54 protein-coding genes (2 of these 54 only partly in view) are annotated in these 57,671 nt (G+C 52.0%); 33 read left to right on the top strand and 21 right to left on the bottom strand.

Going from position 1 to position 57,671, the window contains the following annotated elements; genetic code table 11:
- Window positions 1-208, bottom strand: partial view of an alkene reductase gene (locus ACM615_RS07040; RefSeq protein WP_112288006.1) — the 5' end (the start) only. It extends 890 nt beyond the left edge of the window; the window shows 208 of its 1,098 coding nt (coding positions 1-208); the start codon lies at window positions 206-208; the stop codon falls past the left edge of the window.
- Window positions 209-401: 193 nt separating this feature from the next.
- On the opposite strand from ACM615_RS07040, the gene ACM615_RS07035 reads away from it, so the two are divergent.
- Together ACM615_RS07035 and ACM615_RS07030 are read left to right on the top strand one after the other, a co-directional pair.
- The gene (locus tag ACM615_RS07035) at window positions 402-641 is read left to right on the top strand and encodes a DUF1289 domain-containing protein (RefSeq protein ID WP_112287932.1); all 240 of its coding nucleotides are present in this window, start codon (window positions 402-404) and stop codon (window positions 639-641) included.
- Window positions 642-770: 129 nt separating this feature from the next.
- Complete coding sequence (locus tag ACM615_RS07030) at window positions 771-1,667, top strand: aldo/keto reductase (RefSeq protein WP_431011700.1); 897 nt, start codon at window positions 771-773, stop codon at window positions 1,665-1,667.
- Between the two features lie 54 nt (window positions 1,668-1,721).
- Here ACM615_RS07030 and ACM615_RS07025 read toward each other — a convergent pair whose 3' ends face one another.
- From ACM615_RS07025 to ACM615_RS07015, 3 genes are read right to left on the bottom strand one after another with little or no spacing between them, the layout of a single operon-like run.
- A complete protein-coding gene (locus ACM615_RS07025; RefSeq protein WP_431011699.1) occupies window positions 1,722-3,773 on the bottom strand; it encodes an FUSC family protein in 2,052 nt (683 codons plus the stop codon).
- Window positions 3,774-3,782: 9 nt separating this feature from the next.
- Entirely contained in the window at window positions 3,783-4,640 is an 858-nt protein-coding gene (locus ACM615_RS07020; RefSeq protein WP_129638566.1) for an efflux RND transporter periplasmic adaptor subunit, read from the bottom strand.
- Between the two features lies 1 nt (window position 4,641).
- Entirely contained in the window at window positions 4,642-4,866 is a 225-nt protein-coding gene (locus tag ACM615_RS07015) for a DUF1656 domain-containing protein (RefSeq protein ID WP_112288005.1), read from the bottom strand.
- Between the two features lie 194 nt (window positions 4,867-5,060).
- On the opposite strand from ACM615_RS07015, the gene slyA reads away from it, so the two are divergent.
- Window positions 5,061-5,495, top strand: coding sequence for a transcriptional regulator SlyA (slyA, locus tag ACM615_RS07010; protein WP_112287928.1), 435 nt, complete (start codon window positions 5,061-5,063; stop codon window positions 5,493-5,495).
- Between the two features lie 116 nt (window positions 5,496-5,611).
- Here the strand turns inward: slyA and ACM615_RS07005 are convergent, their stop codons facing one another.
- A complete protein-coding gene (locus ACM615_RS07005; RefSeq protein ID WP_112287927.1) occupies window positions 5,612-6,082 on the bottom strand; it encodes a glycine zipper 2TM domain-containing protein in 471 nt (156 codons plus the stop codon).
- A 396-nt stretch (window positions 6,083-6,478) separates the two neighbouring features.
- Between ACM615_RS07005 and anmK the strand changes: the two genes are divergently transcribed.
- From anmK to pdxY, 5 genes are all read left to right on the top strand, one after another.
- Entirely contained in the window at window positions 6,479-7,597 is a 1,119-nt protein-coding gene (gene anmK, locus ACM615_RS07000) for an anhydro-N-acetylmuramic acid kinase (RefSeq protein ID WP_132963832.1), read from the top strand.
- An 83-nt stretch (window positions 7,598-7,680) separates the two neighbouring features.
- Complete coding sequence (locus ACM615_RS06995; protein ID WP_112287925.1) at window positions 7,681-7,992, top strand: MliC family protein; 312 nt, start codon at window positions 7,681-7,683, stop codon at window positions 7,990-7,992.
- Between the two features lie 235 nt (window positions 7,993-8,227).
- On the top strand, window positions 8,228-8,893 hold the full coding sequence (pdxH, locus tag ACM615_RS06990; protein ID WP_112288004.1) for a pyridoxamine 5'-phosphate oxidase: 666 nt from the start codon (window positions 8,228-8,230) through the stop codon (window positions 8,891-8,893).
- A 161-nt stretch (window positions 8,894-9,054) separates the two neighbouring features.
- A complete protein-coding gene (tyrS, locus tag ACM615_RS06985; protein WP_129638569.1) occupies window positions 9,055-10,329 on the top strand; it encodes a tyrosine--tRNA ligase in 1,275 nt (424 codons plus the stop codon).
- 102 nt (window positions 10,330-10,431) lie between these two features.
- Window positions 10,432-11,292: a pyridoxal kinase PdxY gene (gene pdxY, locus ACM615_RS06980; protein ID WP_112287922.1), complete on the top strand. Its 861-nt coding sequence runs from the start codon at window positions 10,432-10,434 to the stop codon at window positions 11,290-11,292.
- Between the two features lie 89 nt (window positions 11,293-11,381).
- On the opposite strand, the gene gstA is transcribed toward pdxY, so the two are convergent.
- The 5 genes from gstA to ACM615_RS06955 form a co-directional block, all read right to left on the bottom strand.
- Entirely contained in the window at window positions 11,382-11,987 is a 606-nt protein-coding gene (gene gstA, locus ACM615_RS06975) for a glutathione transferase GstA (protein WP_112287921.1), read from the bottom strand.
- 172 nt (window positions 11,988-12,159) lie between these two features.
- Window positions 12,160-13,026: a 4-hydroxy-tetrahydrodipicolinate synthase gene (dapA, locus tag ACM615_RS06970; protein ID WP_431011698.1), complete on the bottom strand. Its 867-nt coding sequence runs from the start codon at window positions 13,024-13,026 to the stop codon at window positions 12,160-12,162.
- Between the two features lie 124 nt (window positions 13,027-13,150).
- Window positions 13,151-14,824 carry a putative bifunctional diguanylate cyclase/phosphodiesterase gene (locus ACM615_RS06965; protein WP_132963835.1) on the bottom strand — a complete coding sequence of 558 codons (1,674 nt, stop codon included), beginning with the start codon at window positions 14,822-14,824 and terminating at the stop codon, window positions 13,151-13,153.
- A gap of 189 nt (window positions 14,825-15,013) precedes the next feature.
- Window positions 15,014-16,081 carry a GGDEF domain-containing protein gene (locus ACM615_RS06960; RefSeq protein ID WP_431011697.1) on the bottom strand — a complete coding sequence of 356 codons (1,068 nt, stop codon included), beginning with the start codon at window positions 16,079-16,081 and terminating at the stop codon, window positions 15,014-15,016.
- A gap of 207 nt (window positions 16,082-16,288) precedes the next feature.
- The gene (locus ACM615_RS06955) at window positions 16,289-16,558 is read right to left on the bottom strand and encodes a hypothetical protein (RefSeq protein ID WP_112287915.1); all 270 of its coding nucleotides are present in this window, start codon (window positions 16,556-16,558) and stop codon (window positions 16,289-16,291) included.
- Window positions 16,559-16,861: 303 nt separating this feature from the next.
- On the opposite strand from ACM615_RS06955, the gene ACM615_RS06950 reads away from it, so the two are divergent.
- Together ACM615_RS06950 and ACM615_RS06945 are read left to right on the top strand one after the other, a co-directional pair.
- A complete protein-coding gene (locus ACM615_RS06950; RefSeq protein WP_431011696.1) occupies window positions 16,862-17,893 on the top strand; it encodes a helix-turn-helix domain-containing protein in 1,032 nt (343 codons plus the stop codon).
- 164 nt (window positions 17,894-18,057) lie between these two features.
- Window positions 18,058-19,953: a diguanylate cyclase domain-containing protein gene (locus ACM615_RS06945; protein ID WP_129638575.1), complete on the top strand. Its 1,896-nt coding sequence runs from the start codon at window positions 18,058-18,060 to the stop codon at window positions 19,951-19,953.
- A gap of 152 nt (window positions 19,954-20,105) precedes the next feature.
- Here the strand turns inward: ACM615_RS06945 and dtpA are convergent, their stop codons facing one another.
- From dtpA to sapA, 7 genes are all read right to left on the bottom strand, one after another.
- Window positions 20,106-21,620 (bottom strand): dipeptide/tripeptide permease DtpA, encoded by a 1,515-nt coding sequence (dtpA, locus tag ACM615_RS06940; RefSeq protein WP_129638576.1) that lies wholly within the window; start codon window positions 21,618-21,620, stop codon window positions 20,106-20,108.
- Window positions 21,621-22,203: 583 nt separating this feature from the next.
- Entirely contained in the window at window positions 22,204-23,406 is a 1,203-nt protein-coding gene (locus ACM615_RS06935) for a CMD domain-containing protein (RefSeq protein WP_112287908.1), read from the bottom strand.
- A 253-nt stretch (window positions 23,407-23,659) separates the two neighbouring features.
- Window positions 23,660-24,469, bottom strand: a complete 810-nt coding sequence (gene sapF, locus ACM615_RS06930) for a putrescine export ABC transporter ATP-binding protein SapF (RefSeq protein ID WP_112287907.1) — start codon at window positions 24,467-24,469, stop codon at window positions 23,660-23,662.
- Window positions 24,469-25,461 (bottom strand): putrescine export ABC transporter ATP-binding protein SapD, encoded by a 993-nt coding sequence (gene sapD / locus ACM615_RS06925; RefSeq protein WP_120161812.1) that lies wholly within the window; start codon window positions 25,459-25,461, stop codon window positions 24,469-24,471. Before sapD ends, sapF begins: the two co-directional genes overlap by 1 nt.
- Window positions 25,461-26,351 carry a putrescine export ABC transporter permease SapC gene (gene sapC / locus ACM615_RS06920; RefSeq protein ID WP_112287903.1) on the bottom strand — a complete coding sequence of 297 codons (891 nt, stop codon included), beginning with the start codon at window positions 26,349-26,351 and terminating at the stop codon, window positions 25,461-25,463. The genes sapD and sapC overlap by 1 nt, the downstream gene beginning before the upstream one ends.
- Complete coding sequence (sapB, locus tag ACM615_RS06915) at window positions 26,338-27,303, bottom strand: putrescine export ABC transporter permease SapB (RefSeq protein WP_129638577.1); 966 nt, start codon at window positions 27,301-27,303, stop codon at window positions 26,338-26,340. The genes sapC and sapB overlap by 14 nt, the downstream gene beginning before the upstream one ends.
- Window positions 27,300-28,982, bottom strand: coding sequence for an ABC transporter substrate-binding protein SapA (gene sapA, locus ACM615_RS06910; RefSeq protein WP_431011695.1), 1,683 nt, complete (start codon window positions 28,980-28,982; stop codon window positions 27,300-27,302). Before sapA ends, sapB begins: the two co-directional genes overlap by 4 nt.
- A 237-nt stretch (window positions 28,983-29,219) precedes the next feature.
- Between sapA and zigA the strand changes: the two genes are divergently transcribed.
- Window positions 29,220-30,407, top strand: coding sequence for a zinc metallochaperone GTPase ZigA (zigA, locus tag ACM615_RS06905; protein WP_431011694.1), 1,188 nt, complete (start codon window positions 29,220-29,222; stop codon window positions 30,405-30,407).
- 220 nt (window positions 30,408-30,627) lie between these two features.
- Here the strand turns inward: zigA and pspF are convergent, their stop codons facing one another.
- The gene (gene pspF / locus ACM615_RS06900) at window positions 30,628-31,635 is read right to left on the bottom strand and encodes a phage shock protein operon transcriptional activator (RefSeq protein ID WP_112287898.1); all 1,008 of its coding nucleotides are present in this window, start codon (window positions 31,633-31,635) and stop codon (window positions 30,628-30,630) included.
- Window positions 31,636-31,868: 233 nt separating this feature from the next.
- On the opposite strand from pspF, the gene pspA reads away from it, so the two are divergent.
- From pspA to ACM615_RS06870, 6 genes are all read left to right on the top strand, one after another.
- Entirely contained in the window at window positions 31,869-32,540 is a 672-nt protein-coding gene (gene pspA / locus ACM615_RS06895) for a phage shock protein PspA (RefSeq protein WP_112287897.1), read from the top strand.
- An 89-nt stretch (window positions 32,541-32,629) separates the two neighbouring features.
- Window positions 32,630-32,857 carry an envelope stress response membrane protein PspB gene (pspB, locus tag ACM615_RS06890; RefSeq protein ID WP_013576050.1) on the top strand — a complete coding sequence of 76 codons (228 nt, stop codon included), beginning with the start codon at window positions 32,630-32,632 and terminating at the stop codon, window positions 32,855-32,857.
- Window positions 32,857-33,216 (top strand): envelope stress response membrane protein PspC, encoded by a 360-nt coding sequence (gene pspC / locus ACM615_RS06885; protein WP_431011693.1) that lies wholly within the window; start codon window positions 32,857-32,859, stop codon window positions 33,214-33,216. Before pspB ends, pspC begins: the two co-directional genes overlap by 1 nt.
- Before the next feature lie 97 nt (window positions 33,217-33,313).
- Window positions 33,314-33,559, top strand: coding sequence for a phage shock protein PspD (locus ACM615_RS06880; protein ID WP_120161818.1), 246 nt, complete (start codon window positions 33,314-33,316; stop codon window positions 33,557-33,559).
- Entirely contained in the window at window positions 33,540-34,937 is a 1,398-nt protein-coding gene (locus tag ACM615_RS06875) for a YcjX family protein (RefSeq protein ID WP_132963842.1), read from the top strand. The genes ACM615_RS06880 and ACM615_RS06875 overlap by 20 nt, the downstream gene beginning before the upstream one ends.
- Complete coding sequence (locus ACM615_RS06870; protein ID WP_431011692.1) at window positions 34,934-36,001, top strand: TIGR01620 family protein; 1,068 nt, start codon at window positions 34,934-34,936, stop codon at window positions 35,999-36,001. Before ACM615_RS06875 ends, ACM615_RS06870 begins: the two co-directional genes overlap by 4 nt.
- A gap of 118 nt (window positions 36,002-36,119) precedes the next feature.
- On the opposite strand, the gene ACM615_RS06865 is transcribed toward ACM615_RS06870, so the two are convergent.
- Window positions 36,120-36,311 carry a hypothetical protein gene (locus ACM615_RS06865; protein WP_013576041.1) on the bottom strand — a complete coding sequence of 64 codons (192 nt, stop codon included), beginning with the start codon at window positions 36,309-36,311 and terminating at the stop codon, window positions 36,120-36,122.
- A gap of 436 nt (window positions 36,312-36,747) precedes the next feature.
- Here ACM615_RS06865 and ACM615_RS06860 point away from each other — a divergent pair, with 436 nt between their 5' ends.
- The 4 genes from ACM615_RS06860 (at window position 36,748) to ACM615_RS06845 (ending at window position 43,528) form a co-directional block, all read left to right on the top strand.
- A complete protein-coding gene (locus ACM615_RS06860) occupies window positions 36,748-38,034 on the top strand; it encodes an HlyD family secretion protein (protein WP_431011691.1) in 1,287 nt (428 codons plus the stop codon).
- Window positions 38,021-40,120, top strand: a complete 2,100-nt coding sequence (locus ACM615_RS06855; RefSeq protein ID WP_129638584.1) for a peptidase domain-containing ABC transporter — start codon at window positions 38,021-38,023, stop codon at window positions 40,118-40,120. Before ACM615_RS06860 ends, ACM615_RS06855 begins: the two co-directional genes overlap by 14 nt.
- A 215-nt stretch (window positions 40,121-40,335) precedes the next feature.
- Window positions 40,336-41,310: a porphobilinogen synthase gene (gene hemB, locus ACM615_RS06850; RefSeq protein ID WP_112290678.1), complete on the top strand. Its 975-nt coding sequence runs from the start codon at window positions 40,336-40,338 to the stop codon at window positions 41,308-41,310.
- 388 nt (window positions 41,311-41,698) lie between these two features.
- Window positions 41,699-43,528, top strand: coding sequence for a methyl-accepting chemotaxis protein (locus ACM615_RS06845; RefSeq protein WP_431011690.1), 1,830 nt, complete (start codon window positions 41,699-41,701; stop codon window positions 43,526-43,528).
- A gap of 126 nt (window positions 43,529-43,654) precedes the next feature.
- Here the strand turns inward: ACM615_RS06845 and ACM615_RS06840 are convergent, their stop codons facing one another.
- Entirely contained in the window at window positions 43,655-43,870 is a 216-nt protein-coding gene (locus tag ACM615_RS06840; RefSeq protein WP_129638586.1) for a YgdI/YgdR family lipoprotein, read from the bottom strand.
- Between the two features lie 455 nt (window positions 43,871-44,325).
- Between ACM615_RS06840 and ACM615_RS06835 the strand changes: the two genes are divergently transcribed.
- From ACM615_RS06835 to ACM615_RS06795, 9 genes are all read left to right on the top strand, one after another.
- Window positions 44,326-45,450 (top strand): branched-chain amino acid ABC transporter substrate-binding protein, encoded by a 1,125-nt coding sequence (locus tag ACM615_RS06835; RefSeq protein ID WP_120161825.1) that lies wholly within the window; start codon window positions 44,326-44,328, stop codon window positions 45,448-45,450.
- 80 nt (window positions 45,451-45,530) lie between these two features.
- Window positions 45,531-46,445: an ABC transporter permease subunit gene (locus ACM615_RS06830; RefSeq protein ID WP_120161826.1), complete on the top strand. Its 915-nt coding sequence runs from the start codon at window positions 45,531-45,533 to the stop codon at window positions 46,443-46,445.
- Window positions 46,446-46,455: 10 nt separating this feature from the next.
- Window positions 46,456-47,745 carry a high-affinity branched-chain amino acid ABC transporter permease LivM gene (gene livM / locus ACM615_RS06825; protein WP_132963846.1) on the top strand — a complete coding sequence of 430 codons (1,290 nt, stop codon included), beginning with the start codon at window positions 46,456-46,458 and terminating at the stop codon, window positions 47,743-47,745.
- Entirely contained in the window at window positions 47,742-48,635 is an 894-nt protein-coding gene (locus ACM615_RS06820; RefSeq protein ID WP_129638588.1) for an ABC transporter ATP-binding protein, read from the top strand. Before livM ends, ACM615_RS06820 begins: the two co-directional genes overlap by 4 nt.
- Window positions 48,632-49,348 (top strand): ABC transporter ATP-binding protein, encoded by a 717-nt coding sequence (locus ACM615_RS06815; RefSeq protein WP_431011689.1) that lies wholly within the window; start codon window positions 48,632-48,634, stop codon window positions 49,346-49,348. Before ACM615_RS06820 ends, ACM615_RS06815 begins: the two co-directional genes overlap by 4 nt.
- Window positions 49,349-49,764: 416 nt before the next feature.
- Window positions 49,765-52,077, top strand: coding sequence for a phosphatidylglycerol--membrane-oligosaccharide glycerophosphotransferase (opgB, locus tag ACM615_RS06810; RefSeq protein ID WP_129638590.1), 2,313 nt, complete (start codon window positions 49,765-49,767; stop codon window positions 52,075-52,077).
- Window positions 52,078-52,323: 246 nt separating this feature from the next.
- Window positions 52,324-53,166, top strand: coding sequence for a MetQ/NlpA family ABC transporter substrate-binding protein (locus tag ACM615_RS06805; RefSeq protein ID WP_431011688.1), 843 nt, complete (start codon window positions 52,324-52,326; stop codon window positions 53,164-53,166).
- An 11-nt stretch (window positions 53,167-53,177) separates the two neighbouring features.
- Complete coding sequence (locus ACM615_RS06800; RefSeq protein WP_431011687.1) at window positions 53,178-54,332, top strand: methionine ABC transporter ATP-binding protein; 1,155 nt, start codon at window positions 53,178-53,180, stop codon at window positions 54,330-54,332.
- A complete protein-coding gene (locus ACM615_RS06795; protein WP_120161833.1) occupies window positions 54,313-54,969 on the top strand; it encodes a methionine ABC transporter permease in 657 nt (218 codons plus the stop codon). The genes ACM615_RS06800 and ACM615_RS06795 overlap by 20 nt, the downstream gene beginning before the upstream one ends.
- A 42-nt stretch (window positions 54,970-55,011) precedes the next feature.
- On the opposite strand, the gene ACM615_RS06790 is transcribed toward ACM615_RS06795, so the two are convergent.
- Window positions 55,012-56,325, bottom strand: coding sequence for an NAD(P)/FAD-dependent oxidoreductase (locus ACM615_RS06790; RefSeq protein WP_159281536.1), 1,314 nt, complete (start codon window positions 56,323-56,325; stop codon window positions 55,012-55,014).
- Window positions 56,326-56,673: 348 nt separating this feature from the next.
- Here ACM615_RS06790 and ACM615_RS06785 point away from each other — a divergent pair, with 348 nt between their 5' ends.
- The 3 genes from ACM615_RS06785 to ACM615_RS06775 form a co-directional block, all read left to right on the top strand.
- Window positions 56,674-56,826 carry a Hok/Gef family protein gene (locus ACM615_RS06785; RefSeq protein ID WP_112290661.1) on the top strand — a complete coding sequence of 51 codons (153 nt, stop codon included), beginning with the start codon at window positions 56,674-56,676 and terminating at the stop codon, window positions 56,824-56,826.
- A gap of 230 nt (window positions 56,827-57,056) precedes the next feature.
- Window positions 57,057-57,416: a type II toxin-antitoxin system RelE/ParE family toxin gene (locus ACM615_RS06780; RefSeq protein WP_129638595.1), complete on the top strand. Its 360-nt coding sequence runs from the start codon at window positions 57,057-57,059 to the stop codon at window positions 57,414-57,416.
- Window positions 57,416-57,671: the 5' portion of a helix-turn-helix domain-containing protein gene (locus ACM615_RS06775; RefSeq protein WP_120161836.1), read on the top strand. It continues 47 nt past the right edge of the window; only the first 256 of its 303 coding nucleotides appear in the window; the start codon lies at window positions 57,416-57,418; its stop codon lies off the right edge, out of view. Before ACM615_RS06780 ends, ACM615_RS06775 begins: the two co-directional genes overlap by 1 nt.

The raw sequence follows: 57,671 nt of genomic DNA, 5'->3' as shown, positions 1-57,671 counted from the left end.
CATAGCCTTTCGCCTGGAAGGAAACCTGAGTAGCTTCGGTAATGATCAGGCCGGAACTGTGGCGCTGCGCGTAATATTCGCCCATCAGCGGGGTAGGGATATCACCCGGTTCGATGCTGCGAAGGCGGGTAAGGGGCGCCATAAAAACACGGTTAGGCAATGTATTTTTGCCGACAACAATGGGGGTGAAAAGCTTGGTCATTTCAATAACTCCGGATTTAATGGACTGATCGTTATGGCATTAAGGAACATAATTCCCGCTACACGATCGTTTCGCAATGCCTCTTTCTATCGTATCTGGCCTCTGCCTGACTACGCGCCCTGTGCCTTTTTGCAGATCCTCTTGCAGGATGTGCAGAAAACGTCTTGAATAAAAGTTCACCGTTATTTGCGGAGGGCGCGTGGCCCAGCAACTTGAATTTTTCGAAATCCCCAGTCCGTGCCGTGGCATATGTCAGGCCGATGAACGCGGTTATTGTCGCGGTTGCCTGCGCAGCCGTGAGGAACGTTTCGGCTGGATGAAAATGACGGATACGGAAAAACGTCATGTCCTGCGTTTATGTCAGCAGCGCCTTTTACGTCAGCAGCGGGCCGGAAAGCAACCCGATGAACCTTTGCCGGAACAACCGGAATTGTTCTGATTTTCCATCCCGGCCGCCAGCGTCGTGACGGCTGTCTGCTTCTTTGTAATTCTTACGCTCCGCATCAATACAGCGCCGCAGGCGTTGTGTATTCTGTCGGTCGAAAATCAAAAACTTAAGGGATTCAAAATGGAAGCGCGTACCCCGATTTCTCCTCAAGGTCCGGTATTCTCAAAACTGATTTGCGGTTACTGGCGTCTGATGGAATGGAACATGACGCCGCAACAGATTCTGGCCTTCATGGAACAGCATATTGAGCTGGGCATCACCACGGCCGATCATGCGGATATTTACGGCGATTATCAGTGCGAAGCCGCGTTCGGCGAGGCTTTGCGACTCAAGCCTTCCCTTCGCGAAAAAATGCAGCTGGTCAGTAAATGTGGCATAGCGACGCGAGCCAATCCTGATAACAAAATCGGTCACTACATTACAGATACAAAGTACATCGTGGAACGTGCCGAGAAATCGCTAAATAATCTGCATACCGATTATCTGGATTTGCTGCTGATCCATCGCCCTGATCCACTCATGGATGCCGATGAAGTGGCTGAGGCATTCACGCAACTGCATAAAAGCGGCAAAGTGAAACATTTCGGCGTGTCCAACTTTACTCCGGCTCAGTTCAGCCTGTTGCAGTCACGCCTGCCGTTCCAGCTGGCGACGAATCAGGTGGAAATTTCCCCGATCCATCAGCCGGCGATCCTCGATGGCACTTTAGATCTCTGCCAGCAATTGCGTATTAAACCGATGGCGTGGTCCTGTCTGGGTGGCGGTCGTTTGTTCAGCGACGCAGAGTTCCAGCCGCTGCGCGATGAGCTTCAGGCGGTGGCGAACGAAATCGGTGCCGATACGATCGAACAGGTGGTTTACGCCTGGGTGATGCGTCTGCCATCTCAGCCTCTGCCGATTATCGGTTCGGGTAAAATTGAACGTGTGAAATCAGCCTGTAAATCATTGTCACTGGACATGACCCGTCAGCAATGGTTCCGCATTCGTAAAGCCGCTCTGGGCTACGACGTTCCTTAATCGCTTCTGCTTCAGGCTGCATATCCGCAGCCTGAAGCATTAAGCACGGAAAGGTCAGGCAGGTTTGGTGGCAGTGACCACCGGCGCTGCAGGACCCTCATCCGAAGAAATGGCCTGCTGCAATTGAGAAAGCGAGCAGTACAGACGCCAGATTACCCCTGCAAGTTCCCGCGCCGCCGGTTCAGGGTGATGCGCCAGTGAATTGCTCATCCGCAGTAGCTCCGTCAGCGTAGCATCCAGATTTTCGTGGCTGACCCCGCGTTCTGTCATGACGCCTTTCAGGCAATGAATACACACGTCACGCACCGCGGAAAGCGGATCCGAACGGGTTTCCCATTCACGTAACTGCCAGACAATGTGGCTGCAATTGAGCAGCACTACGCCCCAGCGCAGCAGCCAGGTGCGGGAGAGCTGATCTTTACTTTGACTGAGCTGATTCATCCGGTGGTAAATCAGCGATTCAAACTGGAAATGGCTTAGCGAAGGTTTGCGGCTGAGCTGATCCATAAAATCGCGGCGCAGGGCGCGGATGATGCGGCGACTTTTACGCTTATCCGAACTTGGCCTCAGGACCTGAAACGCGATACCCGCCAGCATCACACCGGCAATCTTGCCTACGCCGTCGTTCATAAATGACTGATAGTCGAAATCCGGCGGGTTAGTGACCGCTAAAAACGATCCCATGAAGACAATCATTTGTCCCCACAAACCGGCATAACGTTTGTACTGTAATTTCATCATCTGCATCGTGACCAGCATCGGCAGGAAGAAAGCGCAGAATACCCAAAAGTTGTCGATCTGAACCATCAGCCCGAACTTGAGCAGAAAACAGCCGACAAACAGTAAGCCCAGCGATTTAATTAACAGAGTGACGCTGCTGATAGGGGAGGCCGTCGAAGAATAAAGCACGCAACTGACAGCGGTCAGCGCCACCGCACCCGCGCCTGAATCCCACTGCGTGCTCATCCAGAAGGCGCAGCCAATCACAATACACAAAAAGGTGCGCAGGCCGTTATATGCGGCTTCCAGCGTATCGGTGTGCTGTGCAAGATGGCTGATTTTGGGCGGCTGGAGTGTTTCAGCTTCCGCCACATTGGCATTTTCCACACGGCGCAGCCAGCGTTCACTGCGCAGATACAGCCAGCAAAAGTCACGTAACCGCTGCCAGAATGCCTGATGACGAAAATCCGAGGTGTCGTGAGGTTTAATGTGCTGGAGAATTTTCGACAGTTTGTATTTATCTGTATCGGGCTTGCGCAATTCATCGAGCAAAACGCTCAGCACTTCGGTCAGATTTTCCGGCGGAGTCGGCCAGTTAAGCAACATGCGACGCAGGCTGGAAATATAACTGGTCATGCGCAACTGCTGATGAAGCAGATAATTGAGCACATTGTTCTGACGACGCAGGCGGTAATGGCTCCAGACGGCCTGAATGCGTAACAGATTCATGGTGAGGATTTGCCCGATCAAACCTTCGTGCGAGGTGCGGATCTGGTCGGAGATTTCTGTGCGCCATAACAGCTGCGCATGTTCCAGTAACTGGGTATGCATTTTACGCAATGAGGTGAGCAGTGCGTCGCCGTCCGAGGTGCTGGGCAGCACCATCATCATAAAACCACCGCACAAAATACCGGTGACGACTTCTCCCACACGGGCCTGAGCGATATCAAAAATCTGCGTCGGATCTGTGACATCTACCGTTGAGAACGCAATGATGGCGGCTGTATATCCCGCCAGAGCAAACGCGTAAGAAACGTTGTTCTGATAATGATTGGAGACATAAGTACAAATCCCCAGCCAGGCCGCGATGGCGAAAGTGAACAGCCATGGCTCGTTCAGACAATGTCCGGCAATAAATACCGCGCCCATGGCACCCAGCAAACTGCCGATAATCCTGCCGATACTTTTACTGATGACGCCACCCACGGTCGGGAAACTGACCACGGCGGCGGACGTCAGCGCCCAGTAAGGTTCGTCCATCTGGAATTCAAACGCGATATACAGCGCGAGTATCATCGCAATGGAGTTGCGCAAGGCATACCGCCATTGGCCGCCGGTGGCTTTTCCCCACGGCGTGTTTTTCCATTCGAGCCAGGAAAGATTCACGACGCAACCTTAATTACGCACGGAAATCGTACAGGTCGTTCCGGCTACCAGAACAACATGCTCTGGTACATTTTCAAGCTTAATTCTCACCGGTATTCTCTGCGCAAGACGCACCCACGGTACATTCGGTTTTACGTTCATCAATAAATCTTCCTGAGTATCGAGGCTTTGGTCATAAATCGCACGGCCAATACTTTCGACGCGCCCCTGCAACGGAATATTGCCGTTAAAGAGGGTAATATCCGCCATATTTCCCTCACGAATATTTTTAAGTTTGGTTTCTTCGAAATAGCCGAGAACATAAAACGAATGGATATCCACCAGCCCGACCAGCGGCGTACCGGTGGTGGCATAGTTACCTCTGCGGGTTTGCAGATTGGTGATATAACCGTCAGTCGGCGCGACAATAGTCGTTTTGCTCAGATTCCACTTCGCCTGTTCTAGTGATGCCTGCGCAGCCTGATATTGTGCCTGCATCGCTTTGGCGCTGATATTTGATTCATCTAAGGATTCAGCGGAAATAACGTTGGTGCCGAGCCCGCGACGTCGCTGGGCTTCATGATTGGCTTTGGCTAAATCAGCTGCCGCTTTCGCCACTTCAGCTTCGGCATTATCGACGGCGATTTTAAACGGCACAGGATCGAGACTGAACAGCCGATCGCCACTTTTAACAAACTGATTGTCGTGGATATTTATTTCCGTGATCCGCCCGGAGACTTCCGGTGTGATATCCACAATTTCGGCGCGTACTTTGCCATCCCGCGTCCACGGCGACTGCATATAATAATTCCACATCCACCAACCGGCACAAATTGCGACGGCGAAAACCAGCACTGTCGAGAAATATTTGAGGGTCTTGAATTTCATTTCAGAGGTTCACCATAAGTATCAGTGCGGCACAAATAGAGATAACGAAAAGAGATAAATCCATCAGGGTGGGATGCCAGACTTCACCAGAATAAATCCAGTCGCGCAGCAGTCGGTGTATCAGAAGCCAGAATACCAGCCCCAGTAAAAGCGCTTTGAACATCGGGGGGAAATAAAGTGAGGCACCCAGGACCAGATCCGGTAGCGGGAAGCCTGAGTGAAACATTTGCGCATTCACAATATTAATCTCTGCCGGTGATTGTGTTATAAACAAGATTAAATCTGAAAGCGGGGATTCCGCTCCCGGATGCAATAGTACCTACCATTATATATAGAATTGTAATTTCTCGATTAAAGTTCCTAAAACTAAGCTAAACTCTGGGGAGTTATCTTAGCATGCTAATTATAAGGAGGGGATAATTGGAATCGAATCTGGGGTCAGATCTAGCACGATTAGTTCGTGCCTGGCGTGCGTTGATTGACGATCGGTTAAAGCCGTTGGAACTCACGCAAACACACTGGGTAACACTGCACAATATCAACATGTTGCCTCCGGAGCAGTCTCAAATTCAGCTGGCAAAAGCCATCGGAATTGAGCAGCCGTCTCTGGTGCGTACACTGGATCAACTGGAAGAAAAGAAACTGATTACCCGTCAGACTTGTGCGAGCGATCGCCGTGCTAAGCGCATCAAGCTGACTGAAGAAGCCGCGCCAATCATTAATGAAATGGAGTCGGTTATCGATTCCACGCGCAAAGAAATTTTGTCTGGCATGTCTTCTTCAGAAATCGAACAACTGGGCGGGATGTTATCCCGGCTGGAAAAAAATATTGCTGCATTGCAAAGCAAATCATAAGAACAGGTTTTTATCTATTTTTGTCACACAGCGTCATATTTGCTCTACACAAAAAAAACCGAAGCCAGTGGCTTCGGTTTTTTGTTTGCGCTTCAGTTATTTGCTAGCAGAACGCATCAGGCGCTTGGGGAAACGGTAATGGTGCTGCCGCTGCTCGCCATGCTGACACGCTGACCTACGCTGAATTTGGTCGCGCCAGCTTTCTGAACAACCTGAATGGTTGTGCCGTCATCACGACGGATTTGCAGTTCTACGCCGTTAGAACGGTTAAGAGAACTCTGCACGCCCTGACCTGCGACGCCACCGGCAACTGCGCCCGCAGCCGTTGCCAGACTACGACCCGTACCGCCGCCAACCGTGTTACCCAGGAAACCACCCAGTACTGCACCACCGAGTGCGCCGACGATGTTTGAATCATCGCCGCCCTGGATTTGTACCGCACGTGTAGAAACGATAGTCCCGTAAGTCACTTGTTGAATTTGTTTCGCCTGAGACGAGGAGTAAACGTCGCCAGACAGTGAGTTATCGCTGACGCAGCCAGTAAGAGAAATGCCAGCAAGTGCGACGACGAGTAAACGCTTAATCATAAATAGCTCCTTTTTTATGCTGCTGTACGGCTTTCAGACTAGCCACAACAACAGAGAAAAAACAGTACACAGTTCAACATCAGTGTCGAGGGTGGTCGTATACCATAGTTACTTCACTTTCTCCAAGTATACAGGAGGCGTGTTCAACTAATAATAAACGCAGGTTTAAGTTTTAGACAGCAGTGAGTGCGATCAAATATCTTCACCCTGAATGTTGTTATTGGCCGATTTATCGCCAGCCTGTTTTTAAAAATTAAAATTCGTAACAAGAAAAACACGAAGCCATCACAGGGTGTAATAAAAACTGAGTAACTCATGGCGCAATGCTTCCTATACCGATTACTCTGTCACTATTACTTTTTGTCGGATGTTTTCCGGGAGTTGAGGATGTTATCTATGAAGTCAGGTCGTTATATCGGCGTGATGTCCGGCACCAGTCTTGATGGCGTGGATGTTGTGCTGGCTGCCATCGACGAGCGTCTGGTCGCGCAACAGGCCAGTTACTCGCATCCCATTCCCATTGCATTGAAAAACGCCATTCTTGGCATGTGCCAGGGACAGCAGGTGACGCTGGAAGAGGTCGGCAAGCTCGATACTCAGCTGGGAATATTATTTGGTGAGGCTATTTTAGGGCTGCTGAAAAGCGCCGATATTTCACCGGAAGAAGTCACCGCGATTGGCTGCCACGGGCAAACGGTCTGGCATCAGCCTAAAGGCGATACTACGTTTTCGATGCAACTGGGCGATAACAACCGCATTGCCGCCATGACCGGCATTACTACTGTCGGAGATTTCCGCCGTCGCGATATGGCGTGGGGCGGGCAGGGGGCACCGCTGGTTCCGGCCTTCCATCAGGCCCTGCTGTCTGATCCGGCTGAGCGCAGAATGATCCTTAATATCGGCGGCATTGCGAACTTGTCCATGTTACTGCCGGGACAGCCGGTGCGCGGCTACGACACCGGGCCGGGCAATATGCTGATGGATGCGTGGATCTGGCGTCATAAAGCGCAGCCTTATGATAAAGGCGCGGAGTGGGCGAATGAGGGGCGGGTGAATTTACGGCTGTTGCAGCAAATGTTGTCCGACCCGTACTTTGCGGAACCGGCACCAAAAAGCACCGGTCGTGAATACTTCAATATGGCGTGGCTGGAAAAGCAGCTGGCGCGTTCAGCGGAAATTTCTCCTGCCGATGTGCAGGCCACGCTGGCTGAACTCACGGCAGTCAGTATCGCCGAGCAGGTTCAATTAGCTGGCGGATGCGACCGTCTGATGGTCTGTGGCGGTGGTGCGCGTAATCCTCTGCTGATGACGCGCATGTCAGCCATGCTTCCCGGCACGGAAGTGTGTACTACGGACTCCTGCGGGATCAGCGGTGATGATATGGAAGCGCTGGCGTTTGCCTGGCTGGCTTTCAGAACCTTATCGGGTCAGTCAGGTAATCTGCCTTCCGTCACAGGTGCCAGCCGCGAAACTTTGCTCGGGGCGATTTATCCGGTGGTTTCAACCCGCGCCTGACGCGTTCTCGGTTTTATCTCAATGTGTTGTGCAACCTGTCATGGTACATAACAGATAAACCGAGAACACTCAGGGAGTTCAGAATGAAAAAGGCGATCATCGCTTCTCTTGCAGGATTAACGCTGGCCGGATGTAGCCAGTTCAGTCACCAGACCGAAAGCCCGACGCAGGAACTGCACTACCAGTGCGGGACATTGCCGCTGACCGTCACGCTGGATAAACCGGCACAGCAGGTCAATATGGTGATGGACGGCGAGCAGCTGAAACTGAAACAAGTTGAGGCAGCTTCCGGCACGAAATACAGCGATGGCCGTTACACGTTCTGGTCGAAAGGTAATCAGGCTTTCGTCCAGCGTGGTGAAAACGTCATCATCGACGATTGCATTCAAAAATAAACCTACCCGTCATACTTCGAACTGCAAATGTGTTGGCTGCGTTTGCTCACCCCGGTCACATAGTTATCTATGCTCCCGGGGATCCCCTCACTTGCCGCCCTTTTGCATCTCAAATTACTTTGGGTAGCTTCATTTTTCATAATTTCTCTTTCCAAACCCCGCGTCAGGAACGTTGAGATCCTGACGCGGGGGGTGCACAATGCGTCTACCTTCCTTTGATACGCAATTGATCCATATGGCTGATAATAAAGAATTTGATATTGCGGACTCGCGCCGTGAATACACCCGGGGCGGATTACGTCGCGCTGATTTAACGCCGGAACCGCTGCCGCTGTTTGAGCGCTGGCTGAAACAGGCGTGTGATGCCCGTCTGGCCGATCCGACGGCGATGGTTGTCGCGACGGTGGATGAAAACGGACAGCCTTTCCAGCGCATTGTGCTGCTCAAACATTATGATGAAAAAGGGCTGGTGTTTTACACCAACCTCGGCAGCCGTAAGGCGCAGCAGCTGGCGGGCAATTCCCGTATCAGCTTGTTATTCCCCTGGCATATGCTCGACAGACAAGTCAACGTTCTCGGTCAGGCAGAGCGTTTATCCACGCTGGAAGTCATGAAATACTTCACCAGTCGTCCGAAAGACAGCCAGATTGGCGCGTGGGTTTCTCAGCAATCCACCCGCATTTCGGCGCGTGGTGTGCTGGAAAGTAAATTCCTCGAACTGAAACAGAAATTCAGTAATGGTGAAGTGCCGTTGCCAAGTTTCTGGGGTGGTTTTCGCGTCAAAGTGGATTCAATGGAATTCTGGCAGGGCGGCGAACATCGTCTGCACGACCGGTTCATTTATCAGCGTGATGAAGCTGAGACAGAAACTGGCTGGAAAATAGACCGCCTCGCACCTTAACCACGAAAAAACACGCGATTCCCTAGCGCTCGGGCGACGAGCGCTTTATTCTATGTCGTTCCCCGAAAGGTGAGAGAAAGGGCACATACGCGGCATGATGTCAGACATGAATCTGCACACATTCAGTACATATTTCTAAGTACAAACAAACGGAGTCTTTGATGGCGAGCAGCAACCTGATTAAACAACTGCAAGAGCGGGGCCTCATTGCCCAGGTAACGGATGAAGAAGCGTTAGCAGAGCGACTGGCGCAAGGGCCAATTGCACTCTATTGCGGTTTCGATCCTACCGCAGACAGCTTGCATTTGGGACATCTGGTGCCTTTGCTTTGCCTGAAACGCTTCCAGCTGAACGGCCACAAGCCAGTGGCGCTGGTCGGTGGCGCAACCGGTCTTATCGGTGATCCGAGCTTTAAAGCAACCGAGCGTAAGCTGAACACCAATGAAACCGTGAATGAGTGGGTGGAAAAAATCCGTCAGCAGGTTTCTCCGTTCCTGGATTTCAGCTGTGGCGATAACAGCGCGATCACCGCGAACAACTACGACTGGTTCGGCGGCATGAACGTGCTGACCTTCCTGCGTGATATCGGTAAACACTTCTCTGTTAACCAGATGATCAACAAAGAAGCGGTGAAACAGCGTCTGAACCGCGATGACAGCGGCATCTCCTTCACCGAATTCTCGTACAACCTGCTGCAAGGTTATGATTTTGCGTCCCTTTACGATCTGCACAACGTTGAGCTGCAAATCGGTGGTTCCGACCAGTGGGGCAACATCACCTCAGGTATCGATCTGACCCGTCGTCTGCACCAGAAACAAGTGTTCGGCCTGACCGTTCCGTTGATCACCAAATCTGATGGCACCAAATTCGGTAAGACCGAAGGCGGCGCAGTCTGGCTGGATCCGAAGAAAACCAGCCCGTACAAATTCTACCAGTTCTGGATCAACACAGCGGATGCCGACGTTTACCGCTTCCTGAAGTTCTTCACCTTCATGAGCATTGAAGACATCAATGCGCTGGAAGAAGAAGACAAAACCAGCGGCAAAGCGCCTCGCGCGCAGTACGTTCTGGCGGAAGAAGTAACCGGTATGGTTCACGGCGCAGAAGGTCTGGCGGCAGCGAAACGTATCACGCAGAGCCTGTTCTCCGGTTCCCTGAGTGAAATGACAGAAGTCGATTTCGGTCAGCTGGCGCAGGACGGTCTGGAACTGTTTGAAGTACCACGCGACACAGACCTGCAACAGGCTCTGGTGATTGCAGGTATGGCGCCGTCGAAAGGTCAGGCGCGTACCATGATTTCTTCCAACGCGGTTTCCGTAAACGGCGAAAAACAGACTGACACTGAATACAGCTTCACTGACAGTGATCGTCTGTTTGGTCGTTATACCTTGCTGCGTCGCGGTAAAAAGAACTACACCCTGTTGCTCTGGGCATAAGTTTTAGGCAAGCAGAACGGGGGGCCGAATGGCCTCCCGTTTTTGTTCACAGATATCAGTTATTCCGCCATCTCCCGATGACGTTGCAATCGGAAATTCCTCATGAAAAGCATTCTTTCTATCCAGTCACACACGGTATTTGGTCACGCGGGTAACAGCGCGGCGGAATTCCCTATGCGTCGAATGGGCGCAAACGTTTGGCCGCTGAATACCGTTCAGTTCTCCAATCATACTCAGTATGGTCACTGGACTGGCTGTGTAATGCCCGCCACACATCTGACTGAAATCGCGCAGGGGATTGCGGAGATTGACCGTCTGAAGGATTGTGATGCGGTGCTGAGCGGCTATATCGGTTCGCCGGAGCAGGGACAGAGCATTCTGGAGATTGTCCGCCTGGTGAAAGCGGCGAATCCGGATGCATGGTATTTTTGCGACCCGGTCATGGGGCATCCTGAAAAGGGCTGTATCGTGGCACCGGGCGTTGCCGAGTTCCATTGCAATCAGGCGCTGATTAACTGCGACATTATTGCCCCGAACCTGCTGGAGCTGGAATTACTCAGCGGCCATGCGGTGGCAAGTGTTGAAGAAGCGGTGGCGACGGCGCGTGAGCTAATCAGTAAAGGCCCGAAAATTGTGCTGGTGAAACATTTAAGCCGCGCCGGTTATCACAGCGATCGCTTTGAAATGCTGCTGGTAACGGCAGATGAAGCCTGGCATATCGACCGTCCGCTGGTTGATTTTGGCGTGCGTCAGCCGGTCGGGGTCGGTGACCTGACCAGCGGTTTGCTGCTGGTCAATCTGCTCAAAGGCGAAGCGCTGGATAAAGCGCTGGAACACGTCACTGCGGCGGTTTACGAAGTCATGCTGACCACTCACGCGATGGGTGAGTATGAGCTGCAAATCGTGGCGGCGCAGGACAAAATGGTCAAACCAGAGCACCATTTCCCGGCGGTCAAACTCTAGATTTTATCTCCATAAAAAACGCCCCGTGCTGTGACAGCCGGGGCGTTTTTATTTATGCCTGTCTGTACAGACGTATCAGGCGCAGGAAATTACTTCAGGCCTTCCGCCGTCAGCGCAGCATCAACGGCAGGGCGCGCAGCCACACGATCCAGATACGCATTCAGTTCGGTCAGTGCGCTCAGGTCAAACTTCAGTGCTTTTGCCCAACCCATCACGGTGAACAGATACGCATCCGCCACGCTGAAACGGGCACCCAGCAGGAACTGATTGTCTTTCAGTGATTCATTCACGTAAGCAAATTTCTTGCTCAGTGCTTCGCGAGTCACAGCTTTGAAATCATCCGGCGTTTTTGGATTGAACAGCGGAGAGAAGCCTTTATGCAGCTCAGTCGCAATATAGTTCAGCCATTCCAGCGCATGATAGCGAGCCAGCGTACCTTGTTCCGGCATCAGCTGACGATCAGGTTTCTGATCGGCCAGATACTGCACGATAGCCACGCCTTCGGTGAGAATGCTGCCATCATTGAGCAACAGTGTCGGGATCTGCCCTTTAGGGTTCACTGCGAGGAAGTCATCACCGGTTTCGGTTTTCTTGGTCGCCAGATCAACTTTTTCAATGCTGAAGTCCAGACCTGCTTCACGAAGAACGATGTGCGGGGAGAGGGAACAGGCACCGGATTTATAATACAGTTTCATAAACACTCCATTGGATGAGCAACCCGCCTGATCCGTAAAACACAAGCGTTTCACGGGACAGCGATTCGGCTATATAAAAACTGCTTCTATCCTAGAACCGGCGGGAGCAAATGTCAGTGTTTTAATTGTGACAGTGAGCCTGACTGCTCATATTCTGCTGTGCCTCAGGTTTTTAACGCGAATGCTGATTCAGGAAATCACGGACGGCCACTTCAACATTTTCCGGCGCAGGGAGCATCGGTGAACGCAGCTCATTTTTCATCAGGCCGTCGAGTGATAAGGCGTATTTAATCGCCGCCGGATTCGGCGCAGAGAACATCAGCCGGATCATTGGCAGCAGGCCGAAAAATGTTTTACGCGCCGCTGCAATATCCTGCTCTTTGAACTGACGGATAAGCTGAACAAACTCTTCCGGAAAAATATGTGAAGAAGCGGCAATGGCACCGGCGCCGCCCAGACTCAGCGTCGAGAAAATCTGCACGTCTTCACCGCACAGCACATCCAGTTCGCCGTCAGCGAGAAGTGAAAGCGTCAGATCAATGCTGCCGCCACAATCTTTGACTGCGCTGATTTGCGGATGTTTAGCCAGCTGGCGGAATGTTTCCAGCTCCATCTGCACGCCGGTACGGTAAGGAATATTGTAAAGCACCACCGGCACGGTGGAATGGTCGGCAATCTCAGTAAACCAGGCCACCAGTGCGGCCTGAGAAGGGCGGATATAATAAGGTGCGGGGATCAGAAGGCCTGCGACAGGTCGCTGAAGGATCGCATCCTGCATTTCGCGGATAACCGGCATGTGGGTGCCGGAAAGCCCCATAATGATCTGATGGCCGGGTACCACTTCCAGCACGGCATCCAGAACCTGAAGCTGTTCTTCTTTGGTGAGCATCGGCGCTTCGCCGGTGGTTCCGCAGACGACAACGCCATCAACGCCCCGTTTGAGCAGCCGGGTGCACAGAGATTTCAGTGCAGTAAAGTCGATCTCACCCTCATGGAAAGGTGTGACCAGCGGGACCCAGATACCTGAAAACGATGACATGATGTATTTCCTTAAACGGCGTGATTTATCAGCCTCGGATCATGTCAGTAAAACAGGGACGAGCGCCAATTGAATGAATTAATAAGGTGTTTTGAGTTATCTATGAAGCTTATGTGTCAGCGTTTCAGATACTGGCTGACATATTCATTTCAGTCGTCAGCAACGTTGATAATACTTCAACCGGTACCGGCCTTGAGAAAAGATAACCTTGTAGATGCGAGCAACCCGCTGATACTAAAAAGGATTTTTGAAGCTGGTTTTCCACGCCTTCGGCTATCACATTAAGATGCATTTTATTGCCGAGCTGGGAGACGGCAGAAACGATGGCGGCAGTATCGTTCACTTCTGTGACGTACTGCACAAACGAACGGTCGATTTTTACGCTGTCCACCGAGATATCTTTCAGCAAACTGAGACTGGAATAACCCGTACCGAAATCATCGAGAGAAATTTTCACACCGGCTTTGCGCAGTTTCGCCAGATGACTGAGACTGGTGGCATTGGCGTTCATCACTGATGTTTCTGTCAGCTCGAGTTCCAGACGTGAAGGTGGGAAATTCTCTTCTGCAAGAACGGCCAGAATTCGCGGCCCGAAATCAGGTTCTCCCAGTTGTACCGCGGAGACGTTAATCGCCAGATTCAACTGGGAGAAGTTCTTAATATCGCGGCAGGCCCGGCGCAGAACGATTTCTCCGAGCTGGATCACCAGTCCGGTTTCTTCTGCCAGAGCAATAAACTGCACCGGCGAGACCTGCCCGAGCACCCCGTGATTCCAGCGGGCGAGCGCTTCCACGCAAACGACCTTTTCATCACGACTGCGCAAAATCGGCTGATATACGCAGGAAAGATCGCCTTCTTTAGCCAGCGATTCAGCCAGCGCTTTCACCATAATGCGTTTACTGACGCTGCTGGCGTCCAGCAATTCAGAGTAAAAAGAGAACATATTCTTGCCGCGCTGCTTGGCTTCCAGCAGCGCGGTATTCCCGCGACGCATAATTTCACCAGCAGTAATATTTTCGGCGCCAAACATCACGATACCGAAAGAAATAGTCATCATCGGGTTAGCGCGCGTCAGCGTGAAAGGCTGGCGCATCATCACCAGAATTTCCAGCGCCAGATTGTTGGCTACTTCGCTGGTCGGATTATTACGCAAGATAATAGAGAACTCATCGCCGCCGATGCGTGAAACCGTTCCGCTGCTACCGACTTCATTACGCAAACGCTGGCCGAATTCACACAAAATCGCATCACCGGCCTGATAACCATAGGTATCGTTGATATAGTTGAAATCATTAAGATTAAGCAGGATAAGCGCGTAGGGTTCAGGACGATACATCCGCTGCGCCGCAATCTGGCTGAGTTCTTCACTTAGCGCCGTGCGGTTAGGCAGACCGGTCAGTACATCATGGCGGGCAAGATAACGGATTTGCGCTTCGGAACTGCGCAGCAGGGAGATATCCATAATGGAGGTCAGAATAAAATGCCGCGTCTCAAGCGTGACGCGTGACTTACGCACCAGCACATTGCGCCGCTTTCCTGAAGGATCTACCAGTGTTTCTTCGTTAACCGTTTTTTCACCGGTTATCAGCACTTCGATATCACGTTCCCGCTGACGGGCAGCCTGTTCGGGTTCGGTAAAAAAGGAAACATCCTGACCAATCAACTCTTCACGCGGACGGCCATAAAACTCACTGGCTTTCTGATTGAGAAATACCAATTTACGGCTGTCGTCTTTCAGCACCGTTGCCTCGGGAAGCGCATCAAGAACTGCCTGGCATATCGCAAAATCAGTAAGCATGAATTAACTACCCCGAACAGAATATGAGTGTGATGTGGCGCAGTGTCTAAGCCGGTGACTCATCAGGTTGTTTTTGCAATTATTACTCACAATTGGATGAGAATATTACCGTTGTTTTTAAATTCTAAAATTCAATCGGTTATCATGCCCTAAGTAAGGTATTCGATATTTTGTTCGGGTGAATAACGATCAACTCAGCTCAATGCGGTTTTTACCGGCAGATTTAGCCCGATACAAAGCATGATCTGCCTGGATTAACAAATGCGAGATTGAGTCCTGATCGGGTTCACTAAAAGCCATTCCTACGCTGACCGTCATCGGAATATTATGCTGCGAATTCTGCGCCAGCTGAGAACGGATATTCTCTGCCATACGTATTGCCTGTTCTCTCGGGCGGGTGGTCAGGCAGGCAAATTCTTCTCCGCCAATCCGGGCAAAAATATCTTTTTGCTCCAGGGAAGAATTCACCACATTGCAAAAGAATACCAGGGCCGAATCGCCGCCGGCATGGCCATACTGGTCGTTGAGCCGCTTAAAATTATCCAGATCAAATAAAATTAGCTGCACAGGAAAAGTATTGTTTTTACGCTTCCTGATAAGCTCGTTGCCGCGCTCAAGAAACGCCCTGCGGTTGCCCACGCCTGTCAGCGGATCAGACAACGAGGCCTGTTTATAACCCAGCTGACCGCGCTCATACACCATGGCTAAAATAATGAAAGACAGGCAGATAGCGTACAAAATCGCTTCAAAAATCAGTATAGCGAAGAAACCGCTGCTATGACCCCCCGCCATCTCAGCATACGGCAAGCCGTTATCAAAGAAAGGACGCGCCAGATAGAAACAGGCGTGGAAAAAACTCAGCGGCAGCGCGGGCCAGTAAGTCACATGCAGTTGCCTGCGCGCATGCCAAAGCTCCAGTGTCGTCAGCAAGGTATAAGCCGCCGTTAACAATGAGGTCAGGAAAATCCGCTGCTCAAGACTGTGGTAAAAGGTCGGATAAAGACAGAACAGGAGCCAGATAACGGGCCCGGAAAATATCACCGGCAGTAATACCCTGCGGCCTGTAAACATTCTTAATGCGGCCCACATCATTCCGTAACAGAGCAAAATCATCATGTTACTCAAGACCACGGGAATAATTTCACTCACGCCTGAACGCATACTGCTGAGCAAAGTACCTGCGGTAGAGAATGCCAGCATCAGGGCAGTGAGCCCGAGCGTCGGATCTCTGCGACCCCCGATCCATGCGAACAGCATGACGGCAGTGAGCAGGATGAGAATAAAAAGCTCAAATATAAATAACGTGTAAACGTCGAGATGCATAAATTTTATAATTTGTTATTTGCGGGTATGCCTGAGGTTATTTTGACTGATTATCCGCACAGGACAGAAACACTTTTATCAAATTTAGGAATTTCTTTATGGTGGGAATGCTTAAACGAGACAAAGGGGCAGGAAAAACGCTCAGGGATGTTTTTTAGTGCCGAATTTTTGATCCCATTCACGACGATAACTGCGGGATTGTTTGCGGCCTTTAAGCCACAGGACGGTACAGACGATGCAAACGCCGGCTGAGAAAACGATATTACGCATGTCCTGATCATAAAAAATAACCAGAACGCAATCGAGGGCGGCCACGATGGCAAACCATTTGTGCATGTGCGATTGCCTGCGGGTTTCCGCATTCATACGCTTGAGCTGACGTCCTTCATCCAGGACCTTTCTTTTTTCCATGGGCATTTCCTGGCGACGGTTGGGTGAAAATGGATCGTGTTTTTTTAAGAATAGCAAATCACGAAAGCGAGGATCTTCAATACGATATTAACCGATCCCAAAATAATTATCGCGGATAACCTGACACATCAATTGGCCGATTAGCGACCTTTACTCCCTGATTTTAAAAAACTTTGCGCCATTTATACCGCCTTGGAAAATATAAGAATCCCGGAAAAAAGTATTGCCAATTGCTGCTACGCATTGATTTATCTGTAGGAGGTAGATTATCGTTTCGGAATTATCTTAATTTCCGGTGAGAAAATGAGCGATTCATCTTCACGAAAGATAGTAGACGGTGCCAATATCTATCAGGATTTCGAGACCCGTTTCTATGAATGGGAAGACGGGATGTCCAGTGCAGGCTTCAAGCTTGAGCTGCCCGATCGTCACAGGGATGAATTTGACTGGGGTGTAACCGGATACAATTTCGGGCGTGTGATCGGCGGCGTTCTGACCGTCAGCGAGCACGACATTAACCGTCAGTATGGCAATCTGTTTTCCATGCCCGATCACATCGTCATTTTCATCATTATCATCGGCGGAATGGAATGCCAGTGTTTTGGCGAGCGTTTCACGCTGGTTCAGGGCGATATCCTGATTCAGGATATGTCGCAGCCGATCAAAATTCACGTTTATCCGGGAGATCAGAAACCGCGTCTGGGCTCCTACCAGTACATAATTATGCCCAAACACAGCCTGCATTTTAATGTCGATATCGCATCCCTGCACGGCAAGCGCATTCCTGCAACGTCGCCGGTCAACATCATTCTGCGCAATCATTTTGCTACGATGGTGCAGGTGTTTGATCAGATGACCGATCAGGAGGTTCTGAGCACCGGCGAAGGTGCGGCGTCTGTTTTCCTGCAAACTCTGCATCTGGTTGCGGGCAAGAAAGTTGAGCATACGTTTGAGCAAAGTGCCCGTCTGGAACGTATTTGTCTGTACATAGAAAAACACCTCAGTCAGCCGGTGAGCGTCGATGTGCTGTGTAAAAACTTTGCCATCTCGCGCTCGGGTTTATACCGGCTATTTGAGCCACTGGGCGGCATTGCTCAGTTCATCCGCAGCCGCCGTCTGTTACTCGCAAAACGTTTGCTGCGTACATCATCAATGTCTGATCAGAGCCTGGCCGTCATCGCCCGTCAATGCGGGCTTGAACCGGGTGCGCTCCGCCGTTACTTCCTTGAGTTCTATGGCGCTACGCCGTCAGAAATGCGGCAGAAATACCGTCGTGACGCAGAACAATCTGATCAGGTCGATGCCACGCATGTGAATTGGGTAAGTTCGCTTTAACCGTTGATTTGCTGCTATTTGTGCAAATCCTGTTAATTGAATACGTTTTTTGTGATCTGTCACTATTCTGATTTTTGCCCGGCAAAGGCGGAATGAGAGCCGGTTTTCCGTTTAAACGCAGTAGACTTGATGACATATTCACCCGTCATCACTGAGAGTACATTATGTTAGTCCCTCAACAGGCAGTTGATGAACAGGCTCGGCTTGCGATACTGGCTTCTCTGGGCATCTTAGATTCCCCCAGAATTGAGGAGATCGACCGTATCACCCGCATGGCTGCGCGCCAGTTTCAGGCCAAAGCCGTCGTTGTTTCACTGATTGACGCCGACCGGCAGTGGTTTTTGTCCCATACCGGCATTGATATCAATCAGTCCCCGCGCGATACCTCATTCTGCGGTCATACCATTCTTGAATCCGGCCCTCTGGTTGTCAGAGATGCCCGCCTGGATTTGCGGTTTCACGATAATCCTCTGGTTACCGGCGCGCCGCATATCGTGTTTTATGCTGGTTGTGCCCTGCATTCCCAGCAGGGCATTGCACTGGGCGCGTTATGTCTGATTGATGACCGGACGAGAGAGTGGAGCGAGGAAGACGGGCAAACGCTGCTGGACATGACCGCGCTGGTGCAAAGCTACATTTTTCATCTGGAAAACCGGCAGTACACGGCGCGCGTTGAGGATAATTTGGCGAAAAGCGAAGCCTTATTTGAGCAGACATTTGCTCATGCCGCCGTCGGATTTTCTCTGGTCGGGCTCGACTGGCGCTGGCTGCGTATTAACCCTCAGGTATGTAACATGCTGGGCTACGCCGAATACCAGCTACGCAGCTGCCTGCTTCATGACGTTACCCATCCTGACGATCTGTATGCAGAAAATATTTTGATCCCCCGTTTGCTCTCGGGTGAAATCAACAGTTTTAGCGTTGAGAAACTGCTTCAGCGATCCAATGGCAGCACGCTGTGGGTGACGCTGACCGCGTCTCTGGTGCGTAACGCAACCGGTGAGGCGCATCACTATATTGTGGTGATCAGTGACATCACTGAGCGTAAAAACATTGAACAAACGTTGTATTCGTTGCAGGGCGATCTGGAACGTCGGGTGGCTGCGCGCACCAATGAACTGCAGGTTGCGATGGATCAGTTGCATCAGGAAATTGCACAACGCCTGAACCGCGAGCGGGAACTGACGGAAAGCAAGAACCGGCTGCGGGCGATTACCGACAATATTCCGGCACTGATCTGCCATGTTGATGCGAATGAAGAATACATTTTTGTGAACCACTTTCATGCCAGCTGGTACGGCGTGGCCGAAGATAAAGTGCGTGGGCGGCAGGTGAAGGATTTGGTGGGGCATGAGACGTACCAGCAAATCGAGCCCTATATTCGCCAGGTGTTGCAAGGCGTCGCCGTCAGTTATGACATTGAGTTACCGGGTTATTCCCGTAACGGAAAAGGGGGAGTTTTGCACACCACGCTTATCCCCTGTGATGACAGCGGTCATGGCTACTATGGTCTTTCGACTGACATCAGCGAGATTAAAGAACTGCAGGCACAACTGGAATTCGAGGCCAATCATGATTCGCTGACCGGACTTCCTAACCGGCGGGCATTCCAGCAATCCCTGATTTATGCGGCCAGACAACAAGAAAAAGCAGACAAAGACATAGCCTTACTTTTTTTAGATATTGATAACTTTAAAGCTTACAACGACACCTACGGGCACGAATTTGGCGATCTGATCCTGAAGTTTTTCGGACATACTTTGCGCGATAATCTGCGTTCACAGGACGTGGTTGCACGTCTGGCGGGGGATGAGTTTACCGTCCTGCTGGGGCATTTAGTCAATACGGAAAGCGACGTCAGCCGGATTTGTATCAGTCTGATGAACGCTTTCCGTAGTGTTGAACACGTGTCCGGGGTACCGGTTTCGCTGTCAGCAAGTATTGGCGTGGCGGTGGGGCGTGCGCGTCAGCCGTTGTTACCTGATACGCTGATGGCGCGTGCTGATGCTGCTATGTACCGTGCAAAACAAAGCGGGAAAGGGCGTTATTATCTCGGGTGAATCTTGAGGCTCGGGTGAACCCTGAAGTGAATCCTGGGATAACTTTTCGGCCATAAAGAGCGTCATCATAAAAAACGCGCCATGAAACGTGGCCAAAAAAAAACGCCTCCAGGAGGAGGCGTTCGTCAACCATCGAGAAAGACGTTCTGCGTTTACTGAGCAGCAGAAGCCAGTTCAGGTTGCTTTTCGTCAGTGTCGCGATCCAGCGTCATGCGGTGCAGCTTAGATGCAGTGATCAGCATCAGCACAGCAATCACAGCGGTCGCAATACCAATCTGCAGGAACACGTGGCTGTAAATTGCCAGAGAGGCGTGCGCGTCTTCAATGTCTGAAGGCACTGCCGTCAGATTCGCCACATAGCCCGCGATAATCGCCGCCGCTGCGGTAGTCAGGAACCATGCGCCCATGATGAAGCCCATCAGACGCTGCGGTACCAGCTGTGCAACCATCGCCAGACCCAGACCGGAAATCATCAGCTCACCGATACTTTGCAGTGCATAGCTCAGCACCAGCCAGTTAACAGAAACGATACCCTGTTCATTTGCCAGACTTGCACCCCATGGCAGAACCAGGAACGCGCCTGAACACAGCACCATACCAATGGCAAACTTGTGCGGCATAGGCATACGGTCGCCAACTTTGGTGTAAACAGCGGCCAGAATCGGGCTGGCAACCATGATCCAGAATGGGTTCAGAGCCTGGAACTGCTCAGGCTGGAAGCTGATACCCAGCAGGTCATGGCCGACGTTGTGAATAGCAAAGAAGTTCAGGGACGTCGGCATCTGGCTGTACAGCACGAAGAACACGACGGCTTCCATCATCAGCAGGAACGCCACAATCATCTTACGACGGGCAATACCCTTCATAGAGAAGGTTTCTTTCGCAAAGACAATAATGATACCCACAGAAACCACGCCCAGCACCATACGTGCGATAGTTTGGTTATGCAGCAACCAGCTGGACAGGAAGACCAGTGCAACCACACCGACCAGAACCATCAGCAGCTTTTTGAACTGCAGCGGGGCAAAGTCTGGTTTAGAACCCTGACGTTTTACCCATTTGCGGCAGAACATGAAGTTCACGATGGTGATCAGCATACCGACTACGCTCAGAGAGAACGCGACGCTCCAGCCATACTGCGCGGCAAGCCATGGCGTTGCCAGCATGGAGAAGAATGAGCCGATATTGACCGACATGTAATACATAGTGAATGCGCCATCAAGACGCGGGTCATCTTTTTCGTAGCAGGTAGAAAGCAATGAGGATGGATTTGCTTTAAACAAGCCACTACCGACGGCGATAGTCGCCATACCCAGATAAACCCAGAACACTTCGTGGCCGGAATAGGCAACGAAGGAATAACCTAACGCCAGAACAATCGCGCCGAGCACGATCACGCGTTTTGAGCCCAGAACTTTATCCCCTAACCAGCCGCCGATGGCCACGAAGCCGTAAACCAGCGCACTGAAAGAGGAGAACAGGGTGATGGAGTCAGCTTCACTCAGGCCAAGCATTTTGACCAGATAAACCGCCATGATCCCTTGCAGGCCGTAATAACCGAAACGTTCCCACAATTCGATGGAGAAGATCAGATAAAACGCTTTTGGCTGTTTGAAGGCGTTCAGACTCACGCTTTCATTATTGGGTGTTTTGTTTGCAGTTGACACTCGTACCTCTGTTTATTCCTTCTGCCTGTGATAGAGCAGAAACGCATAAGTGGCGCGAAATAAGCACCCTTTGCATTGTTATAAGATGGGATGACGGCTGGTAATGTTCACTATCTTCGTAAATGAGGCAAGGAGTTTGACATATGCCGTTACATTTAACTTATCCGGCCTGATTAAACTGTGTTCGAAATGTTATGCAGAATTAACGTTTATGTTTTCTAAATAGACGATGTGAATATGTTGTATAAATAATATTCCACATTCTAAAATTGTTATTGTTTTTCTGAAGAAGTCTTAACTGGATTATTCCCCCATTCAGCGGTGAATAAACAGTGAATACGTCTGGATTGTGACGCTATTTACGGGGTTTTATGAAACGGAAAAACAACGCTGCGCAGGTATTCAGAACGATGCATAGTCTAGTGTGATCTGCATCCCGTTTTAACACTAAATTTCCGATTGAAAATAAGATTAGTACGACTTGTGGCGGTTAGGGGGCGGGGGCATTTACATTTGGCTTGTCCGGCAGGGGAAAATCCTGCCGGAATGAAACGGAACAGCATGAAGCGTAATGCGGGCAAACTTACCGGTTAAGGGTATCCCCCAGCGTCTGGATCAGACGGTTTGACCAGCTGAACAGCGCGGCAGTCAGCAGGATATCCAGAGATTGTGTTGCCGAATAACCGGCATCTGATAATCCGTGCAACTGGCGTGCATCAAAACGTTCCGGTGTGCGGGTCAGCGTAATCACGGCATCCAGCAGTGCGGCTTCTTTTCTGTCGGACAGCGTTTTCGACAATGCATCAACTGCATCGTCGCGATGATTTTCTTCGAACAAGGAACCGATAATGGCTTCGTTGCCGTTAGCTTCCAGATACAGACGACCGTGGATCCCTGCGCAATACAGGCAGCCATTTAACTTCGAGGTCGCCACGGCAGACAGCTCGCGCCAGGCCGCTTTCGGGCGCTCACCGGCCTGCATCACGTGATTAAAGACGGCTGAGAATTCACTCAGCGCGTCGGCATCATGCACCAGCAGCGTATAAAAAGATGAAGACCGCGCATCGGGCGCGATTAAATCCAGAACATCCTGCTGATGCTTGCTGGCGGTTTCCGGTGCCACTTCCGGCAGCCTCGATTTCCATTGCAGCATGGCCAGAGAAAACCCTTTCTGCTCGCAGCCTTCAGGCGCAGGGAAACCAGGGAGCACGGCGGCGGCACGCCCGCGTAGACCATTCACGACGGCCAGTACTCGCGCCTGATAACTGACAAAACCGATCAGCTGCGTAAATGTCACAATATCCCGCGTACTGAATCCGACGTGGCTGAGCTGATCCAGCATGGACGGCGTGATAAGCGTAGGCTGAGTGGCGAGTAACCGGGCGAACTGAGTGATATGAGTCTGGCGGATATTACTTTCACGGGAGGCATCAGGGCTGGAGAGCGGGGCGAGGCGGGCGGCGTAGTGGCTACAAAGTGATTGTACGCCGGTCACCTGCGCAACGGTCAGCGCACTGCTCAGACGGTCATATAAAGAAAGCGTTTCTGTACGCGATACGCTCAGATTATCCGGGAAAAGCACCTCGTAGCAGGCGCGGGAAGCACGCAGAAGTTTCTGGCGTTCGTTGAGCAGCTGTCGAAGTGTCGGATCAAGCTGATTATCCAGCCCGAGCAGAAAGCGATCCTGAACTAACGCAGCATGGGGATCAAGCGGCAGGTGACCATACTGGCTGGATTGTGTTTCATGATACCAGCCGCTGTGCGCGGCCTTGCGTTGTTGTTCCATGAACGGGTCCTTTGCTTCAAGCCTGGCATCCAGGCAAATTATCAGACCCTATCCTTGCCGATACTGTTGTCGATATAAAATAATGTTAAGCGATAAATCATATCTAAAAGGAATAGAAAACGGCAAATATGCCAGAGGAACGGGTTTGGTCGCGAATTTCATCGGCAATTTACCCGATTGCAAAGATAAAAAACGGCGCCCGTTTCAGGCACCGTTTGGTATTCAGTCAGTTAATCGCCGCTTCTGCTACGCGCTAATTTCCATCGCGCCGCCAGGCATCTGCCGTGAGTGCTTCACCAAAGTGACTGGCGATCAGCCTTTTAGTCAGGTCATGCAGCGGTGCCGCTAGCACTTCGGCGGTATTGCCACGTTCGACCACTTCACCTTCATGCATCACCAAAACCTGATCACTGATGTGTTTCATCATGCCAAGGTGCTGGGTGACATAGATGTATGAAATGCCTTGTTTTTCCTGCAACTCCAGCATCATGTTGATGATTTGCGAACGCATGGACATATCCAAAGACGCCAGCGCCTCATCGGCAACAATCACTTTGGGTTGCAGGATCAGTGCGCGCGCCAGGGCAACGCTCTGCTTCTGACCGGACGCCAGCATGTGCGGATAATAATTCGCGTGGTCCGGCAGCATACCGACCAGCCGCAGGGTCTGGTTGATGCGTTGTTCACGCTGCTGCGCGTCCATTTCACTGTTGAGGCGTAATGGCGCTTCGAGCAACTGACCAATTCGCTGACGTGGATTGAGCGATGTGCTGGGATCCTGAAAAATCATACGGATTTGCTGGCTGCGGAAACGATAATCGCGAAACGCCAGCGGATGATCATCAATCAGAATTTCGCCGCCGCTTGGTTCAACCATGCCGGAGAGCATTTTAGCCAGTGTCGATTTCCCTGAGCCGTTTTCACCGATGATCGCCAGCGTTTGTTTTTCACGCAGGGTAAAGCTGACCGGTTTCACCGCATCCAGATTCATCCTGCGGAACAAACCGGTGCGATAACGGAACGTTTTGCTCAGATTACGGACTTCGAGCAGGGTTTCGCCCATTATTGCTCCTCCATGTTCAGCGGGAAGTGGCAGGCGTAAGCATGTGTTTTTGCCAGACGCAGGCGCGGCGTTTCAATGCACTTTTTCTGCGCGTAAGGGCAGCGTGGCCCCAGACGACAGCCAATCGGCAGATGTTCCAGTGAAGGTATCGCCCCCGGCAGCGTATTCAGCCGGCTTTTATGTGGCAGGGAACGACCAAAATCAGGCATCGCGCGGATCAGTGCCTGCGTGTAAGGATGATGCGGTGCAGACAGCAGTTCTTCACACACCGCGCTCTCAACGGTCTGACCGCAATACAACACGTTTATGCGGTTCGCCCATTTACTCATCATTTGCAGGTCGTGGCTGATCAGCAAAATCGTGGTGTTATTGTTCTGATTCAGCCGGGACAGCAGGCGGAAAATCTGCGCCTGTGTGGTCGGCTCCATGGCATTTGTGGGCTCATCGGCAATCAGTAAACGCGGCTGATTCGCCAGGGCAATGGCGATCATCACTTTCTGGCATTCACCTTCAGTCAGTTCGTACGGATAACTGGCCATTATGTCTTTGTGATCTTTAATCCCGACGCGGTGCAGCAGCTCAATGGCGCGTTTCTTGCGCCACTTCCAGCGCTGATACCAGCGGCCTTTATAGGTCCAGCCGGGGATTGCCTGAATTAACTGACGGCCAATACTCTCGGAAGGATCGAGACAGGATTGTGGCTCCTGAAAAATCATCGACACGTTTTGCCCGACCAGTTTGCGCCGCTCGCGTGGCGACAGCTGCAACAGGTCGATGTTATCAAAGCGCATACGGTCTGCCGTCACGCGCCAGTTATCTTTGGTTACGCCGCAGATAGCTTTGGCAATCAGGCTTTTGCCCGAACCAGATTCACCCACCAGCCCGCGGATTTCACCGGCATTCAGCGTCATGCTGACGCGGTCAACCGCTTTGACCGGCCCGTCGGCAGTCATAAATTCAATGGTCAGATTGCGGATATCGAGTAAAGGCATTATTCCACTCCCGCATTAATCGCCCGACGCACACCGTCACCCAGCAGGTTGATCAGCAACACGCTGATGAGAATGGCGGCACCCGGCAGCATGACGGTCCACGGCGCGACATACACCAGTTCAAGTGAATCACCGAGCATCGCTCCCCATTCCGGAGAAGGTAATTGTGCGCCCAAATCCAGAAAGCCTAATGCGGCAATATCCAGAATCGCCATCGACAAGGCGCGGGTAAATTCTGTTGCCAGCACCGCCACAATATTGGGCAATACGGCATAACGCAGAATCTGCCACGTCGATGCGCCGTCAAGACGTACCGCAACCACATATTCTTTTTCCAGCTCGTCATGCACCGCGCTGTAAATGGTGCGTGAAATGCGTGGCAACAGCGCCAGCCAGACGGCCAGCATCGCGTGCTCGAGTTTCGGGCCGATAAAGGCCACCACCACAATCGCCAGCAGCAGGGAAGGGATTGAAAGCAGGGTATCCAGAATATGGTTGAGAATGGCTGATTTCAGCCCGCGGGTGATGCCCGCCAGCACGCCAATAATAACGCCACACAGCGACGCCGCGAGGGTAATCACCAGCGCACCACCGATAGTCGGTGCCGCACCCGTTAACATCCGGCTGAGTAAATCCCGGCCCAGATCGTCCGTGCCGAGGAAGAATGACACGTTGCCGTAGCGCGACCATGAAGGCGGCAGCAACTGGTAGCCGAGGAATTGCTGGTCGAGCGCGTACGGCGCCAGCAGATGGCCGAAAATACACAAAAACAACAGTCCGAGCACGCCATAAAAGCCGATCATTGACAGCGTGTCGCGATAGAAAATCCCCCACGTGTGGCGCAGCGGACTGGGTACTTGTTTTTCGCGGTATACATTATCGAAGGGCATACCATTCCTTATGTTTCAATGGATTCATCAATGCACCGAGAATGTCAGAAAGCACGTTAACCACAATCACCAGCGAGCCGACCACCATCACGCCTGCGGAAATCGCAGCGTAGTCCTGCTGGCGGATAGCATTAATCAGCCAGCGGCCAATCCCCGGCCAGTTAAAGACCACTTCAGTGATCATCGCCAGCGTCAGCATGGTCGAAAATTGCAGACCAAGTTTAGGAATGATTGGCGGCAGCGCGTTGTGCAGCACATGACGGCGGATAATCGTAAACCGTGACAAACCGCGCGTGGCGGCGGCTTTCACGTAGTTTTTCGCCAGCACATCGTCGGTGGAAATTCGCATCAGACGGATAACCTCCGTCGTCGGCGCAACGGCCAGCGCAGCAATCGGCAAAATCATGTGGCGGATGGCGCTCATGATCATCTCATGGCGATAAGGTGAATCAGACAGCCATGCATCCACCAGCGTCAGGCCGGTAACGGTTTTCAGCTGATAGAGTAAATCAAGGCGACCGGATACCGGCAACCAGCCGAGTTGCATCGAGAAAAACAGCATCAGTAATACGGCCAGCCAGAATACCGGAATGGAAAAGCCGAGCAGGGCGAGGCTGCTGATCGCCACATCCGGCCATTTCCCGCGCATGACACCCGCGAGAATACCCAGCGGAATTCCCACTATTAACGCCAGCGCAAAAGCCAGCACGCACAGCTCCATGGTCGCCGGGAATACGGCTTTGAGCTGATAGGTAATACTTTCGCCGTTAATACTCGACACGCCAAAATCAAACTGGCAGATGCCCATAAAATAGAAACGGTAAGCATCCCATAATGACGCACCGCGCAACGGCGCGTTGGGCGTAAAATAGCTCAGGCTGAACGCCACCAGGCTGAGGAAGAACAGCGTGGCGATCAGCAGCAATATGCGACGTAACGTGAAGATAATCATGGGGCTTTCCTTCCTTCGTCATCACGGCTTTTCTCATTTTCACGGAAGACGCCAGCAAACGAGGAGTTACCAAACGGGCTCAGTACCAGTCCTTTGATGTCGTAACGGTAAGCCTGAAGCCGCAGGGAAGAGGCCAGCGGTAACACCGGCAGTTGCTGCTCAAGGATTTTTTGCGCCTGCTGATAAAACTCAATGCGCTGTGAAAGTTGCTGTGACAAAAGCCCCTGACGCAGCAATTCATCAAATTCAGGGTTACACCAGTGAGCATAGTTTGTCTGCGAGTGGATCGCCGCACAACTGAGCATCGGGCGGAAGAAACTGTCTGGATCGTTACTGTCCGTTGACCAGCCTGTGAGCGTCAAATCATGATTCATTTCCATCAGCTTCGCCTCCTGGAAACGCCCTTCGACCGGCACAATGGACACTTTAATCCCGACCTGCGCTAAATCGGCCTGGATCAGTTCGGCAGTTTTTAGCGGACTTGGGTTAAATGACTGGGACGCCGTCGGTACCCACAAATGCAGATTGAGTTTCTCCTGACCGAGATCTTTCAGTATTTGCTTCGCTTTTTCAGGATTGTATTCCGTGACCTGTGCATTGCTGTCATAAGCCCATGACGCACGTGGCAAAATCGATGCGGCGGTTTCTGCCGTACCGTAATAAATCGACTGCATCAGGCGCTGATTATTGATAGACAGCGCCACCGCCTGACGGATTCGCGGATCGTTAAGCGGCGCTTTATTGGTATTAAAGGCCAGATACGCGACGTTCATACCCGGACGCAGGGAAAGACGCAAACGCGGATCTTCACGCAAAATCGACAGCTGGCTGGCCGCTGGATACGCCAGCACATCACATTCGCCGGTCAGTAATTTTGACAAACGTCCGGTGCCGCCGACGCCCATATCAATCACCACCTGCGACATACGCGGCGTGCCTTTCCAGTATTGCCCGTTACGTGCCAGACGCACGTACTGACCGGTGCGGTACTCCCCCAGCTGGAACGGGCCTGTGCCCACCGGCTGGCGATCAATTTCTTCTTCATTACCGGATTTGGTGAGATTCGCAGCATATTCCGCCGAAAGCACCGGCGCGTAGTGCGTTGCAAGATGCCAGAGGAAAGAAGCGTCAGGATTATTGAGGCGAAACTCGACCGTGTAGTCGTCGAGTTTTTTGATGCTTTTCACTGCGCGGGCAAATTGCAGGCTGTCAAAATACGGATATTCCTCGCCGTTCACCGCGTGATAGTGATTTTTCGGATCCACGATGCGCTGGAAGCTGAATAACACGTCGTCAGCGTTCATTTTGCGCGACGGCGAAAACCAGCCTGTTTTCTGGAAAGGCACGTCTTTGCGCAGATGGAAACGGTAGGTCGCACCGTCATCCAGCACTTCCCAGCTTTGCGCCAGTTCGGGGATCAGGCGATAGGTATACGGGTCAACGTCCAGCAGACGGTCATATAACTGCGCGGCAAGTGTGTCGATAATCAGCCCGCTGCTGGCTTTTTGCGGGTTGAAGGTATTGACCATGCCATTCACGCAATAGACAAAGCCGCTCTGGCGAATATCTTTAACCGGCGCTGTGACTGCCGTCGGGCTGGCGTGTGTTGGGGTAGTCTCAGCAAAAACTGCTGTGGACAAGCCGCTCAGTAAAAGCATCCACAAAGTTAGACGACGCATAAAGGCTTCAAAGTTAAGGTGCAATAGCCTAAGTGTACCGTACTCTGCGAGGTACCCCAATCCATTGAGCAAATCAGCGTGTGGTCCTGCGGCACTTCGCGCAAAAACCGTTCGTTTTCGACAAAAAAGTGGCGTTGAAAATAAAACCCTTGAATTTGGATTATCGTTGTTATGTTATATTATAACAATAATCGCAGGCGAAGTATTCCTGCACTGTCCTTCGAAAAGAGGTTAACGATGTCCTTACTCCCCGTTACCGTGTTGTCCGGCTTTCTCGGCGCCGGTAAAACGACCGTTCTCAACCATATTCTGAATAACCGCCAGGGATTACGCGTGGCGGTGATCGTCAATGACATGAGCGAGGTGAACATTGACGCCGCGCTGGTGGCCAGTGAAATTACCCTCGACCGCCAGCAGGAAAAACTGGTGGAAATGAGCAACGGTTGCATCTGCTGCACTCTGCGGGAAGATTTGCTGATTTCCGTGCGTGAGCTGGCGCAGGCCGGACGTTTTGATTATCTGCTGATTGAATCAAGCGGGATTTCGGAACCGCTGCCGGTGGCGGAAACCTTCACCTTTGAGGATGAAAATGGCGAAAGCCTGTCGCAGTTTGCGCGCCTCGACACGCTGGTGACCGTCGTCGATGGCGTTAACTTTATGCAGCAATATCAGGAAGCGCGCAGCGTGCAGGAAGCCGGTGAAAGTCTGGGTGATGACGATACGCGCAGCGTGACGGATTTACTCATCGACCAGATTGAATTCTGTAATGTACTGCTGGTCAGCAAAACCGATCTGCTCGACAGCCAGCAGCAGCGCGAAGTGATAGCGCTGTTGCGGAGTCTGAACCCCGATGCGCATATCATCCCGATTTGTCCCGGCAGCCTGCCGGTTGATGCCGTACTGAATACGCACCGTTTTGATTTTGCTAAGGCGCAACTTGCGCCGGGATGGCTGAAAGAGCTACGTGGCGAGCACACGCCGGAAACCGAAGAGTACGGCATCAGCAGCTTTGTCTACACCGCGCGCAGGCCGTTTGATCCGGATAAGTTTTACCGCGTGGTGCATGGCGACTGGGGCGGCGGCACCTTACTGCGGTCGAAAGGTTTCTTCTGGCTGGCGACGCGTCCGCGTTTTGCCGGGCAATGGAGTCAGGCGGGGGGCATTGCGCGTTATGGTATGGCGGGGGTTTTCTGGCGGGCGCTGCCGGAAAGTGACTGGCCACAGGACGAGGAGACCCGCGAGCATATTATGGAAAAATGGCTGGAGCCGTTCGGCGATATGCGTCAGGAGCTGGTGTTTATTGGTCAGCATCTGAATAAAGCAGAGATTATACGGCGCCTGGATGCGTGCCTGTTAAGCGAAGAACAGATGGCGGAAGGCATCGAAAGCTGGGTGGCGATGGCCGATCCGTTCCCAGAATGGTAGTCCTTAATGACGTTAAGGGTGTTCAATAAGTAGCCATAACGTCATTGTGGTAATGAGAAATATTCTCAACAAAATGCTTTACAGACGATACTGAGAACCATTATCATTCTTTTCACCGAACGAGAGGCGACCCGCCAGGGCGTTAATCGCGAGGTACGACATTGCTCACATTGCTTCCAGTATTACTTAGCCAGCTCGGGTGCTGGCTTTTTTTTGCCTGTTATTCAGGCGCTTCCTGTGCATTCACCTGTATCCCATGCTTCTTCAACATTCCGCGCAACTGGTGATACGTCACGTTCAGCAGTTCGGCTGCCTTGCGTTGATTAAACCGCGCCTGCCGTAAAGCCTGTTCAATCAGATTTTTTTCCTGCTCCGTCACCCACTGTTTGAGATCTAACGGTAACGCCGGCAGATTGTCGTGCTGACGGGTATCTGCGGGCTCCGTGGCAGAAGTGCGCTGTGCAAACGGATTCAGGATAATGTTATCGAGCGGAAAATCGCTGGTGCCATGGCGGTACATCGAGCGTTCGACGACGTTTTTCAGCTCGCGGATATTGCCCGGCCAGCGGTAGGCCATCAGCGTCTCACGCGCATATTCCGTAAATCCGGGGAATAAGGGCAGCGAAAGTTCCCGGCACATTTGAATGGCGAAATGTTCCGCCAGCAACATGATGTCCTGCTGACGTTCGCGCAGCGGCGGCAACTGCACCACATCAAATGCCAGCCGGTCGAGCAGGTCGGCGCGGAACTTTCCTTGTGCCGCCAGTTGCGGTAAATCATCGTTAGTTGCGCACACCAGACGCACATCCACCTGCAACGGCTGGCTGCCGCCGACGCGCTCCAGATGGCCGTATTCAATCACGCGCAGCAGTTTTTCCTGCACCAGCATTGGCGCGGTCGCCAGTTCATCGAGAAATAACGTGCCGCCGTCCGCGCGTTCAAATCGTCCGAGATGGCGTTTCTGCGCGCCGGTAAATGCGCCCGCTTCGTGGCCGAACAGCTCCGAATCGAGCAGGTTTTCATTGAGCGCCGCACAATTGAGCGAAATAAACGGCCCCTGCCAGCGGGGCGACAGATAATGCAGACGGTGCGCGATCAGTTCTTTACCGCTGCCGCGTTCGCCGGTGACCAGCACCGGCTTGTTTAGCTTCGCCAGTTGAGAGACCTGTTCCAGCACTTCTATAAAGGCGTTGGCTTCGCCGAGCAAATTGTCTGTGTTATCCGTCATTTGGCATTCCTTGTGTGGTGAAACACACTAACTCTTAGTGAAAATAATCATGTCTAAAAACAAGCATAGCAGAGACGCAAATAAAAAATTCAATTTATTCATGGAGATAATGATTTTAAAAAGTTGGCACGGATCCTGATATAGGTTTATTGCCGCAGTTGAAAATTTTCCTGCGGATTTGACCGGTAATCATTTGGCCGGAAACCAAACAGAAACAAAGAGGAATTTCGATTATGGGTATTTTTTCTCGCTTCGCTGACATCATTAACGCCAACATCAACACCTTGCTGGATAAAGCTGAAGATCCGCAAAAACTGGTTCGTCTGATGATTCAGGAAATGGAAGACACGCTGGTGGAACTGCGTTCGACCTCCGCCCGTGCGCTGGCAGAAAAGAAACAGCTGATCCGCCGTATCGATCAGGGTGAAGCCCAGCAAAATGAATGGCAGGACAAAGCCGAACTGGCGCTGCGCAAAGATAAAGACGATCTGGCCCGTGCGGCGCTGATCGAAAAGCAAAAGCTTTCCGAGCTGGTCACTACGCTGAAAAACGAAGTGACTGTCGTAGAAGAAACGCTGGATCGCATGAAGTCAGAGATTGGTGAGCTGGAAAGCAAACTGACCGAAACCCGTGCGCGTCAGCAGGCGCTGACCTTACGTCATCAGGCTGCGGCCTCTTCACGTGACGTTCGTCGCCAGCTCGACAGCGGTAAAATTGATGAAGCGATGGCGCGTTTTGAGCAGTTCGAACGCCGCATCGACCATATGGAAGCGGAAGCTGAAAGCGTCAGCATCGGCAAAAAGAAATCGCTGGATCAGCAATTTGCTGAACTGAAAGCTGATGATGAAATCAGCGCACAAATTGCTGCCCTGAAAGCTAAAATGAACGGCAACCAGGACGCATAATGTTTGCCATTAAACCTGCCTGTTCGCAGGCAGGTTGTTGCAGGATAAACGCCGTAACCGGTAATAAAAAAGACTCATAAGGAGAGACAATGAGCTTCCTGTTTTTAGCTATTCCGCTGACCATTTTTGTTTTATTCGTGGCGCCCGTCTGGTTGTGGCTTCACTACAGCAATCGCCAGCAAAATGGCAGTCAGCTTAGTCAGCATGAGATGCAAAATCTCACCAGTCTGACCCATGAAGCGCAACGTATGCGCGAACGTATTCAGGCGCTGGAAGAAATTCTCGACGCCGAACATCCGGGCTGGAGGCAATCATAATGGCGACCCGTCTGTCTGAGAAAAAACTCTATCGCGTGCCGGAAGAGGGCGTGGTTAAAGGCGTACTGGCCGGGCTGGCGCACTATCTGGGCGTGCCGGTAAAACTGCTGCGAATTATGGCCGTGCTGTCGATTTTCTTCGGTTTATTCATGTTCACCGTCGTGGCGTACATCATTCTCAGCTACGTGCTGGATTCGGTACCGGCCAGCGAATATGAAGATGAAAATGCGCCATCGCCGCGTAACTTGCTGGAAGAAGCCGACCGCGAACTTAAGGCCAGCGAACAGCGTTTACGTCAGGTAGAGCGCTATGTCACCTCGGAAACTTTTGGCGTACGCAGCCGGTTCCGTCAGCTTTAATTCTTTACCTGCAATTCTTATCAACCACTTTGCCTCTGGCTGCCGGACGTTGTTCCGGCTGCTATTTTCTTTCTCACCTCCCGCTTAAGGAATCTTTATGACCCGTTACCTGAATTCCTCGCTGCCGGGTAAGCGCAGCCTGTTTTCGAAAATACTGAACATCGCGCTGACGCTGGCGCTCACGTTCGGTCCCGCCGGACTGGCAGCACGCGTGCTGGGCGTGGTGGGAAAAGGGCCACTTCGGTATGTTTTAGCACTATTATTAGAACCGTTATTCAAACGTATTCTTACCGCGCTGTTTGGGCGCTACGCCAGGGAGAGCAATGAAAAGACTACAAGATGAGTTTAATTCACTGATCAATCGCGGCATGGACAGGCATCTGCGGCTGGCCGTCACTGGTTTAAGCCGCAGCGGAAAAACCGCTTTCATCACCGCCTTCGTTAACCAGCTTTTACATATGCACAGCGGCGCACGTCTGCCGCTGTTTTCGGCTGCCCGCGAGGAGCGCCTGCTCGGCGTAAAGCGCGTTCCCCAGCGTGATCTGGGCGTGTCGCGCTTTGCCTATGACGAAGGGCTTGCGTCGCTTTATGGCACTCCGCCCGCGTGGCCAACGCCAACCCGTGGTGTCAGCGAAATCCGCCTGGCATTGCGTTACCGTTCCAACGATTCCCTGCTGCGTCACTTCAAAGATACCTCCACGTTGTATCTGGAAATTGTCGATTATCCCGGTGAATGGCTGCTGGATTTGCCGATGCTGGAGCAAAACTATCTCGACTGGTCACGCCAGATGGCGGGGCTGTTGCAGGGCGATCGTGCAGAATGGGCGAAGCCGTGGCTGACGCTGTGCGAACAATGCGATCCGCTGGCACCGGCTGATGAAAATCTGCTGGGCACGATTTCACAGGCCTACACCGATTATCTGGTGCGCTGCAAAACCGAAGGGTTGCACTTTATCCAGCCGGGGCGTTTTGTTCTGCCGGGAGATATGGCCGGTGCGCCCGCGCTGCAGTTCTTCCCGTGGCCGGAGCTGAACCGCTATTCTGATGCCCAACTGGCGCAGGCGGATAAAAACAGCAATCTCGGCATGCTGCGTGCGCGTTTCGACTATTACTGTCAGCACATCGTGAAAGGGTTTTATAAAGATCACTTCGTTAAATTTGACCGCCAGATTGTGCTGGTGGATTGCCTGCAACCGCTCAACAGCGGTCCGCAGGCTTTCAACGATATGCGCCTCGCGCTGACACAACTGATGCAAAGTTTCCATTACGGCAAACGCACGTTGTTCCGCCGTTTGTTTAATCCATGCATCGACAAACTGATGTTTGCCGCCACTAAAGCCGACCACATCACCGGCGATCAGCACGCCAGTCTGGTGTCTCTGTTGCAGCAACTGGTGCAGGAAGCCTGGCAGAACGCCGCTTTCGAAGGCATCAGCATGGACTGCGCCGGTCTGGCGTCGGTTCAGGCGACGGAAACCGGCATGGTGGAATATCAGGGGCAAAGCTTACCCGCGCTGAAAGGCCACCGGTTGCAGGATGGCGCGCCGCTGACGGTGTTCCCCGGCGAGGTGCCTGCGCGTCTGCCGGGACATGCGTTCTGGCAAAAACAGGGATTCCATTTTGATGAGTTTCGTCCGCGTGAAATGAGCGTGGATACGCCGTTGCCGCACATCCGTCTGGACGCGGTGATGGAGTTTTTACTGGGAGATAAAATGCGATGAGCGAACCTATAAGACCGCGTATCGATTTTGAAACGGAATTAAAAGCCCCGGCCGATCCGGTGATCAAACCGGCGCTGGCCTTTGACGAACAGATTTCAGAACGCTTTATTCCGGTCACCGCTGAAACCGACGAACAGCAGGAAGAAGGCGAAGCCGAAGCAGTGCTTAACCGTGCGCTGAAACCGCGCCGCAGTTTGTGGGGTAAAATTGTTCGGTTAGGCGTGGCGGTGCTGGGGATCAGCGTGGTCGCGCAGGGCGTGCAATGGGTTCACGAGGCGTGGATCCAGCAAGACTGGGTGGCGCTGGGTGCCTGCACAGCGGGCGGGCTGATTATCCTCGCCGGTGTCGGTTCAGTAGCTACCGAATGGCGGCGCTTGTACCGCCTGCGTCAGCGCGCCGATGAGCGTGATAAGGCACGTGAATTAATGCACAGTCATGGTTTAGGGCAGGGGCGCGCATTTTGCGAAAAACTGGCAGCGCAAGCCGGACTGGATAACAGCCATCCGGCGTTACAACGCTGGAAGGCGTCATTGCACGAAACGCAGAATGACCGTGAAGTGGTCGAGCTTTACGCGCGATTAGTTCAGCCGGTGCTCGATGCACAGGCACGGCGTGAAATCAGCCATTCGGCAGCCGAATCGGCGCTGATGATCGCCGTCAGCCCGCTGGCGCTGGTGGATATGGCCTTTATCGCCTGGCGCAACCTGCGTCTGGTCAACCGCATCGCCGTGCTTTACGGCATTGAACTGGGTTATTACAGCCGCATCCGTTTGTTCCGCCTGGTGCTGCTGAATATGGCATTCGCCGGCGCGTCTGAGCTGGTACGCGAAGTCGGGATGGACTGGATGTCGCAGGATCTGGCGGCGCGTCTTTCCGCCCGTGCGGCACAAGGTATTGGTGCCGGATTGCTGACTGCCCGTCTGGGTATCAAAACCATGGAACTCTGCCGTCCATTACCATGGCTGGATGGCGATAAGCCAAAACTGGGTGATTTTCGCCGCGAGCTTATCGGCAAGTTGAAAAACAGCATGGTGAAGAGCGATAAAACGAAAGCGGGTATTTGATTTCTCCCTGCTAAAAGTTTTCCTCGGTTGTAAATTTTCGACTGATACATCCAATGATAAAAAAAGCCCCGCGTCAGCGGGGCTTGTATTACTCTGATTAACCTTTAAAGACTAAAAACTAGGTTGTCAGATAGTTCTGTGCTTTAGCAAGACCATCGGAAATTTGTGAATACGCTTTGTTCACCGCATTACTGGTGTCACTTACCGCGTCCTGACCAAAGTTTGATAGGCGATCGGCAACTTTATTTACATCTTCCGACCAACCCGCACCATTAACCATTTCAATATCATGTTCTGTTAATTGTTTCATCTTAGGCCTTCCTTTTAATCTGTTAAAGCAAGTCCCCTTAAAAACCGGGGGCGATGAAAACATTGAGTAATGCTATGGAGATAATTTCTACGCAATGTCTTCACGGGGATTAAGACTAGAGCACTGGCGGCGGAATTTGACTAGGAATAATCTCCTATGTGGAATTTTATGTATAACACATTGTTTTTAAAATAAATTAATAGTTAATAAAATCTGGTTTATTAATTTAGCGTATAAAAAATAATCGCTTGCTCAGGCGGAGGATTATTTAAGCGTCAGATCTGCGTCAAAAGGTAAATTAATATGACGGAGTAACAGTCGCTATGTGGAAATACCTGCCTGCGATGTTTCAGAGTAATCGCGGTGGCAGGAGGTTTTATGGCTGCTATCTTTCAAAGATTCTGTTTTTACAGCCAGTTTTTCCGGAACAAAAAATATGCTCTTTCGTAAAGAGGTCAATGAACATCAGCAAAACCACTGGACGGGTAAAGCGTTATTACTCGCCGGCTGGCCCATATGGATTGTGACGTCACTGACCGCTGTTTTTATTATTTCTTTACTGATATTCCTAATCTTCACCAATTACACCCGGCGTATTAATGTCAGCGGTGAAATTATCACCCAGCCACACAGTATTAATTTGTTCAGCCCGGAACAGGGCGTGATCACCAAACTGTATGTCGATACCGGCAAACCGGTCAAAAAAGGGCAGCCGCTGTATGAAATTGACGTCAGCCGCGTGACGCAGGCGGGTAACGTCAGCACTACCACGCTTGCCGCCATCAAAAAACAACGAGAGCAAATTGATTCGATCGTTGCTCAGCTTGAGCACAATAAGCAGGAGACGCTGCAAAACCTGCAACAGCAGTTAGAGCAATATGAGAAAGCGCATCAGGTTTCGCAAAGCATGGTGGCTTCCGCTCAGGAAGGGCTGGATGCCATGAAGAAAAGCATGCAGAACTACGGCGCTTATCAGAAGAAAGGTCTCATCAATACCGACCAGCTGAACAATCAGCGTTACCTGTTTTATCAGCAGCAGACGTCGTTTCAGAGTCTGAACACTCAGGCGATTCAGGAAGCGCTGCAAATCACCAATCTGCGCAGCGAACTGGTGACCCGCGCCGCCGAGTTTGATAATCAGATTTCGCAGTACGGCTACCAGCGTAACGACCTCGAGCGTCAGCTGGCTCAGGCCGATGCCAAAGGTTCCTTGCTGATCACCGCGCCGACCTCCGGCAAAATCTCCTCGCTGAGCGTCACGCCCGGACAGATGGTCAACGCCGGAGACAGCCTCGCGCAACTGGTGCCTGCCAGTAATTCCCCGTTCTTCCTTGTTGCCTGGCTGCCCAATGAAAGCGTGCCTTACGTAAAAGCCGGTGAACACATTAATATCCGTTACGAAGCCTATCCGTTTGAAAAGTATGGCCAGTTCCCCGGCAAGGTGGAATCGATTTCCTCTGCGCCCGTTTCTGAACAGGCGCTGAATTCCTACGCCAGCGCACCGCGAACGGCCAACGGCACGGTCAGCGGGCCGTATTACAAAGTGATTGTTTCACTGGATAAAAAAGCGATGGACTGGCACGGCGAGACGCTGAATTTATCCAGCGGTATGAAAGCTGAATCAACATTATTCCTGGAGAAAAGGCCGCTGTATCAGTGGATGTTGTCTCCGTATTACAGCATGAAGAAAAGCGTGGTGGGGCCAATTAATGAATCTCGATAACGTACGGGAGCTGGCTGACCGCCTGCACTTTAGCTGGCGCCACCGGGTGCCGCAGATTATTCAAACCGAAGCCGCCGAATGCGGGCTGGCCAGTCTGGCGATGGTCTTTGGCTATCACGGTAAACATGTCGATTTGCAGAGTCTGCGCCAGCATTACGGCATTTCCTCGCGCGGTGCGACGCTGCGCACGCTGATGGATATCGCCGCAGCGAATGAGATGAAATCCCGCGCCCTGAAGCTGGATATTGATGAGCTGAACGCGCTGAAAACACCCTGCATTTTGCACTGGGATCTCAACCATTTCGTGGTACTGGTCGGCGTTAAGCAGGGCAAAGTGATTATTCACGATCCGGCTTTCGGGCGTCGCTCGCTGGGTATGCGCGAAGTCTCCGAGCATTTCACCGGCGTGGCGCTCGAGCTGTGGCCGGACAATGGTTTTACCTCTGAAAAGCCGCGCGTGCGGCTCAATTTGCGCAAGATGATGGGCAACGTCAGCGGGCTGATCCCGGCGCTGACCAAAATCTTCTGCCTGTCGCTGATGATTGAATCGGTGAATCTGCTGCTGCCGGTCGGAATGCAGCTGGTAATGGACCACGTGATCCCGGCGAAAGACCCCGATTTGCTGACCCTGATTTGCCTCGGTTTGCTGTTCTTCATCATTTTCCGCACCGGCGTCAGTATGCTGCGCGCCTGGACATCGCTGGTGATGAGTACGCTGATTGACGTGCAGTGGAAAGCGCGGCTGTTTGATCATCTGATGAAGCTGCCGCTCGATTACTTTGAGAAGCGCAAACTGGGTGATATCCAGTCGCGTTTTACCTCGCTCGACACACTGCGTACGACGCTGACCACCAATGTGGTGAACAGTATTATCGATGGCATTATGTCGGTCGGATTGATCGTGATGATGGTGCTGTACGGCGGCTGGCTGATTTGGGTAATTCTCGGTTTTACAGCGATTTATGTCGTTTTCCGTCTGACCACATACAACGCCTATCGTCAGGTTTCGGAGGAACAAATCGTCAAAGGTGCCCGTGCCGGTTCGCACTTTATGGAAACGCTGTACGGCATCAGCACGCTGAAAGCACTCGGTTTATCGAAAGCACGCGCCAATTTTTGGCTGAATCTGAACATTGATAACGCCAATGCGACAGTGCGTAAAACCAAGTTTGAAATGATGTTTACCGGCGGTAACACACTGATTGCCACACTCGATCAGGTGGCGCTGCTGTGGCTCGGCGCGACGCAGGTCATCGACGGCCATATGACGCTCGGGATGTTCGTGGCGTTCAATACCTATCGCGGGCAGTTTTCCGAACGTGCGGCCAATCTGCTGAATATGGTGTTGCAACTGCGGATGCTTTCCCTGCACCGCGACCGTATCGCGGATATCGCGCTGACCGACACCGAAAAATCGCTGCCGGAGCGTGAATTGCTGCGGGCGGGCGAAGCGGCGTCGCTGGATGTCCGGGATCTGGTGTTTCAGTACGACAGCCTTTCCGCGCCGCTGATCAACGGCCTGAATCTCTCGGTAGCGGCGGGAGAAAGTGTGGCAATCACCGGACCGTCGGGGCAGGGCAAAACCACGCTGATGAAAATCATGACCGGTCTGCTGACGCCAACTGAAGGCCGCATTCTGATCAACGGCATGGATATCACCACCGCCGGGCTGAACAATTACCGCAGCTGCATCGCCTGTGTGTTACAGGATGATACGTTGTTCGCCGGTTCCATTGCCGAGAACATCGCCAGCTTTGATGAGCAGAAAGACGAAGCGCGGATTATCGACTGCGCCCGCCGTTGTAACATCCACGACGATATCGAACGTATGCCGATGGGTTACGAAACGCTGATCAGCGAACTGGGCGGCAGTTTGTCCGGTGGGCAGAAACAGCGGGTGCTGATTGCGCGTGCGCTGTACCGCCGTCCGGCAATTCTGTTCCTCGATGAGGCCACCAGCCATCTGGATCTGGACAATGAAATGCGCATCAATCAGGCGATCAGCGAACTGGATATAACGCGGATTTTTATCGCCCACCGTCCGTCTACGATTGCCTCAGCAGATCGCGAGATCAAGCTCGGTTAAATCCTTCCTTCAGGCGATCCCTGTTCCGGGATCGCCTTTCCAAAATGCGGCCTCTGTTACATCTCCTCACGGAAAGTTCATCATTTGTTTAAAAGTTATTATAAAATGCTGCCTCCATCGTCTGACGGCGCTGCCATGCCTCCTGCCGTCTGAACTGTCTGCACTCCTGTTTCTTAAAAAATTTCAGTGCAACAGACTAATTTTTAGGAGTTTTCATGTCGAATCAGTTCCCGAGCTCACGCCTTCGCCGCCTGAGACAGTCCGAATCCCTGCGCACTCTTTTTCAGGAAACTGAATTTAGCGTCAACGATCTGGTACTGCCGATTTTCGTAGAAGAAGAGACCTCTGAATACGTACCGATCGAAGCTATGCCCGGCGTGCTGCGCATTCCCGAATCTCGCCTGGCGTTTGAAATCGAACGTTACGCCCGCGCCGGTATCCGCTCGGTCATGACTTTTGGTATTTCGCATCATATGGATGCCACCGGCAGTGACACCTGGAACGAAAACGGTCTGGTCGCACGTATGGCACGTATCTGTAAAGACACCGTGCCTGAAATGATCGTCATGTCCGACACCTGTTTCTGCGAATACACCTCGCACGGCCATTGCGGCGTGCTGCACGACCATGGCGTAGATAACGACGCGACGCTGATTAACCTCGGCAAACAGGCCGTAGTTGCTGCCGCAGCAGGTGCAGATTTCATTGCGCCATCCGCTGCACAGGACGGTCAGGTACAGGCCATTCGCAGCGCGCTGGACGAAGCCGGTTTCATCGATACCTCGATCATGGCCTACTCCACTAAGTTTGCGTCATCCATGTACGGGCCATTCCGTGAAGCGGGCGGCAGCGTGCTGAAAGGCAACCGTAAGCAATATCAGATGAACCCGATGAACCGCCGCGAAGCCGTGCGCGAATCACTGATGGATGAGCACGAAGGCGCCGATGCGCTGATGGTGAAACCCGCTGGCGCGTATCTGGATGTGATCCGCGATATCCGTGAAGCCTCCCGTCTGCCACTGGCGGCGTATCAGGTCAGCGGCGAATACGCGATGATCAAGTTCGCGGCACAAGCCGGTGCCATTGATGAGCGCGCCGTGGTGCGTGAAAGCCTGGGCGCGATCAAACGTGCGGGTGCAGATATTATCCTGACCTATTTCGCCATGGATATTGCTGAAAACGGGCTGTAATCCCCTTCATCCTTCAAACCACCTTGCTGCGACTCGAATGTTTTCGGGTTTGAGAACGGTGTTCAAAGCATAAGAAACCGGGCTTTCGCCCGGTTTTTTTATGCCCACGCCGCTGAACCTGACGTTGCGCGGTATATGCGCAGACCACATCTTCATTATTTAATAACAGCAGCACATTAAAATAATACTTTCTTAAAATGAATCACTTCACCATTAATACGCAAAGTTTAGGCAATTAAGTTTTCATACAAAGAATAAGGTTTTATTGCTGTTAAATTACCGACTTATGTAACTTAAGAAAATGAGTTTTCCATTAATTAATTTTTATAGCCTGCCGATACTCCATGTGCTTCACATACAACTGTTTTTATAAAAATAATGGAGAGCCATGAAAATGTTTATGAAATATTTTGAAAATCTAAAAGTCGGGAAAAAATTAGCATTTGGTTTCGGACTTGTCTTATTGCTAAGCATTGCAGTTACTTTGTGCGGTATTAAAAATCTGAATGATATTTCCATCCGGGCAGACAAAATAAGCCAGCTGAAAGTAATAACTGACCAGTTTGCTATGGCAAAAGCTGAAAGACTGGAATATGTGAAAACGCATGATGAAAAATACATCGCCATGAATGAGATGAACTTGCAGCAGGTTGATAAGAAAATTGAAAGTCTCAGGTCGCTTCAATGGGATACAAAGCACCTGGAGATGCTTAATGACATGTCAGAAGTCATGAAGACGTATCGCGATAAACGTGCTCAAACTGTCCGCGAGACACAGCAACGTGATCTTGTTGTGAGTCGTTTTGTGCTGACCCGTGAAGAGTCAACAATCAAAAGTTTGGCGCAGTCCTACGCACAAGATCCGACGCGCGCAGCCACCGCGACAGCATTAGCTGATATTGTCCGTCACATCGACGGTGTGGCGACGCGTGTGAAACTTCTCCAGTTTGAGAATACTGATGAGTCACTTAACGCTTTAACAGGTTTTATGATTGAATCGATTCAGCAAATGAATGCCGTCAAATCCCAGCTAAATCCGGCGGATGTCAGCGCACTTGAAGACGTTGAACGCTCGGTCTCGGCTAAAAAGGAGAGTGCCAGTGATTACCTGCGTTCCTATATTGCTGAGCAGGAAGCGACTCAGCTGCTTGCAAAAGCAGGCGGCAAGCTGACGACCCTGAGTGACAATATCTTTGAATCGGAACTGAGTGCGGCTCATGACGATATTAGAAAGGCAGTGATATGGATGGCTTCACTTTTGGGGGCCGCCGTCTTGTTAAGTATTGGCATTGCGCTGATCATTTCCCGCCAGATTGTGAAGCCTCTGGCTGACACGCTTGAGGTTGCGCGACAGATAGCGCGCGGTGATTTAAGAGCTCATCTCAATACCACGCGTCGTGATGAACTGGGCGAACTGATGCAAGCAGTAGATGAGATGAACACCGATCTTCGCCGTATCATCGGTGATATTCGTGCCGGCGTGACGCAGGTAAGCCATGCCTCCGCAGAAATTGCGGCAGGAAATAATGATTTATCCGCACGTACTGAGGAACAGGCGGCTGCGCTTGAAGAAACGGCGGCCAGCATGGAGCAGTTAACGGCGACGGTTAAACAGAACGTAGACAATATTCATCACACCAGCCAACTGGCGGGCAGTACTTCGGAAACGGCGAACAAAGGCGGGCAACTGGTCTCTCATGTGGTGAAAACGATGAATGAAATCACGGCGAGCTCAGCAAAAATTGCTGACATTACAACGGTAATTAACAGCATCGCTTTTCAGACCAATATTCTGGCTCTCAATGCGGCCGTTGAAGCGGCGCGTGCAGGAGAACAGGGGCGGGGATTTGCTGTGGTGGCAAGTGAAGTGAGAAGTCTGGCGCAACGTAGTGCTCAGGCTGCAAAAGAGATAGAAGGTTTAATTGGTGAATCGGTAGAGCGAATTAATGCAGGGTCAGAGCTGGTAGAACAGGCGGGAACCACCATGCATGACATTGTGACTAAAGTGGCTAACGTTACCGAAATACTTAATGAAATTACGCAGGCATCGGATGAACAGAACAGGGGAATATCTCAGGTAGGGCAAGCCATAGTGGAGATGGACAGCGTGACTCAGCAAAACGCGGCCCTGGTGGAAGAGTCTTCTGCTGCTGCTAATGCGCTGCGGGATCAGGCACAAAATCTGGCGTCGTCTGTTTCGCGTTTTATTACTGAGTAATTTTATCCTCAAAACAGTCGTGTTATTACGGGCCGTTCAGGTACCTATAGCATGACTGTTTTATTCAGCCCGCCGTGTAATTCATCGGTCGGGCTGTCGAAAAAATGTAATTCCCATCGGTCACGCCTACTTCTTCACAATGCCCGCGATATCATTGGTGTTCATCAGATGATAATCGCCGTTCATGTCGGTGTAGCTGGTCATGCCGGTATCGCGGTCACGGTCGGGTTCACCGTGGGCGAAAAACTGGTCGCCCGCTTTGGTGTTGATCACATAATCACTGGCACAGCCTGATAATCCCATGGCCAGCACAATCGCCGTCAGGCAGGATAATTTCTTCATTGTTCAGTCGTTTCCTGTTGCAATCATCTGACCGCATTACAAAACAACCCGCCGAAAGAAGCAAAGAAAAAATATATCAACGGATTAGCCGTGGGGAACTTAACGTTACATTTTGGTGCAGGGCGTTCCGGTATCGTTATTTTCCTATTCTTTTCAGCACCAGTGCGGTGCGATGTGATCCCGTCGTTGTTTCTGCGAGTTCCCCGCAACGCCTGACAGGCGCTATCTATACTCACATAACCGTAACAATCACAGACGTCGGGTAACACTGGCAGATATTTTGCTTAAGTTTCTTACCTTTGATGTTGTCCGCCAGCGGTGGACAAACGGGATCTCCCCTCCATTGGCTTGTGCTTTAAATTTCAGATTTTCAGATTACGACTTTGCGTTGGTGTTTTTGCTGCATGCGTTGCCCATAACCCGTTTGCATAAACTCAGTCCTAAGGATCATGATGATGTCGATGAAATTTATGAAAAGTCCTCTCTCTCTTTTACTGGCTGGTTGTCTGGTCACGGCCTTCTCCGCGCGTGCGGATATTGTGATTGGGGTTGCCGGTCCGTTCACCGGTCCGAATGCCACTTATGGTGATCAGTACTGGCATGGGGCGACTCAGGCCGCCGAAGACATTAATGCCGCAGGCGGGATCAACGGCGAGAAAATCAAACTGGTTCAGGGTGATGATGCCTGCGAGCCAAAACAAGCGGTCGCGGTGGCTAACCGGCTGGTAGATCAGGATAAAGTGCAGGCAGTGGTCGGACATTTCTGTTCATCCTCTACCATGCCTGCGTCTGAGGTGTATAACGACGCCGGGATTATCGCCATCACGCCGGGCTCAACTAATCCGCAGATCACTGAACGCGGCATGAGCGATATGTTCCGTATGTGTGGGCGCGATGACCAGCAGGGGCTGGTGGCCAGCGATTACATCATCGACAAACTGAAAGCCAAAAAAGTGGTCATCATTCACGACAAAGATACCTACGGACAGGGGCTGGCGGATGCCACCAAAGCAGCGCTTAACAAACGCGGCGTGAAAGAAGTGATGTATGAAGGCCTGTCGCGCGGCGAAAAAGACTTTAATGCGCTGGTTACCAAAATCAGTGCGCAGAAACCAGATGTGGTGTTCTTTGGCGGCTGCCATCCGGAAGCCGGTCCGTTAGTTCGCCAGATGCGTGAGCAGGGCGTTCAGGCGACGTTCTTCTCCGGTGACTGTATCGTCAACGAAGAAATGGTCACCGCTGCCGGCGGTCCCCAATACACCAATGGCATTCTGATGACCTTTGGCAAAGACCCGCGTCTGATCCCGGACGGCAAAGCCGTTATCGATAAATTCCGCGCCAACAAATTCGAGCCGGAAGGTTACACCCTCTATTCCTACGCGTCCGTGCAGGCCATTGCCGCCGCCTTCAAAGCCACCGGCGGCAGCGATTCTGCCAAAGCCAGCGCCTGGCTTAAAGCCAACAGTGTCGATACCGTCATGGGTAAAAAGGCCTGGGACAGCAAAGGCGACCTGAAAGTCTCTGATTACGTGGTTTATAAGTGGGATGACAAAGGCAAATATCAGGAAGTTAAGGAATAACTCATTTTGATTTGCCAGTTCTAATCTGTGTCAGACCGCGCTCTTAGCCAGGCGCGGTCACAAAAAGAGACTGCGTATTTATGGATTCATTCTTCCTGCAACAACTGTTTAATGGCATTACGCTCGGTGCTGTCTACGGTCTCATCGCCATCGGCTACACCATGGTTTACGGTATTATCGGCATGATCAACTTTGCTCACGGCGAAGTGTATATGATTTCGGCTTACCTCTGCGCTATCGCGCTGGCGCTGCTTTCCTTCTTCGGGCTGCACTCTTTTCCGCTGCTGATCCTCGGCACACTGGTGTTCACCATCGTGGTGACCGGCGTTTACGGCTGGGCGATTGAGCGCATTGCCTACAAACCTCTGCGAAATTCCACGCGCCTTGCACCGCTGATTTCTGCTATCGGCATGTCGCTGATTTTGCAGAACTACGCACAAATCAGTCAGGGACCGCGACAGCAGGGCATTCCTACGATGTTTGATGGCGCGCTGCGTTTTCATATCGGAGACAGCTTTGTCCAGATGACCTACACCAAACTGTTCATTCTGGTGGCGTCCCTTGTCGGCATGTTGGTTTTGTCGTGGATTATCAGCAACACCAAACTCGGTCGTATGTGTCGTGCGGTACAGCAGGACAGAAAAATGGCCTCAATTCTCGGCATCAACACCGATCGCATTATCTCGCTGGTCTTTATGATCGGCGCGGCGATGGCGGGGCTGGCAGGCGTACTGGTCACCATGAACTACGGCACTTTTGATTTCTATGCCGGATTTATCATCGGCATCAAAGCCTTTACCGCAGCGGTACTCGGTGGGATCGGATCGTTACCGGGCGCGATGCTCGGCGGCCTGATACTGGGTATCGCCGAAGCGCAGTTCTCGGGCATGGTGAATTCCGATTACAAAGACGTGTTCTCTTTTGGATTGCTGGTGGTGATCCTTATTTTCCGCCCTCAGGGCCTGCTGGGCCGTCCGGTCGTGACGAAAGTGTGAGGGAAATAAAATGACGACACAAACTGCTGTGAGCGGCGGATTTTCGCTTAAACGCTGCCTGCTGGATGCCATTTTCGCCGGACTGGTGGCGTTGATTATTTTCGGACCTGTGGTCGGCGTGGTGCTGGACGGCTATAGCTTTAACTTTCATTCCCAGCGGCTAATCTGGATTATCGCCGCTGTCATGCTCGGACGTTTTTTGCTTAGCGCTTTTCTGGAAACCGCAGCCGGACAGAAAACGCGTGCGCGCTTCGAATCCGACAGCGCGGGTGTATACGTCCGTCCGCCGGATCACAAAAGCAACCTGCGCTGGATATTGCCCCTGCTGATTGTGCTGGCGATTTTCTTCCCGTTTGTTGCCACTAAATACATTCTGACCGTCGCTATTCTGGGGCTGATTTACGTGCTGCTTGGCCTCGGGCTGAATATCGTGGTTGGTCTGGCCGGGCTACTGGATCTGGGATACGTGGCCTTTTACGCCATCGGCGCCTACGGACTGGCGCTGGGATATCAGTATCTCGGCCTCGGATTCTGGTCGATGCTGCCGCTGGCCGCCGTGATGGCCGCACTGGCCGGGGCTTTGCTGGGCTTTCCGGTGCTGCGTATGCATGGCGATTATCTGGCGATTGTGACGCTCGGCTTTGGCGAAATCATCCGTCTGGTGCTGACTAACTGGTTGTCGTTCACCGGCGGCCCGAATGGCGTTTCCGCGCCACCTCCGACGTTTTTCGGTCTGGAGTTTGGCCGACGGGCGAAAGAGGGCGGCGTGCCGTTCCACGAGTTTTTCCATCTCACCTATAACCCGAATATGAAATTTATTTTCATCTACGCGGTGCTGGTTCTGGTGGTGTTGCTGGTGCTGTTTATCAAACACCGCCTGACCCGCATGCCGATTGGCCGCGCGTGGGAAGCATTGCGCGAAGATGAAATCGCCTGCCGCGCAATGGGTCTTAATCACGTACTGGTTAAGCTTTCGGCGTTTACACTTGGCGCTTCTACTGCCGGTATCGCGGGCGTGTTTTTCGCTACCTATCAGGGATTTGTCAACCCGACGTCTTTCACCTTCTTTGAATCTGCGCTGATCCTCGCCATTGTGGTGCTGGGTGGGATGGGCTCGACCATCGGCGTGGTGCTTGCGGCATTTGTGCTGACCGTCGCGCCGGAACTGTTACGCAGTTTTGCCGAATACCGCGTGCTGCTGTTCGGGGTGTTAATGGTGGTGATGATGATCTGGCGACCACGCGGGTTAATCCGCATCAGCCGCAGCGGGTTTGCCGCGCGTAAAGGAGTCGCGCCATGAGCGAAGCGTTAGCGGATAACAATATTCTGAGTGTCGAACATTTACGTATGCATTTTGGCGGAATTAAGGCGCTGAACGATGTGAATCTGGCGGTAAAACGCGGCTCGATTACCGCGCTGATCGGCCCGAACGGCGCAGGGAAAACCACAGTATTTAATTGCCTGACCGGTTTCTATAAAGCGTCCGGCGGCAATATTCTGCTCAATACCCGCCGCCGCACCACCAACGTCATTCAGGTGCTCGGTCAGAAATTCCAGCCGGATGACTGGATAAAACCGGCACAGCTGGGAAAACGAATTTTCTACAAAATGTTTGGCGGAACACATCTGGTGAACCGCGCCGGACTGGCGCGTACTTTCCAGAATATCCGGTTGTTTCGTGAAATGTCGGTGATTGAAAACTTGCTGGTCGCGCAACACATGCAAACCAACCGCAATCTGATCGCGGGTGTGCTCAATACTCCCGCCTATCGCCGTGCGGAAAATCAGGCGCTGGACCGGGCATTTTACTGGCTGGAAGTCGTCGAACTGGTGGATTGCGCCAACCGGCTGGCGGGCGAGATGTCTTACGGTCAGCAACGGCGTCTGGAAATTGCGCGGGCGATGTGTACCGCGCCGGAGATGATTTGCCTCGATGAACCGGCTGCCGGTCTTAATCCGGTAGAGACGCGAACGCTGAGTAAAATCATCCGTTTTCTGCGCGATCACCACGACATTACCGTCCTGCTGATTGAACACGATATGGGCATGGTGATGGAAATATCCGACCATATTATCGTGCTCGATCACGGCGATGTGATTGCCGAAGGCTTGCCCCATGCCATTCAAAATGATGAGAAAGTCATTGCCGCCTATCTCGGTGCTGATGAAGACGACGAGGTCAGTTTATGAGTGACGCGATGCTGGAGTTTCGCGATGTGAATGTGTATTACGGGGCGATTCAGGCGTTGCAGCAGGTTTCGCTGCAGGTGAATCAGGGAGAAACCGTGGCGCTGATTGGCGCGAACGGAGCCGGAAAATCCACCTTGCTGATGTCGATATTTGGCCAGCCACGCGTGCAGAGCGGACAGATTTTATTTCGTGGCGAAGATATCAGCCGTAAATCGACGCACTTTGTGGCCTCTGCGGGTATTGCGCAGTCGCCAGAAGGGCGGCGGGTTTTTCCGGACATGACCGTCGAGGAAAATCTGCTGATGGGCACCATTCCCATCGGCAACAAATATGCCGCGGAAGATCTGCAAACCATGTTTGACCTCTTTCCGCGTCTTAAAGAGCGGCGAAAGCAACGGGCGATGACCATGTCCGGCGGTGAACAGCAAATGCTGGCGATTGCCCGTGCGCTGATGAGCCGTCCCAAATTGCTGTTGCTCGACGAGCCCAGTCTGGGGCTGGCGCCGATCATCGTAAAACAGATTTTTCAGACCCTGCGCGAACTGGCGCAAAGCGGGATGACTATCTTTCTTGTGGAGCAAAATGCGCATCATGCACTGAAGCTTTCTGACCGCGGATACGTGATGGTTAACGGGCAGATCCGCCTCAGCGGTACGGGGGATGAACTTTTGCATAATCAGGAAGTGCGTAAAGCCTATCTGGGAGGAATCTGATTTTTCATTATCAAAGCCCGCAATACCGTGTATCGCGGGCTTTCCCGCCAACTATTTTTCGCATTTTCAATCTCCCTCCACATTTCGCTCATACTAATCGGCTATCATGCAATTCTTACCGAAAAGTGACGGCGCCGTTAAATTTCTGAGTTATCATCCGCAGCCGGTCGTCAATAGTTTGTAAAAAGTCAGTTTTTTAGGACAAATCAGTGACCTGACGCAGTGTTAAGGCGTTGACCCTCTCAGGGCAACAGGCTATATAGCGCTATCCGTTTTTGGCATGACATTTTCCTGTCTCAGGGATGAAGTGAATGACAACTCAGTCATTCGCTCGATGAGTTGAACCGTCGGCGCTGCCCGTAAAGCGGCAGAGAAGGGTCGCAGAGTTTATTGTTTTAATCAGACAGGGTGCTGAAATGGCTTCTGAGATAATTTCATTTATTTTATTTCTTTCCTCAATTTTCCTCTACGTCACAAGGGCGTCGGCCAGCCGCGTCTGGTTTTCGCTGGTGCTGTTTTTCCTCGGCCTTTACGTCATCCTGAATGTCATTCTGATTGGCAGTAATTACTTCACGGGTGAAGGCATTACGGATGCGGTGTTATATACCGTCACCAGCAGCCTGAAGGGCGCAGGCCTGAATAAATATATCCTGCCATTCATTGGCTTACTGACCGGACTGATTGCTGTTTTTGCATTACTGGCATGGGGACTCAAACAGCGCCGTGCCAAAAACAGCAGCGTCATGTACAGCGTGCTGGCCGTAGTGCTTGCCGTGTTCTCAGTCGGTTCAACTCAGGCATTCCAGAATATCTCCCGCCTGGTGAAAACGCAGATCTCCGGTCATGGCGCCGATTTCGATACTTATTACAAAGTGCCGGAAAAAATCGTTAAAGGCGCAAAAAAACCAAACCTGGTTTATATCTATGGCGAAAGCCTCGAACGGACCTATTTTGACGACAAAGTGTTCCCGGGGCTGACGACTGAATTAAGCCAGCATAAAGCGCAAAGTATTGATTTTACGAATACTAAACAGGTGCCGGGTACCGGTTATACCATCGCCGGCATGGTCGCTTCACAATGTGGCATCCCACTTTTTGCGCCTTTCGATGGCAATGCCTCCAGCGCGCTGGCGACCTTCTATCCCGAAAACGTCTGTATTGGTGATGTGCTGAAAGGCGCGGGATACACTAACTATTTCTATCAGGGCGCAGAACTGGCGTTTGCCGGTAAAGGCACCTTCCTGAAATCTCACGGCTTCGACCATCTATATGGTTACAACGAACTGCGTCCGACTGTCGCTGACCCGTCTTATAAAAATGACTGGGGCTGGTATGACGATACGTTGCTGGAAGAGGTTTACAAAAAATTCGTGACGCTGAGCAAGGAAGGCAAGCCTTTCTCGCTGTTTACGCTGACTGTCGATACCCACCATCCGGACGGCTTTATTTCGCGCGGTTGTACCCGCAATGAATATAAAGTGAACGGTAAGGCTAACCAGTCGCTGAGCGCGGTTTCCTGTAGTCAGGAACTGATTGCGGCCTTTATCGATAAAATTAAAAAATCTGGTTATTACGATAACACCATCATTGTGGTGTCTTCCGATCATCTGGCGATGAACAATACGGCGTATAACATTCTCACCAAACAGAATCGTAAAGACCTGTTCTTCGTGATGGACGGACGTCATCCGGCAGCTGCCGATCAGAATGCGGCGAAACGCAGCACGCTGGATAACGGCGCTACCGTGCTCGATATTATGGGCGGTGATAACTTTATCGGTCTCGGGCGCAGCGGCATTTCGGCCACTTCGATGACCGCGCAGTTCCTCAACATTGATGACAAAGTGAATGCCTGGAAACCGGCGGTTATCAAACAGTGGGGCTTCCCGAACAGCATTAAAAATTACGCAGTGAACACCAAAGACAATACCTTCACATTCTCCGGCATGACCATCAAAACGCCGTTTATACTGAAGGTCACCGGCGACAAAATTGAACCCATGTTTGACGTTTATCTTTCCACGCCGCTGAAAAAACAACTGGCGGGGCTGGCGACCAGTGACAACTTTGTCTGGGTGGATAAATGCTACGAAATGGGGCGCGTCTGGGCACCGGAGTTGTCGCTGAACACCGGTCTGTGCGTGGCGTCAGGTAACCTCGGAGCGAAGCCGTCTATCGTGCAGGTCACCGGTGCTACCTTCAAAGGGAAAGTCGATTTCGCAAAAGACACGTCGGGCAGCAATGCCATTTATCAGCAAACGCTGAAAACCCTGAATATTGATGATGAAGCGACGCGATATCAGTCTCCTGCCATCGCCTTTATGGTGCCGGGTTTACCAGAGCAGGTGAAAGCGATTACCGGTGTTTCGACAGTAGAAAACTGGGGACGCTGGTCGGATGCTAATCTGGCACCTTCGGTGAAAATTGATTACGTCAAACCGCTGCCAACCACATTTGACGTAGTGATCCGCGCACGTGCTTACGGCAATAACATTGATAAACCGGTCTCCGTGCGCGTGGGCGATCAGGAACAGTTTGTCACCTTCGGCGATCAGGACGGCATCGTGAAAGTGCAATTCACTAACCCTGAAGCGGCGCAGAGTATTGTCATCACGCCACCGGCACCGACCGAGCCCACCGAAGGCACCAGCGGCGGCTTCCAGCCACGTAAACTGGGCATCGGGATGGTGTCTCTGGAAGTCCAGCCGGTTGAAGAGCCGCAATCTTAAAACGCGCCTGTGATGCCTTTCTGCTGAACATGAAAACCCGCCTCGGCGGGTTTTTTATTGCCAATGTTCTGTCCTTGCGTCTAAAGCTTTTTTATCGATTTACTATCCCATTTCAGTTATTCATTTTCAGAATAACCATCGCTAAAACAATATTATAAAGAAATAAGCCGATGGGTATACTCGCCAAATTCCTGCACTGAAACACAGCCGTGTGCAGGCCTCTCATCACACTTTTGGGGATACTCTATGCGTAAGACATTTACCAACTCTAAGACCCGTATTAACCGTGCATTTTTGCTGGCCGCGACTTCAGCCGCCATTCTTTCCGCCAGCGTTCTGGCGCCGCTGAGCGCAGCACATGCCGCCGACAAAACGACCATTAAAGTCGGTATTATCAGTGGAGAAGATGAAGATGTCTGGCGCGAAGTGGTTAAACAGGCGGCCGCGAAAGGGCTGACCGTCAAACCGGTTATTTTCAATGATTACAATCAGCCGAACGAAGCGCTGCAAAACGGGGAAGTGGATGCCAACGCCTTCCAGCATCAGCCTTTCCTCGACAATCAGATCAAAGTAAATCACTACAATATCGTGCGCGTGGGCGATACCGCCGTGTGGCCAATCGGTTTGTATTCTAAAAAAGTAAAATCAGCCGACGAACTGAAAGAAGGCTCGGTGATTGGTGTGCCGAACGATCCGTCGAACGAAGCACGCGGCCTGATCCTGCTCCAGCAATCTGGCGTCATTAAGCTCAAACCCGGTGCCGGTATTTTCGCGACAACCGCGGACATCACTGAGAACCCGCGCCATGTGGTCATCAAAGAGCTGGATTCCGGCATTATTGGCCGTTCCGTACCTGATTTAGACGCGGCAATTGTCAACACCGACTGGGCACTGAAAAGTGGCCTGACGCCTGCGGACCGTATCGCGCAGGAGCCGGTAAAAGGTAACCCTTACAATAACTTCATCGCGGTGAAAACAGAAAATGTTAACGAGCCATGGGTGAAAACGCTGGTCAGTGCTTACCAGAATGATGCCGTCAAACAGGAGTTTGATAAGGTTTATAAAGGCACCGGCGTGACGGCCTGGTAAGGATGTAAAGCATGACGATCCTCTCTGAAACCGGCGCGCAATTTACCGCGACGCCTTCAGATAACGACGATGCCCGCCCGGTGAACGCCGGGCTGTTCACAGATACCGGCAGGGACGTGGCGCACACAGGCACGGAGAATGTCGTGCGTCTGCACCGCGTCAGCCGCCAGTTTGGTACGACGCAGGCGCTGAAAGAGGTTTCGCTGACGGTCCGGCGGGGCGAAATCCTCGGCATTATCGGACGAAGCGGAGCGGGTAAATCGACGCTGATCCGCTGCCTTAACGGCCTCGAGCAGCCTGATGAAGGCGTGATTGAAATCGAAGGGCGTCCGATTACCGGCCTCAGCGAAAAAGCCTTGCAGGCTGTGCGCAGTCGCGTCGGAATGGTATTTCAGCACTTCAATTTGCTCTCAGCCAAAACCGTTGAGCAAAACGTCGCGCTGCCGCTGAAAATTGCCGGATACGATAAGGCACGGCGTCAGGCGCGCGTCGCCGAATTGCTGGCGCTGGTGGGGCTGGAGGACAAAGCTAAAAACTATCCGGCGGCTTTATCCGGCGGGCAGAAACAGCGTGTCGGTATAGCCCGTGCGCTGGCGGCCAATCCGGCGCTTTTGCTCTGCGATGAAGCGACGTCGGCGCTGGATCCTGAAACGACGCGTTCGATTCTGGCACTGCTGCAATCGCTTAATCAGAAACTCGGTATCACCATTTTGCTGATCACGCATGAGATGGAAGTGATCAAAAAAATCGCGCATCGCGTGGCAGTGATTAATGTCGGCGAAATTATCGAGGAAGGGCCGGTGTGGCAGGTGTTTGCGCATCCGCAATCCCCGCTGACCCGAACGTTGTTGCAGGGTTTGCTGCCACAACTGCCGGAAGCGCTGGCCGAACGCTTGTCAGCGGTACGCCAGGGCGAGGCGATTTACAGCGTTCAGTATGCCGAACAGGGCAGGCAGGGCGAAATTCTTACGCAGATGGCGACCGCTTTACCGGGCAAATTTCGCCTGATTCAGGGCGGTGTCGATCATATCCAGCATTACGCCGTCGTGCGTTTCTTCTTCTCAGTGCCGGCGAACGATTCGGCGTCTGAGCAGGTTGTTTTAGACTGGCTGCAACAGCACCAGGCCACTGTGGAGCTGACAGGTTATGTCTCCGGTAATGATTGATTTGCTGATTAACGCCATCGAAGAAACGTTATTGATGACCGCAATTTCCGGGCTGTTTTCACTGATAGCCGGTTTGCCGCTGGGTCTGATTCTGGTGATGAGCAGCCCCGGCGGAATTGCCGAGAATCGCTGGGTTAACCGCTCGCTCGGTCTGGTCATTAACGGATTCCGTTCGCTGCCATTTATCATTTTGCTGGTAGCACTGATCCCGGTTACCCGTTTTCTGGTCGGCACGTCTCTCGGAACCTGGGCAGCGATTGTGCCGTTGTCGATCACGGCAACGCCGTATTTCGCCCGTGTGGCTGAAGTTTCGTTGCGGGATGTCGATCGCGGCCTGATTGACGCCGTTCGCGCCATGGGAGCCAGCAAATTGCGCATTGTCTGGGATGTGCTGATCCCTGAAGCGTTGCCGGGGATATTGTCCGGATTTGTCGTTACGCTGGTGGCGCTGATTGGTGCTTCGGCGATGGCGGGTGCTATCGGCGCTGGCGGACTGGGCGACCTGGCAATCCGTTACGGCTATCAGCGTTTTGAAACGGTGGTGATGATTGAAGTGATCGTCGTACTGATTGTGATGGTGTGTGGCATTCAGTGGCTGGGAGATCGTGTTGTGGCGCGCGTCGATAAGCGTCATTAACAAAGCCGGTCGTCAGCGTATGGCGACCGGCAGGTTCAGGGTTTACATTTCAGTGCGTGAGCGCCAGCGTTCACGAGCCATAAAGCCTTTCACTCCGGCATCCAGGAACGGGCGCGGCGGCAAATAACTGGCGCGCCCGATGCCCTGCATATCGGCCAGCAGCGGATTATCCTCTCCCAGCGCATACTCTGCCAGCAATCGCCCGAACGCGCTTTGCTTGGAACTACCCGAGCCATTGCAGCCCGCCGACGAATACACGTTCGGCCCAATATTCCCCCATACCGGCGCGCCGTTGCGCGTAATACTGATCAACCCCGACCAGGTGTAGGCCATATTGACGTCCTGCAACTGCGGATAAATGCGGGCAAATAATTCCTGATGGCGGCGTGCATGACGGCCAGTTTCGACCGCACTGGTCACCAGACCCGGCGTAAAGTTAACGTGTTCGCGGATCAGGAAACGGTGGTCAGCGGTATAACGCAACGTTGCGCCCGCCAGCGCATTCACCGGCGTCGAGCCCCACGGCGCTATATCGCCAATACGTGCGCGTTGTTCCGGCGTGAGCGGTTCGGTCAATGTGGCAAAGGTCGACATGGCAAAAACGTTGCCTTTGAACAAGGGTAACCCGCGTGCCGCACCGTTGATCGCCAGCATCAGTTTACCCGCGCGCACTTCGCCATGCGGCGTTTCTGCGCGGATACTGCCCTGAGTGTCAATCTGCAACGCGGGCGAGTTAGCATAAACCGTGACGTTCGGGGGCAACGTTGCTACCAGACCACTGATCAGCGCCGCCGGATTCACCAGAATACAGTTGGGCGTATACACCGCGCTGCGGTAGAAATCTGTGCCCAGACGCTGGCGCAGTGCGGCTCTGTCCAGCAGCTCAAAGCTTTCGCCGAGCGTAGTGAGTTCCTGCTGATAATGCGCGATTTCACCGTCAAACTGCTCGCTCACGGCGCAATGGTATTTCCCCGAATTCAGCCAGTCGCACGCAATGTCATGCTTATCGACGGTCTCTTTCAGATGATGCAGACCGTACTGCAACAGACGCCTGTACGCATTGGCGTGTTCCAGCTCAGCCGATGTGCTGCCGACGGTATGCGGTAAATCAATCACAAAGCCTGAATTGCGCGCCGAGGCGTTATCGGCGACGTCCAGCGCCTCAAGCACCACGACATGCTCATGCGGACGAAGCTCGGCAATGCGACGTGCAAACGCCAGCCCGGCGAAACCGGCGCCGATCACCAGCCAGTCAGCCGTCACTGCGCCACGTAAAGCAGGATGACGGGGTATGTTCCCGCGCAGTGCCGCCCAGCCATTAATATTTTGATCAAGAGGTAAATGTTTAATTTTCATCGTTATGTAAGGTCGTTATCCCAGGTGGTTCGATCCTAAGGGATAGCCGTTTAGATGTCTAATGCGGATTGATGATAAGGATATATTGCATAAAGCGCAGGGGTGGGGATTCCGATGAAAATTAGGACAGAGTGCAGCCAGGTTGACGGGATTTTGTACAGCGGGAGCTGCTAGAATGCGTGCGGGTGCTTGAGGCTTATTCGGCTTGAGCAGAAAGACATAATAGTTGTTCAAGGCATAATAAGACGAAAGCCCCGAGGAGATTTTTAAATCAACCCGAGGCTATCACTACTTGTCTAAGCAACAGCAGGATAGCCTCTTAAAAGCAGAAATGCAACGGAGGGCAAGATGTCGCGAAAGCTTGTGTTACACGGACTCATCGTGGTTTGTTTCACATTGCTGGCCTGGACCTGGATGGTGCGTGACTCGCTCTGCGAGTTACATATCAAACAGGGTATGACAGAGATTGCGGCAGTCTTAAGCTACGAAATTAAGAGCTAACCGTAAGGTGGGGTTCGCCCCACCTTTTTGGTTGTTGACGAAGCATGTTGGCCTCAGGCACCCATTCTTATTATCTGCTCCGTCCGAATTTTGTCTTCATCGCCCGAATTTCTGGAAGACGTCTTCCGTATTTATACCTTCCACCTTGTGACGATACCCTCCGGGCAGTACCTTTCGATTATAGTATTTGACCTATATAGCTTTTAACCTATAATCGACAAGGAGTAGCTGTGTGGATAATTAGTACGACAGAAAGATTTGATGGCTGGTTTGATGGTCTCGATGATGTTGAGCAGGCGAGTGTACTGGCTTTGGCGATCGTCTTAAAAGACAAAGGCCCTGCATTATCCAGGCCTTACGCGGATACAGTGAATAACTCCTGTCATCGTAATATGAAAGAACTGCGTATACAGAGTAAAGGCGAACCCATCCGGGCGTTTTTTGCTTTTGACCCTTTACGCAGAGGTATATTGCTTTGCGCTGGACACAAAGCCGGAAATGAAAAACGATTTTATGATGTCATGATACCGGTTGCCGATAATGAATTTTCCCGGCACCTGAATACGATAATAGAAAAGGAATTACCTTAATGAGCAGAACCCTTGAACAGTTACTGGCATCGGTAAAACCTGAGGTCGCCGCGCAGGCACAGGCAATGGCCGCCGATATTTTGATTACCATTGAGCTGGCCGAACTGCGTGAAAGAATGAACAAAACACAATGTGAGATGGCTGAAACGTTGGGCATTAAACAGCCGACGGTTGCGGGTATAGAAAAGCCGGGCCGTGACCTGAAATTATCGACGTTGAAGCGGTATGTAGAAGCGGCCGGTGGCAAGCTACGTT

The sequence above is a fragment of the Rahnella sp. PAMC25617 genome (genome assembly GCF_050606005.1).
Lineage (GTDB): Bacteria > Pseudomonadota > Gammaproteobacteria > Enterobacterales > Enterobacteriaceae > Rahnella > Rahnella variigena.
Note: the sequence above shows the minus strand (reverse complement) of the source record. Positions and strands in the feature narration are given on the sequence as shown.

What these genes read in the sequence shown, in the direction of transcription:
- ACM615_RS07030 (WP_431011700.1), top strand. Translation starts at nt 771, where the DNA reads ATGGAAGCGCGTACCCCGATTTCTCCTCAAGGTCCGGTATTCTCAAAA.
- ACM615_RS07020 (WP_129638566.1), bottom strand. Translation starts at nt 4,640, where the DNA reads ATGAAATTCAAGACCCTCAAATATTTCTCGACAGTGCTGGTTTTCGCC.
- ACM615_RS07015 (WP_112288005.1), bottom strand. Translation starts at nt 4,866, where the DNA reads ATGTTTCACTCAGGCTTCCCGCTACCGGATCTGGTCCTGGGTGCCTCA.
- ACM615_RS07005 (WP_112287927.1), bottom strand. Translation starts at nt 6,082, where the DNA reads ATGATTAAGCGTTTACTCGTCGTCGCACTTGCTGGCATTTCTCTTACT.
- anmK (WP_132963832.1), top strand. Translation starts at nt 6,479, where the DNA reads ATGAAGTCAGGTCGTTATATCGGCGTGATGTCCGGCACCAGTCTTGAT.
- ACM615_RS06995 (WP_112287925.1), top strand. Translation starts at nt 7,681, where the DNA reads ATGAAAAAGGCGATCATCGCTTCTCTTGCAGGATTAACGCTGGCCGGA.
- pdxH (WP_112288004.1), top strand. Translation starts at nt 8,228, where the DNA reads ATGGCTGATAATAAAGAATTTGATATTGCGGACTCGCGCCGTGAATAC.
- tyrS (WP_129638569.1), top strand. Translation starts at nt 9,055, where the DNA reads ATGGCGAGCAGCAACCTGATTAAACAACTGCAAGAGCGGGGCCTCATT.
- pdxY (WP_112287922.1), top strand. Translation starts at nt 10,432, where the DNA reads ATGAAAAGCATTCTTTCTATCCAGTCACACACGGTATTTGGTCACGCG.
- gstA (WP_112287921.1), bottom strand. Translation starts at nt 11,987, where the DNA reads ATGAAACTGTATTATAAATCCGGTGCCTGTTCCCTCTCCCCGCACATC.
- dapA (WP_431011698.1), bottom strand. Translation starts at nt 13,026, where the DNA reads ATGTCATCGTTTTCAGGTATCTGGGTCCCGCTGGTCACACCTTTCCAT.
- ACM615_RS06965 (WP_132963835.1), bottom strand. Translation starts at nt 14,824, where the DNA reads ATGCTTACTGATTTTGCGATATGCCAGGCAGTTCTTGATGCGCTTCCC.
- ACM615_RS06960 (WP_431011697.1), bottom strand. Translation starts at nt 16,081, where the DNA reads ATGCTGTTCGCATGGATCGGGGGTCGCAGAGATCCGACGCTCGGGCTC.
- ACM615_RS06955 (WP_112287915.1), bottom strand. Translation starts at nt 16,558, where the DNA reads ATGGAAAAAAGAAAGGTCCTGGATGAAGGACGTCAGCTCAAGCGTATG.
- ACM615_RS06950 (WP_431011696.1), top strand. Translation starts at nt 16,862, where the DNA reads ATGAGCGATTCATCTTCACGAAAGATAGTAGACGGTGCCAATATCTAT.
- ACM615_RS06945 (WP_129638575.1), top strand. Translation starts at nt 18,058, where the DNA reads ATGTTAGTCCCTCAACAGGCAGTTGATGAACAGGCTCGGCTTGCGATA.
- ACM615_RS06935 (WP_112287908.1), bottom strand. Translation starts at nt 23,406, where the DNA reads ATGGAACAACAACGCAAGGCCGCGCACAGCGGCTGGTATCATGAAACA.
- sapF (WP_112287907.1), bottom strand. Translation starts at nt 24,469, where the DNA reads ATGGGCGAAACCCTGCTCGAAGTCCGTAATCTGAGCAAAACGTTCCGT.
- sapD (WP_120161812.1), bottom strand. Translation starts at nt 25,461, where the DNA reads ATGCCTTTACTCGATATCCGCAATCTGACCATTGAATTTATGACTGCC.
- sapC (WP_112287903.1), bottom strand. Translation starts at nt 26,351, where the DNA reads ATGCCCTTCGATAATGTATACCGCGAAAAACAAGTACCCAGTCCGCTG.
- sapB (WP_129638577.1), bottom strand. Translation starts at nt 27,303, where the DNA reads ATGATTATCTTCACGTTACGTCGCATATTGCTGCTGATCGCCACGCTG.
- sapA (WP_431011695.1), bottom strand. Translation starts at nt 28,982, where the DNA reads ATGCGTCGTCTAACTTTGTGGATGCTTTTACTGAGCGGCTTGTCCACA.
- zigA (WP_431011694.1), top strand. Translation starts at nt 29,220, where the DNA reads ATGTCCTTACTCCCCGTTACCGTGTTGTCCGGCTTTCTCGGCGCCGGT.
- pspF (WP_112287898.1), bottom strand. Translation starts at nt 31,635, where the DNA reads ATGACGGATAACACAGACAATTTGCTCGGCGAAGCCAACGCCTTTATA.
- pspA (WP_112287897.1), top strand. Translation starts at nt 31,869, where the DNA reads ATGGGTATTTTTTCTCGCTTCGCTGACATCATTAACGCCAACATCAAC.
- pspB (WP_013576050.1), top strand. Translation starts at nt 32,630, where the DNA reads ATGAGCTTCCTGTTTTTAGCTATTCCGCTGACCATTTTTGTTTTATTC.
- pspC (WP_431011693.1), top strand. Translation starts at nt 32,857, where the DNA reads ATGGCGACCCGTCTGTCTGAGAAAAAACTCTATCGCGTGCCGGAAGAG.
- ACM615_RS06880 (WP_120161818.1), top strand. Translation starts at nt 33,314, where the DNA reads ATGACCCGTTACCTGAATTCCTCGCTGCCGGGTAAGCGCAGCCTGTTT.
- ACM615_RS06875 (WP_132963842.1), top strand. Translation starts at nt 33,540, where the DNA reads ATGAAAAGACTACAAGATGAGTTTAATTCACTGATCAATCGCGGCATG.
- ACM615_RS06870 (WP_431011692.1), top strand. Translation starts at nt 34,934, where the DNA reads ATGAGCGAACCTATAAGACCGCGTATCGATTTTGAAACGGAATTAAAA.
- ACM615_RS06865 (WP_013576041.1), bottom strand. Translation starts at nt 36,311, where the DNA reads ATGAAACAATTAACAGAACATGATATTGAAATGGTTAATGGTGCGGGT.
- ACM615_RS06860 (WP_431011691.1), top strand. Translation starts at nt 36,748, where the DNA reads ATGCTCTTTCGTAAAGAGGTCAATGAACATCAGCAAAACCACTGGACG.
- ACM615_RS06855 (WP_129638584.1), top strand. Translation starts at nt 38,021, where the DNA reads ATGAATCTCGATAACGTACGGGAGCTGGCTGACCGCCTGCACTTTAGC.
- hemB (WP_112290678.1), top strand. Translation starts at nt 40,336, where the DNA reads ATGTCGAATCAGTTCCCGAGCTCACGCCTTCGCCGCCTGAGACAGTCC.
- ACM615_RS06845 (WP_431011690.1), top strand. Translation starts at nt 41,699, where the DNA reads ATGAAAATGTTTATGAAATATTTTGAAAATCTAAAAGTCGGGAAAAAA.
- ACM615_RS06840 (WP_129638586.1), bottom strand. Translation starts at nt 43,870, where the DNA reads ATGAAGAAATTATCCTGCCTGACGGCGATTGTGCTGGCCATGGGATTA.
- ACM615_RS06835 (WP_120161825.1), top strand. Translation starts at nt 44,326, where the DNA reads ATGTCGATGAAATTTATGAAAAGTCCTCTCTCTCTTTTACTGGCTGGT.
- ACM615_RS06830 (WP_120161826.1), top strand. Translation starts at nt 45,531, where the DNA reads ATGGATTCATTCTTCCTGCAACAACTGTTTAATGGCATTACGCTCGGT.
- livM (WP_132963846.1), top strand. Translation starts at nt 46,456, where the DNA reads ATGACGACACAAACTGCTGTGAGCGGCGGATTTTCGCTTAAACGCTGC.
- ACM615_RS06820 (WP_129638588.1), top strand. Translation starts at nt 47,742, where the DNA reads ATGAGCGAAGCGTTAGCGGATAACAATATTCTGAGTGTCGAACATTTA.
- ACM615_RS06815 (WP_431011689.1), top strand. Translation starts at nt 48,632, where the DNA reads ATGAGTGACGCGATGCTGGAGTTTCGCGATGTGAATGTGTATTACGGG.
- opgB (WP_129638590.1), top strand. Translation starts at nt 49,765, where the DNA reads ATGGCTTCTGAGATAATTTCATTTATTTTATTTCTTTCCTCAATTTTC.
- ACM615_RS06805 (WP_431011688.1), top strand. Translation starts at nt 52,324, where the DNA reads ATGCGTAAGACATTTACCAACTCTAAGACCCGTATTAACCGTGCATTT.
- ACM615_RS06800 (WP_431011687.1), top strand. Translation starts at nt 53,178, where the DNA reads ATGACGATCCTCTCTGAAACCGGCGCGCAATTTACCGCGACGCCTTCA.
- ACM615_RS06795 (WP_120161833.1), top strand. Translation starts at nt 54,313, where the DNA reads ATGTCTCCGGTAATGATTGATTTGCTGATTAACGCCATCGAAGAAACG.
- ACM615_RS06790 (WP_159281536.1), bottom strand. Translation starts at nt 56,325, where the DNA reads ATGAAAATTAAACATTTACCTCTTGATCAAAATATTAATGGCTGGGCG.
- ACM615_RS06785 (WP_112290661.1), top strand. Translation starts at nt 56,674, where the DNA reads ATGTCGCGAAAGCTTGTGTTACACGGACTCATCGTGGTTTGTTTCACA.